The organism is Verruconatronum alginivorum (assembly GCF_056590205.1).
Map to the genome: position 1 here is coordinate 1,960,827 of NZ_JBWPVQ010000001.1, position 57,543 is coordinate 2,018,369.

A 57,543-nucleotide genomic window follows, 5' to 3' on the forward strand; every position below is an offset into this window, starting at 1 on the left:
AAATAGGAGCGCCTCGGCTCAAGGCGTAAGACAGTTCCTCAATGACGATAAAAGCCGCTCCTTCCCCGAGAATAAATCCATCTCGGTCTCGATTGAAAGGTCTCATTGCTTTAGCCGGATCCTGGGTTTCCCGACTCATCGATTTTGCCGCGCAGAATATACCCCAGTATCCGGGTATCATTGGAGCTTCGGTGGCTCCTGCTATCATTACATCCGTGTCGTCTTCCAGGATTGGCGTTAATGAGTATCCTATTGCATCCGTTCCAGAAGAACAGGCCGTGCATATGGTGGTCGCATGTCCTGAAACCCCCAGTGCCAACGCGATTTCGGAGCTGGCGCCTCCGGTATAGGCGTTGATCAAAGTAAAGGGACTAATGCTGCGGTATCCTTTTGTGTTATAAGCATCGTGACAAGCAAGAGAGCTGTTTAGACCCCCTATGGAGGTCCCTTCGACTACTCCGATGCGATCGGGGTCGAGCTTTGAGAGATCGATGCCGGAATCCCATACCGCCAACTGTGCTGCGGCCACGGCGTACAAATAGGAGAGGTCCAATCGCTTCGCCGTCTTCGGATCCATGTAGTTTTCTGGTCGGAAGTCTCGGACGAAGCAACCGACCTTGGTCGGCAGTTTGCTTGCGTCGAATCGGTCCACAAACGTAGCCGCGCTTTTCGGCGCGCACAAGCTCTCCCAGAAGGTGACCTTGTCAAAACCGTTCGGGGCGATGATTCCGACCCCGGTGATTACGGCGCGCCGTCGATAATCGGCCATGGAGCTAGAGTAGTTTGGGGAACAACGAACCTGTGCGGCTCATGTAATCCCGGTAAGGAGCGCCGAATTTTTGAATCAGTTCCTGTTCCTCAATTCGTATTCTGTAAATAATGGCCGGAAGAACCGTTATTAGGATGAGTAGGGCTGATCCTATCGCCTGCAGGATCAGGACGGCTCCCACAACTTCCAGGATCGCGGCTGTGTAAACCGGGTGGCGGATTCGTTTGAAGGGGCCGGAAGTAATCAGTTCGTGTTGTTCGCGGATTTCCACATGGACGCTCCAAAAGGTTCCCAAGGTTCGGATCGCCCAGCGACGAAAGGCCATTGCCCCAAGGAAAGTGGCCGTACCGATCACGGTCAGCAAGTATGACGGCGATCGATCCAACATGACGTATTCGATGACCGCACTGAAGGTGACGACCGTTCCTGCGAGGAAAAGGAAAGTGAATGACAATCGCTCCTTGATTGAGCCCTTGGTTGTCTGGCGTTTGAGAAGGAACTCAAATATCCGCGATAAGTAGAGAGCGAGAGCTATGTAGACAGGGAGATATTGCATTTTGGTGTGTTGATAGATTCGAAAATCAGAACCGGAAGGCGATGGTGGCGGAGATGCCGTGGACGTGGGAATCGTAGTCGCCGTCGGCGGTTTGGGGAGAGCCGAGGGGAGGTTCGCTGCCGCGGATTTCGCGGGTCGGCGAATAGCCGAATTGATAGGCGATGTCCCAGTCGAGCGTCCGGTAGCTCCGGCCCAAGCCGAGGCTGAAGATATGGCGATCGGCATCCGGAACCGACGGGCTGAAATGTTGCGAGGGAACCGAGTTTTCGCTGAACATGTAGCCGCCGCTCAGCCGGTAGTTGTTCCGCAGGTAACGGGTGGCTCCGAATTTGTAAATCAAGCTAGATTTCCACTCGAACGGCATGTCGGTTTGGGTGCCGTCCGCGGTCACAATGGTGACTTTGTCCAGAACATCCCAATTCGTCCAATCGAGGTTGAATTCGAAATTCCACTGCCGGTTCGGCCGGAAGGCGTAGCCGACGACCACGATTTCCGGGAACGGAAACTCTGCTTCAGCGGGAATACGGGTGCCGCCGATCGTCATGTCGCCGCTCAAATCGAAGGTGGTTCGACTACGGTAAACGGCGCCAAACGTATGACGCGGCGAAGGTCGCCAATGGAGGGCGAGGACGTAACCCAAGGTGTCGTCGCTCCCTTCCAGTCGGATTTCCCCGACGCCGGGTTGTGGATGAAGTCTTCGGAGGTCGGCCTCGCCCCGGTCGAAATGCAGTCCGCCGGCGACCGACCATGTCGGGGAGATCTCCCACGCGACGACCGGGCTCAGGCGGTAATACCGGAAGCTGGATCGGGTCGCGATGGTGTCGAAGGTGGTCCCTTCCGGCCAGTTGTTTTCGAGTCCGAAGGGGGCGTGGGCGCTGAATCCCAAGGTCCACGCTTTGTTTCGGAATGGCACGACGGCATGGAGGAACGGCGCCAGCTGGAAAGATGAATCGTTGGAAAAGGTGTCGCCCTGGAGGTTTTCGTAATCGACATCGAAGATCAGTCCGTAAGAACCGGCCATGATCGTCGGGGATTGGATTTGGGTGATTCCGGCGGGGTTGTAGTAGACCGCTGAAGCGTTGTCGGCCGTGGCCACGAACGCATTTCCCCTGGCGGTGGCGAGGGCGTCTTTATCGTCCACCCGAATTCCGTAGGAAAAGGCGAAGTGGGTGCAAAACAGAAGGGAGACTCCCGTTATCAGCAGTTGCTTATGTTGCATAGTTGATCAGTTTCTCGACAATTGGAAGCGGGGGCCGTTCCCGTCAAACACCGTTTGGCGATTTTGGCCCGTTGAAATGGTCGGTAGGGTTTTCCCCTAAGCGACGTTGTTTTGCAATCGCCTTTTCAGGGCAGGGACGGTAATTTCTCCGGCTTTTAGGCGTTAGCAGGCCCGGTTAACGAATCCGGTAGAATTCGCCTGTGCCGCCTTACGAGATTCAATGACTGATAAACCGCGTATCGCATTTGCGGCTCTGACTTCGTTTTACGACGGGGTGGTGGAGCTGACCCGGGATTGGCATGAGGGAAGTGTGCCATCGCTGGAGTTGGTTCCGCGCAATGAAATCGTTTCTTTCAGTAAACTGGCGCCCCATTTGTTCGGCCTGGAGAGCGGCTACTTTTTCGCCAACGGGAAAATCACCTTCGTCCTCGATCCGGGGCATTATCCGTGGCTCGACGATCATGGGCATGACGTGTTTCTCGCGGGGGAGTTCAACGATTGGCAACCGGAGGCCGATCCGGAGCGGTGGCGGCTCGGGCGGGCGGTGATCGACGGCCGGGAGGTGCGGGCGGTCTCGTTCCGGGAGGATGCGGTTTTCTCCGGGAGTCGGAGTCAGTTCAAGTTCAAGGCCGGGCGCAGCCGGTGGCTCTCCCCTCCCGACCACGCCCCGAATCGGGTCGGTAACGAGCTGTGGAACACCAATTTGGAGCTGGATCCGGCGAGGACCGGGCATCACCGGTTCGCCTTCACCACGTTGAAACCGATCGATCTGGCGGTTGAAACCTTTATCACCTGGGGGGCTGGGGCGCGGGAACGGCATTTGGTGGTCCCGGGCGATTTCGTCTTCCGGATCAAGTCCGACCGGCCGCTCGGGGCGATCGTCGAGGGGGAGCGGACGACGTTCCGGTTGTTCGCTCCGCGGGCCCGGCAGGTGGAGGTCCGCTTTTCGCGGAAGCCGGGGGTGGGACGGATGGAGCGGCGGTTGAAGCTGACCCGCGGTCCCGACGGAGTTTGGGAGGGGCGCATCGAGCAGAATCTGCACCGTTGGTATTACTGGTATTTTCTCGATGGGGCGTGCAACCAGTCGCTCCAGTTCCATCCGGAGTTTCCGGTGGTCGACCCGTACGCTCTCGCCCTGGTGGCGAGGGAAGGGCCCGGGATCATTCTTGACCGAGCCCGTTTGCCCCGGCGGCCGGTCTCGCGTTTCCAGACCCCTCAATGGCAGGATCTGGTGATCGCCGAGGTCCATGTGCGGGACGCCGTGGCTCGGGCGCCGATCCCGCTCGACGACGAGGAACGGCGGGGATTCACCGGGCTGAGGAAGTGGGTTCGTCACAGAGCCTCTTATTTGCGGAAACTCGGGGTCAACGCGGTCGAGTTGCAACCGGTCCAGGAGTTCGACAACGAGACGCGGGAGGAATACCATTGGGGGTATATGCCGGTGAATTATTTCGCCCCGGAGAGCAGTTATGCGCTGCAACCGGAGAAGGCTTCCCAAGTTAAGGAGTTTCAAGATTTGGTCCATGCGTTCCATCAGGAAGGGATGGCGGTGATCCTCGACGTGGTCTACAATCACGTCGGCATCCCGAACCACTTGTTGTTGATTGACAAGGAGTATTACTTCGAGATCGACACCGAGGGACGGCTGTTGAATTGGAGCGGATGCGGCAACGACCTGCGTCCGACGGCGGCGATGGCCCTGCGGTTGATCGTCGATAGTTTGGTCCATTTGGTTGAGTTTTACGGGGTCGACGGATTCCGGTTCGATTTGGCGGAGTTGCTCGGAGTGGAGGCGCTCCGCGAGATCGAGCGGCGGCTGAAGGAGGTAAAGCCGGACGTTGTTTTGATCGCGGAACCGTGGAGTTTCCGGGGGCACATCGGGCACCAGATGCGGGAGACCGGGTTCACTTCGTGGAACGACGCCTACCGGGATTTCATGCGGAAATTCGTCCGCGGCCACGGGAATCAGGAGGCGATTCGCTTTTTCCTGTCCGGATCGCCCGATTCTCTCGCCACCTGGCCGGCCCAGACGGTCAACTACGTCGAATCGCACGATGACCGGAGTTGGATCGACAACATCACGGAAAACGAGAATCACAACGGCTTTTTCCCGACATCGAACGACTGCCGCCGGACCCAACTGATGATCGCTTTTCTGATGAGTTCGATCGGGATCCCGATGATCTCCGCCGGGCAGGATTTTCTGCGGTCGAAACATGGGGTGAACAACACCTACCAGCGGGGCGATTTGAACGCGCTCGACTACGAGCGGATGGAGCATTTCGCGGGTACCCACGCCTATTTCGCGGCTTGGATCCGGTTCCGGCTGTCGGAGAAAGGGCGGTTGTTGCGCCTTTGGAAGCGGCCTCCGGAAACGTATATGGAGTTCTCCTTCGCGGAAGGGACGAACGCCTTCGCGGCGGTCTTCAACGCCGACGGCACCCACGGCCGCCGACGGTTGATGCTGGCGATCAATCCGCACGATCATGCGGTGCAAATCCCCTTGGAATACGAGACGCGCCATCCGTGGCGGTGTTTGGCCGACGCGGAGCGATTCCTGCCCGCGAAGCAGGTCGCGGCCAGCCGGAGGCGATTCGCCGGGGCGGTGGAGTTGGGGCCCCTCGATTGCCGCCTCTGGGAGACCGAGGTGGATTCCTGATCCAGAGGGTGGAAAAAAGGAGAACGGGCATTCCTGCCCGTTTGCGGACAGACAGGAATGTCTGTGCCACGAAGGGAGAACGGGCTTTCCTGCCCGTTTGCGAACAGACAGGAATGTCTGTGTCACGTGGGGGCTTTGTCATTTTCACCGTTCCGGTGGGAATTTTCCCTCTTGCGTATTTCCCTCCGGTTCATTGGTCTTTTCGTTTCCCGGGTTGTCGATCGGCCTTCTTCGCTTAGGTTGACGATGATGTAGGGAGTGCCCTTCGGAGGGAAGGGGGGAGTGCCATGCCGGCGTTCCGCTCGGACTTTCGGGGAAGTGTAAATAAAGCAAGAAGGAACAACCATGGCTGTTAAAGTTGGTATTAATGGATTCGGTCGCATCGGCCGCTTAATTTTCCGCTCGATCGTCGAGCAGGGCCTGCTGGGCAAAGACGTGGAGGTGGTCGCGATCAACGACCTCGTCGGCGCCGACAACCTGGCGTACCTGGTGCGCTACGATTCGACCCAAGGGCGTTTCAACGGCACCGCGACCAGCGAAAAGTCGTCGTCTTCCGTTGCCGAGGACGATGTCCTGGTGGTCAACGGACACAAGATCCGTTGCCTTTCCGTGAAGGAAGGCCCGAAGGCTCTTCCCTGGAAGGAATACGGGGTCGACATCGTGTTCGAGTGCACCGGCCTCTTCACCGATTCCGAGAAGGCCAAGGGCCACCTCGAAGCCGGGGCGAAAAAGGTGATCATCTCCGCGCCCGCCAAGGGTGACGTGAAGACCGTCGTGGTCGGGGTCAACAACGACTCCCTCACCAAGGACGACAACATCATCTCGAACGCTTCCTGCACCACCAACTGTCTGGCTCCGGTCACCAAGGTGTTGCTCGAAAACTTCGGCATTGAGGAAGGTCTCATGACCACCGTCCACGCCTACACCGCGACCCAGAAGACGGTCGACGGTCCTTCCAAGAAGGACTGGAAGGGTGGCCGGGCGGCAGCCGTCAACATCATCCCTTCCTCCACCGGCGCCGCCAAGGCGGTCGGATTGGTTCTGCCGGAGGTCAAGGGGAAGCTGACGGGGATGTCTTTCCGCATCCCGACCGCCACCGTGTCGGTGGTCGACCTCACTGTGCGTCTCTCCAAGGAGACCAGCTACGAGGAGATCTGCCAGAAGATGAAGGAAGCGGCCGAAGGCCCGTTGAAGGGGATTCTCGAATACACCGACGACGAAGTCGTATCGGGGGATTTCGTCCACAGCCCGGCTTCCTCGATCTTTGATGCCGGCGCCGGCATCGGTCTGAACAGCCGTTTCTTCAAGATCGTCTCCTGGTATGACAACGAGTGGGGCTACAGCAATCGCTGCGTCGACCTGCTCCGTCAGGTGATCAAACTGTTGTAATTACGACTTGCGGCGCTTCGGGTTCCGGCCGGTCTTCGCGCCGGAACCCGAAGACGCCTTTTCTTTTCCGCTTGCCCCGTCAGTCCAACCCCGCCCGACACCCGGTATTTTTTGCGAACACCGAACCTGAGACCTATTATGGGAAGAATCAAAACGATCAAGGACATCGACGTATCCGAAAAACGGATTTTGATGCGCGTGGATTTCAACGTTCCGCTCGACGCGGCCGGCAATGTTTCCGACGACAGCCGGATCAAAGGCGCCCTGCCGACCATCCAGTATCTCCTCGAGCGCAACGCCCGGGTGGTGTTGATGAGCCACCTCGGCCGGCCGAAGGGGGAGCCCAACCCGAAATATTCGCTCCGTCCGGTCGGCAAAGCCTTGGCCGACCTGCTCGGCAAACCGGTTCTCTTTCTGGAGCAGACGTTCGGGAAGGATGTCGAAGAGGCGGTTTCGCAAATGCCCCCCGGCAGCGTGACCCTGTTGGAAAACGTCCGTTTCCACGCCGGCGAGGAGAAGAACGACTCCGAGCTGTCGAAGGCCCTCGCTCCTCTCGGCGAGATTTACGTCAACGACGCCTTCGGCACCGCCCACCGCGCCCACGCCTCCACCGCCGGGGTCGCCTCCCATTTCAAGACCCGCGTCGCCGGTTTCCTGATGGAAAAGGAATTGAAGTTCCTCGGCGAACAAACCGCCGATCCGGCCCGTCCCTTCGTGGTGATCCTCGGCGGGGCCAAGGTCAGCGACAAAATCAACGTCATCAACGAGCTCCTCGAAAAAGCCGACGCCATCCTCATTGGCGGGGCGATGGCTTACACCTTCCAGTTGGCTCAGGGCCGCAAGGTCGGCAAGAGCCTTTCGGAGCCCGACAAGATCGACATCGCCAACGCCGCGCTGAAAAAGGCCGAGGCCCGCGGAGTGAAGTTCCTGTTGCCGGCCGATAATCTGATCGTCGATTCGCTCGATTTCGCCAACGGCAAAGTCGGCAACACCGATGTCACCCAGGAAGGCCAGGACATCCCCGACGATTGGGAAGGGGTCGACATCGGCCCATCGACCACCGAACGATTCCGCAAGGAAATCGCCGGAGCCAAGACGGTGTTGTGGAACGGACCGATGGGGATCTTCGAGATCGAAGCCTGCAGCAAAGGCACCTTCGCGATCGCCGAAGCGGTGGCCTCCAACAAGGATTGCGTCTCGATCATCGGAGGCGGCGATTCGGTGAAGGCCCTGATCAAGAGCGGTCACTCCGACAAGGTCAGCTTCATCAGCACCGGCGGCGGCGCCAGCCTGGAGTTCCTGGAAGGGAAGAAGCTCCCCGGCGTCGAAGTGCTTGACCGCGTCGAGGGTTGAAGCGTGACACCGGCATTCCTGCCGGTTGGACAGACAGGAATATCTGTTTCACGGTGACAGCGGCATTCCTGCCGGTGGTTGGGACAGACAAAAATGTCTGTTTCACGACCTCCTTTTTAAAAACTTTGTAAGAACCGGCTTTGCAAAGCCGGCTCGAATCTTTATTCGTTGGAAATCATGCGAAAGATTTTGATCGCGGGAAATTGGAAGATGAACAAGAACTCGGCCGAGGCGAAAGACCTGGCGGCCGAGATCGCCGGCACTTTGGGACGGCAGCACGAAGTCGATGTCGTGATTTGCCCTCCGTTCACGGCGTTGGAAAGCACCGCGCGGGCGATCGAGAGTTCCGGCGTCCGTCTGGGGGCTCAAAACATGCACCATGAACGGTCGGGCGCCTACACCGGCGAGGTTTCGGCGGAAATGCTGCGGCATTTGTTCGCCACCTACGTCATTCTCGGACACAGCGAGCGTCGCGCCCTCTTCGGAGAGACCGACGAGTTCATCAACCAAAAGGTGCTCGCCGCCCTCAACAGTCGCTTGAAGCCGATCCTTTGCGTCGGCGAGACCCTCGAGGAACGCGAAGCCGGCAAGGCGTTCGAAGTGGTCGAAAAGCAGATCAAGGAAGGCTTGGCCAACATCCCGTCGGAATTGGCGGAATTGGTCGTCATCGCCTACGAACCGGTCTGGGCGATCGGCACCGGCAAGACCGCCACTCCGGAACAGGCCCAGGAAGTCCATGCGTTCATCCGGAAGCAACTCGAGCCGATCTTCGGCGCGGCCCAAGCGGCTCGCACCCGAATCCTCTACGGCGGTTCGATGAAACCGGCCAACGCCGACGAACTCCTCCGTCAGGAAGACATCGACGGCGGTTTGATCGGCGGCGCCGCCCTCGAAGCCCGTTCCTTCCTCCAGATGGTCGAGACCGCGGCCAAGCTGAAGAAATAACGGCGAAAGTCGCCGGGTCTTCGCCTTGGGCTTTAAACGTAGGTTTCAGCCGCAAAAAGGCACAAAAGTCGCAAAAAGGAGAACGTAGGCGGGACCGCCGGGGCAGCCGATGAGCTGAAAGTTGCTTAGCGGGCACGAATTTTCCGTTTTGCGCATCTTGTGCTTTTTCGCGGCTAATCGGAATGCGGAATCCGGGGTCGTCCGACCTTCGGCAATCCCGACATTGCGCCCGGCGGACTCCCGGTGCATCTTATGGGCATGACCGCAGGCGCGCAATTTCCCGAAGAGCAGTCGGAGTCCGGCGAATTCACCCGACAAGAGGATGCTTTCCGTTCGTGGGTCACCCCGGACGGTTCCTCGGAGTTTCCCGCCGAATCCGGACGCTACCATCTTTACGTTTCCTTGGCGTGTCCGTGGGCGTGCCGTGCTTTGATCGTCCGCAATCTCAAAGGGTTGGGAGATGCGATCGGAGTATCGGTGGTCGATCCGGTCCGCGATGAACGGGGATGGGCCTTTCCGGCGAAGGAAGGTCCGGGCTCTGATCCGGTGAACGGATTCGAATTCCTGCGCGAAGCCTATCTCGCGACCGACCCCGATTTCAAAGGACGGGTCACCGTTCCGGTCTTGTGGGACAAGAAGACCAAGAAGATCATCAACAATTCCGAGGATGACATCTGTCGGATGTTCAACGATGCCTTTGCTGAATTCGGTGACCGTTCGGTCGATTTGTTTCCGGAAGAAAAGGCGGAGGATCAGTCGGAGTTGAGCGAATTCATCTACGAAAACATCAACAACGGCGTCTATATGGCCGGATTCGCGACCAAGCAGCGGGCCTACGAAAAGGCGGTGAAGAAACTTTTCGCCGCCCTCGACGAAATGGAGGATCGTCTGTCGACCCGGCGTTATCTTTTCGGGGATCGGCCGGTGGAAACCGATTGGCGGTTATTTTGCACGTTGGTTCGTTTTGATCCGGTTTACCACGGTCATTTTAAATGCAACATCCGCCGGATCAGCGACTATCCAAATCTTCAAGGATACCTGCAGGACTTGTATCAAATTCCCGGCATCGCCGAGACGGTCGATTTTGATCACATTAAGCGGCATTATTACATCACCCACGACGAGATCAATCCGACCCGGATTGTCCCGGTCGGCCCCGACATCGATCTGAGTAAACCTCACGGCCGCGAACGGATGCGGGCGGCGTGAGGCTACCGCGGGCTCAGCGACCGCGCCGCTTGGCCCGGGCGAACCGGCTGCTCCGATGGTCGGCGGGTGGCGAGTCGGCGGGAGGAAATTCCATGGTGGACGGCGCCGGTTGCGAAGCTGGCGGGTTCCCAATGGCTCGCGAGGAAATGGTTGAGCGGGACGGAAACGCGGATTGGAGTTGATTTCCGCCGACCAATCGAGGGAGGCGGCCTCCGAGTCGGGTTGCGGCGGCTTCGGCCAGGACCACCAGGAGGAGGAGGATCAGGAGTAAGAGCCGGAGGTCGCGGAAGGCGGGTTGGGGCGGGCTTTGCCAGGCGCGGGAGAGTTCGAGGCGTTCTTCGCCTCCGCTGAGGCGGGCGAGATGGCGCAATTCTTCCAGGCGGGCGGGATCGAAATCCCATTCGGGATTGCGGCCGAGGACCACGGGACCGAAGGGGAGAGCGGCTTGATTGCCGACTTGGGCGGCGCCATGGAGGGGGGCTCCGGGGGCCAAGGGAATGCGGGTGCGGTAACGGCCGGGTTCGATCCGCTCCCACGTGGCCGTTTCGACTGTCTGTCCGGCCCCGCGCCAGAGAAACAGGCGGGGGGAGTGGCGGGCGATGGTTGGTTCCCATTCGTCGTCGTAAAGCAACTCGACCGAGACCGTGTCGCCTTCGAGTCGGGTGCGCAAGCCGAGTCCGGGGGGAACGTCTTCTCCCGCGAGCCAACGGCCGAGCGTTTGGACGAAGTCGGCGTAGCCGCTCCACGCGCGGATCTGCCCGGAGAAATCTCCTCCCAAAGGAAAAGCGACGGCGGCGGAGCGTCCGATCCCGCGATGCCAGAAGGCGACTAGGGGAGCCTGGTGTTCGTCGGCGGTGAAGGCGCCACCGGTGGCTTCGGGGCGGAGGTAGTTCAGGTTGTAGCCGTCGATGGCGGGTGGCCACGACTGTTGGGAGGCGGCGATTTCGAGCCATCCGGCCGCGCCGGCGACCGGGGCCGGTTCGTCGACGAAGGTGGAGCGGGCGACCGCCACGGTTTCCTGGGCGAAGATCGACGGGAGTTCGCCCGGGTCGCGGCTGAAGAAGATCCGTCCGTTGCCCCGCGCGGCGACGTCTTTGAGGAATTCGGCGTCGGAATCGGTGTCGGATCCGAGGCCGATGACGCTGATCGTCACCCCTTCGTCGACCATTTCGGCGATCAGCCTCTGGTAGTCTCCCGGTTCTTCGGCGTCCATGGCGTCGGCGAACAGGATGATGTGGCGTTGGCCTTGGGAGGCGAGTTGCAGTTGTTCCCAGGCGGCGACGAGACCGGTGTAAACGAAGATGCCACCGCCGGCGCTGGTGATGCGGCGGACCGCGCGGGTGAGGGGGAGGCGGTCGGTGCCGAGGACGGTGAGCGGAAGGATGGTGTGGGGACGGGTGTCGACGGCGAAGACGGTGACGGCGTCGCCGACGCCGAGCAAATCAATGGTTTGGGCGGCCCCTTCGTTGGCGAGATCCATCTTGGTGCGGCCGCCTCCCACGACGGCGTTCATGCTGCCGGAGCGGTCGAGGACGATCGCCATGGCGGCGGCGAGACGACGGTGTTCCTGTCGCAATTCCGTGGATACAGGGAGGAGTTCGTCGATGGCGGATCCGTGGTAACCGCCGGCGCCGAAGCTTTGCCTGCCGCCCGCCATGAGAAGCCCCCCGCCCTGGACCCGGACGAAGAAGTCGACGGCGGAAAGAAACTCCGTGGATAATGAAGAAGCGGATACGTTGTTGAGTATGACCGCCCGGGCGCCGGTCAGCCGTCCGGGGGAAAGACTCGAGCGGGGGAGTTCGACATCGACCTCGAAACCCTGGGCGCGGAGGATCGGCGCCAAGGGGTCGTTGGAGTAGCCGGTGACCAAAAGGAGCCGGGGCCCGCCGACCAGTTCGATCCAGTTTTCGGCGGTGTTGTTCCCGGAGTGGGCGTCGGCCTCGGGATGAATGCGGACGTGGTAGCGGTGGGCGCCGCCCCGGTGGAGTCGTTCCGCCATGCGGGTTTGGCCGCGGCCGCGCCGGACCGTGATTTCGCCCCCGGCGACGCGGTCATCGTTGCGGTAAAGAGTGAACGGGACGGTGCCGTCCGGTTGTCCCGCGACGGCGATTTCGATCAGGAACGGTTCGCCGGCCTGGGCGCGGGACGGAAGGGTGATGTTTTCGACGCGGTAATCGGCGCCGCCGCCGTCGCCGACCAAACGGAAGTCGAGGGCGACCCCTTGGTCGAGCAGGCGGGATTGGACCTCGCCGAGCGGTTCCGTGCTGTAGCCGTCGGTGAGGACCAGAATGCGGTTGGCGCGCTCGGAGTTCATGCGGGCCAAGGTGAAATGCAAGGCGTTGGCGAGCCGGGTGGCATCCCGGTTTCCGGTGAAGGTGAGGTTTTCGTCGTCTCCCCGCATGATCGCTTCGTCGGCGAAGTCGACGTAGAAGATCCGGTCGTCGGCAGTGATGCCCCGTTCGATGAGGGCCTCCCATTCCGGGAGGCGGGGGAGGAGCCGTTCGGCGGCGGAGGCGGATTGATCGATGAGGACCCAGAGGTCGAGGCCGGGTTGGAGTCGCCGCCATTCCGGTTGGGCGAGAAGGAGAACGACAAGGAGGAGGGCGGTCAGGCGCAGGGGGGTGCGGAGGCCGGCGGCTTTCCACCAAAAGGCGAGGCCGAGGAAGATCGGCAGGAGGAGAAACCATTCTGGAGAGAGGAAGCGCACGGAAGAGAATTATGAATTAGGAATTAGGAAGTGTGGGGGGAGGTGAGGCGCCAGGAAACGAGGAGGGTGGTGGCGAGGAGGAGGAGCCAGAGGGGGGTGAGGAAGTCGGCGGTGGTGTTTCGCTGGAGGCGGGCGGCGGTGGAGGCGGCGATGTTGTCCTCGGTGGCGGCGGCGCGGAAATCGGCTTCCCGGGTGTCGGCGAAGTGGACTGCGGCGCGAAGGAGGGGGCGGTTGTTCTGGTGGATTTCAAGGAAGCCGGGATCTCCGGGAGCGGTTAGCAGCGGAGCCCGGTGGGCGGGGATCGTTTGCTCGGTGAGGTTGTTGGAGCGGTCGCGGAAACGGAAGGTGAGATCGCCGCCGAGGGGATCCGCCGCAAGGGCGAAGGTTTGGTTAGTTTCGAGCATGCGTTGTTCGAAGTCGATCTTGGTTTCGCGGATCTGATCGGTGAACCGATGGAGGAGAACGACGAACGCGGGCAAGCGGGCGGCATTCGAATAACGGAGATCGAAGTTGCAGAAAAGGGAGCGGGAGGAGCCGGATTGGCGGAGGAGAATCAGGGGGCGGTCTCCTTGCCAGAGGAGAACCCGGTCGTCGGGGCCGACGGAAACATCCGAACCGGTTTGGACGAGGAGGCCGTCCCAGTTGAGGTCGCGCGTCAACGGGTGGTTTTCGGCGAGAATGGGACCGGAGAGGAGGCGTTCGGGCGGCGTCGTTTCGGTGAGGAAATAGACGGCCGGGTGGGGGAGATCGTTTTGGCCGGGAAGGCGGGTGGCGAGACGGAGGTCGGGACGACCGGAGGCGACCGGTCTCCAATGCGGCAGGCTGCGCAGAAACGGTCCGGTGAAACCGTCGAGAGCCGGATGTTCTTCCACCGAAATGGAAATCTCTTTGGGACGCGGCCGGAGCAACGGCAGCCAATCGTCGAGGGAAAAGCGGTCGGGGGTCATCGTCAGGAAACCTTCGTCGGCGTCCGGGGGGAATTCTCCGCTGAGTGCGACGGTTTGCCCCGGGTCGAGCCGGATGGTCTGGGGGGAGGTGGCGTGTTCGCCGAACACGGCGCGCCATTCCCGGGTTTGGGGATGGTTGCCGTAGTTGCGGACCAACGCCCGCCAAGTGGTTCGGTCGCCCTCGTCCTCGATGCTGAGACCGGCGAAACCGCAATTCTCGATCGGGGAACCGGCCGCGAGCAGGTGGACGCCGGAAGGGAGGTCCGGGAGGGGACGGTCGGAAGCGAAGATGACGTCGCCGTCCCGGCGGAGGAGGGAGCGGGCGCGGTTGATGGCGGGGATCGGGTCGTGGGAGCCGGACCGGGGTATCCAATTTTCCATGGCGGCTCGCATCGCGTCGAGGTCGTCGCCCGAGTAAAGAGTTCCCCGGCGGGGATCGGTTTCGAGGAGAATCCAGTCGGTGCGGGCGCTGGTGCGGGCGGTCCGGCTGAGACGCCGGTCGAGCGTGCCGATGACGTCGTCGCGAAACGGGGTCATCGAGGCGGAGGAGTCGAGCACGACGACGATCCGTTGGAAGGAGTCGGGCCGTATCCAGCGCGGTTCGCTGAGCAACCAGGCGAGGAGGAGCACGGCGAGGATCTGGAGCCAGAGCGGGAGGGAGTTGCGCAGACGGTCGAAACGGATCCCGTGTTTGCTTTCGCGTTGCAGGTTTTCGAGGAGGAACAAGGTGCTGGTGACCACCTCGCGACGTTCCTTTTGCAGAAAGTGGATCAGCAGGATGACCGGAATGCCGAGCAGCGCCCAAAGGCCGGCGGCCAAGTTGACGAAAGTCAGGCCCATGACTCCACGGCTCCGCGTTGGATCGGTTCTCCTTGAAAAGCCTCGATCAAAGTCCCCTCCGCCGGGACCCGGGCGAAGAGGATTCCGTGACGACGGGCCTCGTCATCCCATTGGCCGAAGTGGCGGGCGTAGTTCCGCCGGTAGCGCGCCATCAAGTCGGCGTCGACGAACCGCCGTTGGCGCGTTCCTCCTTCGCAATCGAGGAAACTCAAGTGTCCCTCCCAGTCGGGATCGGACTCGGACCGGCTGTGAACCGCGAACGCGATTCCGCGTCCGTGGCCGCGGGTCAGGTGCGACAAAGCGACGGAGTTTCCCGGCGGAAACAACCAGTCGCTGATCACGATTCGCAGTGAGTTCGGTCGCCATGGGACCAAGGCCAACGACGGAGTTCCGGCGACCGGAGGGCGGGGAGGCGAGGCGGTGCCGGCGGTCAATTCCTCGTGGCCGAGCTCGCGAATTTTGTCGCCATGGAATGAATACGTTCGGACGGAAGCACCGGCTTGGAGGCAACTCTCGCGGCAGAAATAGAGAAGTTCCCAGGAACGGTCGTGTTTGGCCGGTTCGAAAAACATCGAGGCGGAGGCGTCGAGGGCGAGATCGATTTGGGGACTCACCTCCTCGCGATAGAGTTTCATCGAATAGGCTCCGCTCCGAGCGAAGGCGGGCCAGTTGATGTGGCGCGGATCGTCGCCCGGGAGGTAGGGGCGATGATCGTGGAAATCGATGGAGCTGCCGGTCTCGGCGCCAGCCCAATTGCCGCTTTGCCCTCGCCAGATCCGTCCCCCGAGCGGGAGGCGGAGACGTTTGGCGACGGGGAGCGTCCGTTGCCGGATTTCGAGCAAGGTGGACGGTGGGCGTTCCATCGATCAGGTTTCGGTCGTCGGCTCCGGAAGGATGGGAGCGACCGGTTGTTCCATGGTGTGGAGAATCGGACGCAGGGGGAACCAGCGGAAGGCGAGAATGGCGAGGCTGAATAAAATCATCACCGACGTGGCGACGATATAGAGCGTGAAATCGTAAAACGGGAGGGCATCCCACACCAAAAGAAGCCCGAGGCAGGTTGGCAGAAAGACGATCAATGAGGCGACCGCCGATACGTTCGCCTGGTGCAGGATCAGCGCCATGATGGCCAGGAAGAACATGGAGGTATGGGTGGCGATGAACCAAGAAAAGCCGTGGGCCGTGGTCGGTCGGATGAGTCGGGTGAGGGCCACCGGAAAGATCAAAGCGGAAAACAAGATGAGGAGGGTCAAGATCCACTCGTCGTGGGAGGACGTCAGGCCGGAGGTGAAAAAGGCGAACGCCAGGGCGACGAGGGTGGTGTATGCGACGGCGCTCGGCCAGCCGGGATAGAATAAAAAGCGTCCCGCCAGACGGCCGACCGGTCCCCGGCTGGAATAGGGGAGGAAGATGCTCCGGATCCAGCGGGGCGTTTCGCAGAGCCCTTGGATACAAATGAAGGCGACCAGCGGCGCCGCAAGGAACAGCGGGATTCCGCTGCCATTCCCCGCTTCGTTCAATATTCCGGCTCCGACGAGGGCGACCAGTCCGATCACCCGGATGAAGAAGGAGCGGGTTTCCGCCGCCGGACCGATTTTGGCCGACCCGATTTCGAACATCAGAAGGATGACCAACGGGACGAAGAAGGCGGCGAGGATGTAAGGGTTTTGGTCGATCCCGCCCGCGCCGGCTGCTCGGAGTGGACTGAAGCCGAACAGCAAAGGCACGACGCCGCTGAAGCCCCAGAATACGGTGAAAAACATTGCCCCTCGAACGATCAAGGGGTTGTGGGCGGAAGACCCGACGGTGGCGGCGGTCAATCCGGCGGAGGCGACGAGCAGCCAGGCGAGCACGGTCAACTCGGTCAGCAGGTCGATTCCTCCGAGGAAATAGCGCAGCATCAAGTAAGGCAGGATGGCGAAGACGAACAGCAGTCCCTGGGCCATCAAGGCGGCCCATTTGCCGGTGACGATTTTCCATGGAGTCAGCCGGGTCAGGTAAACCAGTTCGAGACTGTTCGCCTTGATTTCGTTGCGCAGAGTTCCGTGTCCGGCCCATGGCAAAACGAGGAGGAGGGGAACTCCGATGATGAACCAGAAGAGACCGCTGAAGAAGCTCAAGGCTTCCCGGGAGGCTCCGGCGGCGGTGACCAGCGCCCCCGATGCGCAGAAAATCATCGCGAGCTGGACGAGGAGAAACGACCAGAGGAAAAGTTTGCCGCGCATGCCCTGGCGCAGTTCTTTGACGAGAATCGGGCTCAGCCAATCGCTGGGGTCGGATTTGTCAGTTTTCATGGTTAATCGGTTGTCGGACATGGGGGGTCGAAGGCGTTTTGTGACCGTTGTCGGCCTCGAGTTTCTGGAGAAGAGAGACGAAGGCGTCCTCGAGTTTCCGTTCCTCCCGGTGGAAGGAAGTGACCGGCAGGCCGTCGTCGAGCATTCGTTTTAAGGTGGCGGTGAGGAAGGCCGGATCTTCGTTGTCGAGTTGGAGTAAGCACCCGTTTTTGCGGATTTCGAGGACCGACAGGGAAGGTTGGAGAAGAGCCCATTGCTCGAGGGTCACCGGATCTCCCGCCAGTTCGACGGCGAGGGCGACGCCGGATTCGCCGTGGCGAAGGAGGCTGTCGGCGGAACCCTCGTGGACTACGCGTCCTTCGTCGATGAATACGAGAAAGTCGCACATCTCGCCGAGTTCGGAAAGGATGTGGGAACTGATGAAAATCGTCTTTCCCTCTTCGGCCAACAAACGTATCAAATGTTTGAATTCGATCCGGGCTTTGGGGTCGAGGCCGGCGGCGGGTTCGTCGAGGATCAGGACGGAAGGGTCGTGGATCAAGGTGCGTCCGAGGCAGAGCCGCTGTCCCATCCCTTTGGACAGGCCTTGCATCGGGCGGTCGGCCAGCGATTCGAGCTCGGTGAATTTCATTACCTCGCCGATGCGGCGGCGGCGTTCGGCGCCGCGATAACCGAAGGCGCGGGCGAAGAAATCGAGATAATCGCCGACGGTGACGTTTGGATACGCCTCGTAGGCGTCGGGCATCCAGCCGACCTGTCGGCGGACCTCGAACGGGTAATTGACCACGTCGATACCGCCGATGGAAATCGCTCCGGCGTCGGGGAGATCGAGGGTGGTCATCATCCGCATCGTGGTGGTCTTGCCGGCGCCGTTGGCTCCGATGAAGCCGACGACCTGTCCGGACGCGATCGAGAAGGAAACTCCCTGCACGGCGCGGACCGTCCCGAAGGAACGGTGGACGTGGGAGAGGGAAATGGCGGGCGGGGTTTTCATGGATTAGCGCGGGCGAGGGGCCCGGTGTGAACGACGGTTTGGGATTTCCAGCGAATGGAATCGAGAGTGGCGACGGTGTTGTCGGCGTGGCCGGCGGTGAAGGCGAAGAAGTAGCCCCGTTTCCCCCGGAGGGGATCGATCCGCCGATCGGCGATGGGGCCGACGGAGTCGTTGATCCTCGCCCAGGCTTCGTCGAGGGCCTTTGTGTCCGAAGGAATGAGACGCACCGGAGTTCCGGTCGGTAGGTCGGCGGTCTGCCAGATCCTTCCCCCGGGATCGCGGTAGAAGAGGGAGTCGATCGGGAACGGGAAGGTGGAAAGGATTTCCGGCGGCGCGTCTGGGGTCGAAGGTTGGACGGATTCGATTCGCCAGCGGGTGGCGGAGACCCCGGTGACCAAATGGGCTTGGATCGAGCGGTTGCGGAACCAGTCGCCCCGGTAGGAGTTTCGGGCGGCGCGGAGGCCGAGCCCTTGGTTGGGTTGATTGGTCAAGCTGAGAATCGAAAGCTCCACCGGGGTGTCGATGGCAAATTCGCGATTGGTCAACAAGGCGGTGCGGATGGCCTGTTCCTGGAGAAAGACGGCTTTGTGCTCGTCGGGGAAGTGATGCCAGACGGCGAAGCGATGTCCCTCGCCTCCGACGCCGTCCTGGCCGAGGATGAGGAGGAACATGGCGAGGCTGGTGCCGAAGGCGATGGCGGGCGTTGTCCAAAACAACCGGTAGCGACGGTGGCCCCGGGCGAAAAGAAAGAGGTTGACCGGCCCGACCACCACGGCGAACAACACCAGGAAGGCGATGAACGGAAGTTGGCGGACGCGGATTTCGGGAAGTTGCGCGAGCAATCCCCAAGCGGAGCGGCGGTAGGCCTCGGCCATTTGGTTGTGGCTGGAGAGGTTGCGGGAGAAGATCTCGACGCGCGTTTCCTCGATCGCGACGTCGTCGCCGGTCCGGGGCCACGTATGGAAGGAGCCGAAACCGTGGACGGACGATCTTTCGGCGAGATTCGGGAGCCCGGGTAGCGGGGAGGTTTCGCCGTGTTCGCGGCAAATGTAGAGGCGGCCTCCGGTGGCGACCCAATCGGTGACAGCGAGACGTTCGGCGGCGCCGGTGGAAAGCCAATCGGTGTCGCTGATCCAAAGGGCGTCGAGTCCGGCGTAGCCCCGCCAGTCGGGGGTCATCAAGGCGGGATCGAATGCGGAGCCGTTGATCCGGCCGACGCCATGGCTTCCGCCGGAGTCGTCCAATCGTCCGGAGTTGGCGTTCCAGAGGCCGGGGCTCATGGCGATGGCCGGGGAGCTTCGGCCGAGGCCGAAATGGAGGGGCCGTTGTTGGAAATAAAGGCGGCGTTCGGCTGGGACGATGCCATGGCCATGGACGGTGGCGGTCAGTTGGCCGTAGCCGTTGATCCGGGCCACGGGGACCATGACGTCGAAGCGGCGGGCTTCGCCATGGGGGACGGTGAGACTGGTCTCGTAGTGCAGGGAATTTCCGGAGTCGAAATCTTGTCCGGACCGGAAGTTGAAGCCCCAGGAGCGTTCACGGCCGGAATGGTTGCTGATGGTGACCCGGACCGGGGCGTATCCGCGGAGGGGGGTGGATTCGTAAAACGAATGGACCTCGATCTGGACTCGGCTGTCGAGCGTCGTCCCCGGACCATGGACCCGGAACCGGGCGGCGTCGCACGGTAGGGCCGAGGCTAAGATCAGGCAAAGGGCGAGGAATAAAAGGAAGGGGGTGGTCGACCGGATTTTCATGATTAAGGGCAGAACGTTAATACATTGGATGTGGGAAAAAAGTGGCGGAGGCGTCCTGCCTCCGCCACTTTTGGGTGATTCATGCGAGGGTTTTGGGGAGGTCGCGATTGTGGGGGGCGATTTCCTGGAGGAGTTGGTCGACCACGGCGGAGCCGGTCAAGCCGTCGAGGCGGGCATGGTAGTCGAGGATGATCCGGTGGCGCAGGACCGGGGCGGCAATCGATTGGACGTCTTCGAAACTGGCGTTGGGGCGGCCGTGGAGGAAGGCCCGGGCGCGGGCGGCGGCGGCGAGACCGAGGGCGGCGCGGGGACTGGCGCCGAATTTGAGGTGGGCGGCGGTCTTGGATTGGCCGGGGTGGGTGGCGTCGACCAAGCGGGCGATGTAGTTGGCGACCACGTCGGGGAGAAAGATTTGGCGGGCGGCCTGACAGGAGCGGTCGAGTTCCTCCCGGTTGAGGACCGGTTCGACCGGGATTTCCGCTCCCATTTCCCGTTGGGTGACGATCCGTTCGAGGACGTCGACCGGGTTGCGGTGGATTTCGAGTTTGAAGAGGAACCGGTCGAGTTGGGCTTCGGGGAGCGGGTAGGTGCCCTCGAGTTCGATCGGGTTTTGGGTGGCGAGGACGAAGAAGGGCTTGGGGAGGGGATGGGTTTCGCCCATGACGGTGACGCGACCCTCCTGCATCGCTTCGAGGAGGGCCGATTGGGTTTTGGGGGAGGCGCGGTTGATTTCGTCGGCGAGGAGGATGTTGGCGAAGACGGGTCCGGGCTGGAAGACGAAGCGGCGGCCCTCGGGTCCCTCTTCGAGCATCGGGTTGCCGGTGATGTCGCCGGGGAGGAGGTCGGGGGTGAATTGGATCCGTTTGGCTTCGACTTGCAGCGCCTTGGCGAGCGCCTTGACCAATTCCGTTTTGCCGAGGCCGGGGAGACCCTCGAGGAGGATGTGTCCCCGGGCCAGCACGCCGATCAGAACGTTTTCGACGAGTTGTTCCTGGCCGAAGAGGACATTGTTCAAGGTTTCTTGGAGGCGTTGGAGCATGGGAAGAAAAGGATGAATTATGAGTTATGATTAGGAAGGATAAGGGAGAGGGGGCTATTCGAAGTAGTGTTGGAGGCGTCGGCGTTCGGCGGGGGTGAGGTGGGAACGGAAGACGGCGTCGCCGCCGGAGCCGGGGAGGGCGATTTCGCCGCCGGGGGTGATTTGGTTTTGGTGTTCGGAATCGACTTCCGGTTCGGATTGGGTGGTGCCGATCTGTTGGCCGAGGGCGGCGCGGGAGAGGTCGGGATTGGAAACCGCTTCGCGGCGGTCGGAATCGATCAAGGTGGGGAACTCGGAGAACGTCAGGTCGGCCGCGCCGGGGCCTTTGCCGATGCCTCCGGAACCGGCGCAGGCGGTGCTGCCGCAGGAAGGGCAATCACCCTCCGCTTCTCCGGGACCGCCGGGGCATTGGCCTTGGGTCATGGCGCATGCTTCGCGACCCTGCCGGACCATTTCGGCGAGGCGGTCGATTTGCTCCTGGGTCAGGCCCTCGATTTGGGTGAAATCGATTTCGCCCAGTTGGGCGAGGGCTTCGGGGCTCAGTTTCAAGGTGCCGTCGTTTAGTTGAGAAAGGGTCTCGAGCCAATGTTCCTGGAGGAGAGGGCGGAGCCCGGAAGGAATGTCGTCGAGGGATTCGCGGGCGAGGGTCAGCGGGTATTCGGCGCGCTCCAAGGCGGCTTGGAGGTGGCGGATCGATTCGAGGGCGGAGTCGCGCAGGTGGTCGCCAGCTTCCAGACTCCCGTGGGCGTACCATTCTTCGGGCGGTTGATCGCGGAGTTGACGGACCTGTTCGCGCCAATGGACGAGGGTTTCCTCGTCGAGGAGGTCCGGTTCTTCGAGGAGGTCAGCCCAGGCTTCGATCTCGCGCCAGGCAAGCGGTTCTTCGGGGGGATGGACCGGTCCTGGGGCACTTGATTGTCCGACCGGAATCCAGGCTGCGAGCAGGAGAAAGGAGGCCGCGCCGATTGCGGGAAGGGCGAGACGGGGACGGGACCAACGGAGGGATTGGGGAGGAGGGATGGGGTCGGGCCAGTTCGCGTGGCCGAGGCGGGCGGCGGTGAGTCGGTTGTGGAGATGGAGCCGGGACTCGAGATGAACGAGGCCGTCGGCCAGGGAAAAGCGTTGGTTTCGGCTGCGCCTGAGCGCGAAGACGGCGGCGGCCAAGAGAGCGATGACGAAGCCGAGCCAGAAAGAGAGGGCGGGGGCGTGACCGGTCTTTCGGAGTAGGATAAGGAGGAAGCCCTGGAGAATGGCGAGACCGAGCAGGAGGGGCGTGAACTGATGCAACCAAAACCCCAGGTTGATGCGACGACAAATCCGGCGGGCGGTGTTTTCCCAGAATTCTTGAGTGGAAGATTGGGGCATGGGGGAAGGAGCGAAGCGGAAGGAGTTGAAGGAGGCAGGGGTGAGGAGAAGGAGACGAGGAGGCGGTTTGTGTGCCTCCTTTCTCCTCACCCCTTCGCCTACCTCCTCTTCGTTTTACAAGCCTTGTTCGCGGAGGAAGGCGTAGCTGGACTTAAGGCAGTCGAATGGATCGCGGTAGCAGCGGTCTTGTTCGACGGCGTACCAGTCGACTCCGGCGGCTTCGCAGGCGGCGATGATCGCGGGCCAATCCATGTTGCCTTCGCCGATCGGAGCCATCCGGGTTTCGTTCTTACCTTCGATCACTTCCTTGTCCTTCAAGTGGATGACCGGGACGCGCCCGTGGCATCGTTCGAGAATCCGGACGCAATTGAGGCCGGCGTGCTCGATCCAATAAAGGTCGAGTTCGAGCATGAGATCCTCGCCCCCTTCATCGATCAGAATGTCTTCGAGGGTCTTGCCGTGGCGTTCCGGGCGGAAGAATTCGTGGCTGTGGTTGTGGTGGCCGAACCGGATCCCTTCCTTTTTGAAGCGGTCGATGATCGGGCGGGCTTCCCGGATGAATTTCCGATAACCGTCATAGGTGTGCTCGGGATTCACGACGCCACCGATGGCGACGTAGTCGCAGCCAAGGGTTTGGTGGAATTCGACTTCCGCCTCCAGATTGTTGACCAACCGGTCCCAGGGGCGGTGGGTGGCGATGCACTTGAGGCCGTTGTCATCCAGCATGGAGCGGGCGAGTTTGGCGTCGACTTCCGGGGTCTCGCCATTCATGGCGCCGACGGCCGACATTTGGACCGCGGGATACCCGATTTCCCCGATTTTCCGGAGGGTTTCGGCCAGATCCTTGGCGGTGGTGGTGTGCTCGCGCACGGTGAACATTTGGACTGCTGTCTTGTTTGGCATGGATGCTCTCTCGAGTGAGTTGTCAACGTGCTGCGGGAATGGACTCCCGCAGATAACCTTCGATTGAGCAGGTTAGGGAAGCGGAGAAGGTGAATCAAGATTTCAATCGTTGAGAAGGGGCTAAAAGGCGCCGCGAACCCCTTCCGTCGCCGGTATGGTTTCGGCCTTCAGGGTTGGGGCCTTCGTTCCCGGTCGCGATTCTGGCGTTCCGGCCGTTCCGGGCGATTTGCTCGTTCCGGCCGATCCGCCGCGTCGTTTCGGCGTTCGACCCAAGCGCCGCGCTCCGATGGATTGGATGGATCCGGGCGGTCGTTCCGGTCCAATCGGTCCGAGGGAGTCAAGACCGTGGGGTTTCGCGGAGGGTGGTTAGCCGGGCGCTCGGTCCGGTCACGTCCCTCCGGTCGTTCGAAACGACGGGTTTCCGGCGGGCGTTGGGTGGCGCTTCGTTCCCGTTCCCGGACCCATGGGTGGGTGCTTGCGCGGTCCCGGGGCGGTTGTTGCGGGTGGGGTGTTATCGGGCGATGGACGCGTTCCCGGGGAGATTCATGGCGCTCGACCGTCGTTCGCTGGTTCCACATTTCCGATTCCCGGAACCGGGTGGGAGGCGTGACCCCGGAGGCGGTTGAGCGGCCGTAGCGGGCCGAGACGTCGTCGCGCGAATAAGCTACTCCCCGCCGATGCACCGGCTCGTGCCGCCATCGTTGTTCGGAAACCACGGTTCGGGTTTGGACATGGCCTCCGGAATCCCGCACTCTCACCGGCGGGTTCGGATAACGGTTCACCACCACGATATGGCGGCGGTGCCAATCCGGCCGACTGTAATAAAAGAAGGTGGAAACGCGGGTTCCCGACGACCAGTAAATGACCGTTTGCGAGTAGCTCGGCCCCGCATACCAATACACCGGCGGGTAGGCCGGCCACCACCAGCCGCCGTACACGATGGTTGGTTGATAATACGGCAGATAAATTACCCGGGGATTCGCGGGTTCGATCACGATCACCTCCCGCTCCCGCACCACCCGGACGTGTTCCAATCGGTCGAGATTTCCGGCCGCATGCGCGCGGCGTCGCAGTCCCTGGACCGTTTCCATCACCTGTTCCTCCTGCAATAAGAACGCATCCCCCAACCGTCGGGTCCAAGTCAAATCCGCGTCCATTCGTCGCAAAACATCCGGAAAGGCGGTCAGCGCCTGGACGCTCGGATCCCAGCCGCGGGCGGCGGCCGCCTCGACCGCTTCCGTTCCGTCCAATTGCGGGTTGGCCCGGGACCATCGCGCCGCTTCGACTACCTCCAGAGGATAGGTCGATGCCATAAGGATCTGCGCCAGAAGCGCGTCGGGATACAGGGCGATCGGGGCCAGCATCGAGTCGAGTTCCGCTTGGGTAAAGGCGTCGGGTTCCGTTGCCTGCAGAGGAGACAAAATCAGGAACCAACCGAGAACAAGGCGAAGGGTGGATTTCATGACCGAAAAGATCCTCATGTTGAAATTAGACAAGCAACTGGCGGAAAAGCTCCCATTCATCCCAACCTACGGTTGCCATCCCGTGGCGAAGTCCTAACCTGAAGCGCGAACCGATACCGAATACCGATCCGTCATGCGCTCATCGATCACTTTTGTAAAACCCCTCTTCTTCCTCCTAAGTTTCACTTCCGCCTTGCTGTTTGCGGCCTCCACAACAGCGAGCGGCCAGGTTCTCCATCCGTCCGATCCCGAGGATCGGCGCGAAGTACGAGGGCGGTTCGGTCCCGGCCCCGAGACTTCGTTTATTGCCCGCAACGGCATGGTCAGCACCGCCTCCCATCACGCGACTTTGGCCGGACTCGAAATCCTTCGCGGCGGTGGAAACGCCTTCGATGCAGCGGCCGCTGTCCAATTCGTCCTCAATGTCACCGAACCTTACGCCAGCGGAATCGGCGGGGGATTGTTCGTCGTCGCTTATGTCGCGCAATCCGGGGAGGTGATCACCCTCGACGGGCGGGAGGAGGCACCCCGGGCTTATCATCCCAACGTGTTCCGCGACGAATCCGGCGAACTGATCCCTTACTCCGATCGGGTCACCGGCGGAAACGCGGTCGGCGTCCCCGGGACTTTGGCCGCCATATCGTATTTGGTTGATCAATACGGAACGCTCTCCCTCGCGGAAACCCTTCATCCGGCCATTCGCTTGGCCCGCGACGGATTCGTCGTCACCGAACCGTTCGCCCGCGGCATCCGCACGCATCTGCATCGGTTACGGCTTTACCCGGAGTCGTTGCGGCTTTTCTCCCGGCCCGATGGCACGCCGCTGCGGGCGGGCGATCATTTCCGGCTCCCGGATTTGGCCCGCACCCTGGCGCAAATCGCCGAGCAGGGACCGATTGTTTTTTATGAAGGGGAGATTGCCGAGGAGATCGTGCGAGCGGTGCAAAACGACCCCCTGCGACCCGGTCTTCTGGCCCGGGAAGACATGGCCAATTATCGGGCGGTCGAGCGTCCGCCGGTGTCGATCGATTACCGCGGGTATGACGTGTACGGCATGGGGATGCCTTCCAGCGGAGGAGTGACGCTTGGACTGATGCTGAACTTGCTCGAAGCCGCCGGGTTTCATAATTTGGAGCCGGGTAGTCCGGAAGCGATCCACCTATTGGCCGACGTCCAGAATCTCGCCTTCGCCGATCGCAACCGTTTCATGGGGGACGCTGATTTCGTCGATGTTCCGGTCGAAGGTCTGCTCGACAAAGCGTATGCCGCGTCCCGTTTGGAGCTCCTTCATCCGGACCGCGCGCTGGCCGCACCGGCTCCCTCGGGCAACCCCGCTGGGTCCTCGGGGCGGACCACTCCGCGGGCGACCGCGCCGGAAGGCCCCTCGACTACGCATTTTTCCATCGTCGACCGGCATCTCAATGTGGTGTCGGTCACCTCCACCATCGAACAGCATTTTGGTTCGGCGATCACGGTGCCCGGCCGTGGATTTTTGCTCAACAATGAGTTGAGCGATTTTGAGGGGGAGGCATGGGACGACGGGGAAAACCTGGTGCCGAATGCGCCCGAAGGAGGGTGGCGTCCCCGGCGGACCGCTCTCGGCGAGGATGCGGAGAGCCTCGGAGGAAAACGTCCCCGCTCCAGCATGACCCCGACGTTGGTTCTGCGGGAGGGCAAGCCGGTGCTCGCCCTTGGTTCTCCGGGAGGGAGCCGGATCATCGGCATCACCTTGAATCCGTTGTTGCAGGTGATCGACTACGGGCTCGATTTGCAGGCCGCCGTCAACGCTCCCCGAGTGATCGCCCGGGGCGGACCGCTTGAACTGGAAGCTCCGCTTTACCGCAACCGACCATTGCTCGATGCCTTGCGGGCGCGCGGGTTCGAACCGGTCAACATCGAAGCCGTCGGTTCGGTCCAGGCGATTTTCATCGCCCCCGACGGTTCCCTCCATGGTGCCGCCGATCCGCGCCGCGAAGGCTTGGCGGTCGGCTATTGACGGGCGACCTATCGTCAGCTCCTCATGCGGTCCGGCGGCGGTCTTCGTGCACGCCCTCGGCGAACTCTTCCAGCATTTTTCGGTTGAACGCTGGAATGTCGTCGGGGTTGCGGCTCGTGACGATCCCTTGGTCGACGACCACCTCCTTGTCGACCCACTTTGCGCCGGCGTTGCGCAGATCGATCTCGATTGAATCGTAGGAGGTCACGGTGAGACCGCTGACCACTCCGGCGTTGATCAGGATCCATGGACCGTGGCAGATTGCCGCGATTGGTTTCGCTGATTCGAAAAACGCCCGGACGAATTTCACGGCGTTCGGATCCTTTCGAAGCGTATCCGGATTCTTGACACCGCCCGGAAGAAGCAAGGCGTCGAAATCCTCCGGGTCGGCTTCCTCCAACTGGAGATCGACCGGGAATTCGTCGCCCCAGTCGGTGCCGTTCCATCCTTTCACTTTATCCGAATTTGGCGAAACGATCTGGACCTCCGCTCCAGCCTCCACCAGCGCCGAACGCGGTTCGGTCATTTCCACTTGTTCAAACTGGTCCGCGACGAGGATCGCCACTTTTCTTCCCTGCAAATCGTGTTTCATGCTACTTCTCTCTCCGTTTCTTTCGGGGGGTTATCGCGTGCTGGAACTGAGGGCGTCGATGTTCACCGCGCTCATCGCGAGGTCGGTCAGCGTCTTTTCCGCTTCGATCTCTTCGTCCATCGAACGTTGGAAACTCATGCCTTCCTCCTCCTTTCCCAGCAGGACGGCAAACGTGCGTAACGCCGCGTTGCGAGCCATCGAGTCGTGGAGAATCCGTTGGAACAGGATCACCAAACCGGCGTCGATTACGTCCGGATCACTGGCCCGTTCGAGACAGAGGTGCCCCTCTTCGATCAACCCTTTCATTCCAGGGGAATCGCTCCCTTGTTGGACGATCGGATCGTCGGGTAAAATCTGTTCGATCCGTCCGATCCGCTCCCGGGTGTGGGGAATCATGTCGCGAATCCAGTCGCGCAGTTGCGCGTGGGTCGACACCCCGACCAGCTTGGGGAGAAACTCCAGCAACTGCTCCTCGCCTTGGCGCAAGGCTGCCATTTGATCGAGATACAATTTTTCCAACGTATCGATTTTCATGATGCTTTTCTTCCTTTTTTGGGTTGTTCGGTTTTCTCGATCGCCCGGGTGGTTTCTTCGTCGGTTTCGATCTCCTCAACCTCTTCCTCTTCCTGCGCGTAATGACCTTCCAGCATGTGTTCGTGGTCGGCCTCATGGATTCCTTGCTCGACCAGTTCCCGTTGAACCTCTTCTTCGTCCTCCGGCTCGAAATTCGGCACCTGCCTGCCGGACCCCGCTATGGTGTCGCTCGGATCGAGGGAATCATGGTTGTAATCGAGTTCCTCGCTTCCGTTTTCGATGCCCCGCATTCGAAGGAGTTCGCGCCTGGCCTGCAACCGATCTTCTTTGGTTGGCCGTGATCGTCCGTCGATCACGGCGATCTCCTTGGCCCGTTCCTCGATCATTGGTCCCGTCACGGTCCCCAGCCCATTGCCGTGGCTGAAAATCCTTCCTTCCACTTCCCGTCGTTTTTCCTTCATCTGAGTCTGGTTTCCTTCCTTCTGTTACGCGTTGAAATCCCTTGGTGTCGGCAGGCTCGACGCCTTGCCGAGAATCTTGCCTAAACTATAAGCGAGTTTCACCGCCCGCCAAAAGGAAGCCGCCTTTTCGGGGTTTCCAGTAAAAGGAAGGGTCAGCGGGGGCGGCGGTCGCCGATACGGGTGATGGCGAAGGTGGCCGCGAAACCGATGAGGATCAGGGCGGCGGCGCCGCCAACCTGCCCGGGGGTGGGGCGGAAATATTGGAACGGGAAATCCTTCGGTTCGACGATCCGTCCCGTTTGTTCGTAAAGGATCACGCCGTTCAACTCGATGAGGGTTTGTCCCTTGAGGAGCGTTCCGGGTTCCGGTTCGGTCGGACGCTGGAAGGGCCACAAGCCGACCACCGCCCCGAGGAGGAGGCCGAGCAGGACGCCGAGGGTTTGCCGGGGGAAGCGGTTCAGCAGCCATTTGACGAGGTTGCTGACCCCGGCGATGCCGAAGACCACGCCAAGGCCGACCGGGAGGGCAATTTGGAAAACCGGTGGGAGCAGCAGATCGAAATCGAGGGCGCGCAGGCCGGTGAAGATTTGTCCGACGCCGTCGAGGATCGGAACGTAAACCCCGAGCACCAGAAGCAGATAACCGCCGCTGACTCCCGGCAACACCATCGCGCTGGCGGCGGCGACTCCCGCGAGGAGCATGACGGCGAATCCATCCTGATCGCCGCCGGTCCCGGCCCCCCGGATCTGCAAAAGGGCGACCGTCACCATCATCATAAGACCGACGACGGCTCCAAAGGCGAACGCGCGGCCTTTGTGGTCGGCCATCCGCCAGATCAGCGGGACTCCTCCGAGGGTCAGGCCGATGAACAGGCTATACATCAGCCACGTGTGCTGGAGGACCAATTGACTGAGGAGTTGGGCGAGGGGACCGATTACCAAGGCCGCGGCGAAGGCGATGACGCCGATGAGGAGGAGGGAACGGCGGTTGAAACGGAGCCGGGAAACGTCGGCGACGGCTTGGACGAAGGCGGGGAACACGCCGGTGGCCAGGAGCATCGTGCCTCCGCTGATGCCGGGGACGAGGTTGGCCATCCCCATCAACGCCCCGCCGAGGCCGGCTCGGGTCAACAGGGACGGCAGGGGGAGGGGGGCGGCGGGAGAAGTCGGGGAGTCATCCTGCGGGGAATGGGAGTTCATTGGGAGGCGGAGTGGCGCCAATCGACCATTTCGAGCTGGAGGAATTGCCGCCCGTTGAAAAAATTCCAGTAGACCCGGACGACGACGTCGATCGGCCGTCCGGCAGGGGGCAGGCGATCGGCCATTTTCCAGGCGACCCCGAAGACCCGTTTGCCTTGGCCGTTGACGATCTTGAAGCGGAAATGGCGGTCGAGGAAAACCTCGGGAGGATGCCGGAGGACGACGTTTCGGACGGCGAAAAGCGGTTCGCGGTTTCCTTGGCCGAACGGATGGAGGAGGTCGAGCTCCTGGAGCAGGTCTTCGTTGACTTCGTCGAGATCGAGCCAGCGCGCGACGTTGATTTCCGGCTCGATCCGTTTTCCTTTGCAGGCCTCGCAGACCAGTTCGTCGAACCGGCGTTGGAAAGCGGCGACGTTTTCCTTGCGCAGGGAAACGCCGACGGCGAGCGGATGGCCGCCCCAACTCTCAAGCAGGTCGTCGCAATGTTGGAGGATGGCGACCAGGCTGACCCCCTCGATGCTGCGGCCGGAGCCCTTGGCGAGGTCGCCTTCGGAACCGAGGATGATGGCGGGGCGATGGAATTTCCGGCTGATCCGGGAGGCGACGATCCCGACCACGCCGGCGTGCCAGTTCTCGTCGTAAAGAATGATTCCGGTGGCGTCGCAGAGAAGCTCTTCCTTCTGTTTTTCCGCGTCGATCGTGATCTGGCGCTCGATCTCCTGGCGCTCGCGGTTGAATTCGTCGAGGAGCTTGGCGCTCTCCAGGCAGAACTTCCGGTCATTGCTAAGTAGCATTTGGACCGGCAAAGTGGCGTCGGCCAGGCGTCCGCTGGCGTTGATGCGGGGACCGATTCGGAAGGAGATGTCCATGGGGCGGACCGTTTCCCCGGGTTTGAGGCCGGAAATTTTCAAGAGGGCGGCGACGCCGTCGCGTTGGCGGTTTTGGATGACTTTGAGACCGAATTTGCAGAGGATCCGGTTTTCGTCGACCAACGGAACGAGGTCGGCGATGGTCCCCATCGCGACCAGGTCGAGGTAATCCTTCAGGATGATTTCGGAAGCGGCGAGATGGTCTTCCTCGCGGAGAGCCTTGAGGAGACCGTGGGCCAACTTGAATACCAGGCCGACGGTGCAAAGGTGGGTCCAAGGCTGGTCCGGTTCGTCAAGAACGTGGGGGTTGATGAGGAGACAATCGGCGGGAAGGCTCTCCTTGGAGCGGTGGTGGTCGACGATGATGACGTCGATCCCCTTTTCGCGGAGATAGGCGACCTCTTCGACGGAGTTGGTGCCGCAGTCGACGGCGATGAACAAGTCGATCTCGTGTTCTTCGAGGACCCGGTCGATGGCGGTCCGGCTGAGGCCGTAACCCTCTTCGAGACGGCGGGGAACCATGAAGTGGGGGGAGAGGCCGAGCCGTTGGAGGATGCTGGTGAGGAGGACGGTGCTGGTGACGCCGTCGACATCGTAGTCGCCGAGGACGGCGATTCGTTCGTCGGACCGGAGGGCTTGGCGGAGACGGTCGACGGCGGGCCGGAGGTTGGTGAGGGTGAACGGGTCGTCGAGCTGGTTGAGACGGGGGCGGAGAAAGCGCTGGGCCTTATCCGGATCGGTGATGCCGATCCGGATAAGAAGTTCCGCCAGTATCCGGGAAGATCGGATACTGGTGCTGAGAGCTGTTATTTCCTCATCGGGAACAAGGTTGTATTTCCAGCGCATCCGCTCGCTGCTTACTTCGTGGCCTTGCTGGAGGCCGACCACTCGTAGTTCGGCAGGACATCTTTCCGTTCCTCGACGTGCCGGCGGTCGCCTTTGTGCCACCAGAAGAAGATCGGGCTGGCGATGAAGATGGACGAGAAGGTTCCGGTGATGATGCCGATGATGAAGATGAAGGCGAAATCGTTGACGACCCCGCCGCCGAAGACGTAGAGAGCCCCGGTGGCGAGCAAGGTGGTGAAGCTGGTCAGGATCGAGCGTTGAAGCACCCGGTTGATCGAACTGTTGATGATGTCCCTCAGTTTCGAATTCGGATCGAGCGAGAGTTGCTCCCGGATCCGGTCGAAGACGACGATGGTGTCGTTGATCGAGTAACCGACCACCATCAGGATACCCGCCACCATCGGAGCGGTGAACTGCCTCCCGCTCAGCACGAAGATGCCAATGGTCATCAAAAGGTCATGGATGATGGCGATGACGGCGCCGATCCCGTAACCCATTTCGAAGCGGAGCGCGACGTAGAGGAGGACGACGATCAACGCGGCCCCGATGGCCAGGACGGCGTTGCGGCGGATCTCGGCGCCGACGGTCGGTCCGATCCGGTTTTCCCCTTCGAGGCGGAGTCCGGCGTCGGGGAATTCGTCGACCAAGGCGCGGAAAACGGTGTCGCCCATGTCGAAGCGGGTTTGAATCCGGAGTTCTTCCGTAGTTCCCCCGATCGGACTGCGATAGACCGGAATGACCTCGCCGAGCTCGCGTTCGGCGGCGACCCGTTCGATGTCGAGGGTGGAAAGTCGCTCTTGGAAACTCAAGGTGATCTCGTCGCCCCCGACGAAGTCGATCCCGTAGATGCGGTCCCCTTTCATGGCGATGGCGACCAGGCCGACGGCGACGATCGCCCAGGAGGCGATGAAGGCCGGTTTGCGCCATTGGAGGAAGTCGATTTGGGAATCCTTGAGGATCGAGAACATCGGCAACTTCTTAATGAAGCCCGGGTTGATCAGAAATTCGAGCATCAGGCGGCTGATGATCAACGCGCCGAACATTGAGGTGAAGATACCGATGGCGAGGGTGATCCCGAAGCCCTTGACCGGGCCGGTGCCGAAGTAGATCAGGATGCTGGCGGTGAGGAGGGTGGTGACGTTGGCGTCGACGATGGTCGAAAGCGCTTTTTCGTAGCCTCCTCTGAGGGAGGTTTTCAACGTCTTGCCAAGGCGCAATTCCTCCCGGATCCGCTCGAAAATGAGAATGTTGGCGTCGACCGCCATACCGATGGTGAGGATGATCCCGGCGATGCCCGGCAAGGTGAGGGTCGCACCGATGGAGGCGAGAACGCCGAGGATGATCACGACGTTCACCATCAGGGTGACGCAGGCGACGGCCCCGGCGAACATGTAATAAACCAACATGAACAGCAGGACGAGCGCGCCGCCGATCATCATGGCCCGTTGGGCGGATTGGATCGAGTCCTCCGCGAGCGATGGGCCGACCTCGTACATTTCGACGATTTCGAGCGGAACGTCGAGGGGGTTGTTGAGGACGTTGGCCAGTTCAAACGCTTCGCGCTGGGAGAATTGTCCGGTGATCTCGGCGGAGCCGCCGGTGATGGCGCGGCGGACGGTCGGGGCGGAGTAAAGTTCGCCGTCGAGGACGATCGCCAGTTGGCCGATGTCGTGCGGCGGGCGGTTTTCCTGTTCGATCCGGCGGGTGATGTCGGCGAAGCGGCGGCCTCCTTCGGTGGTGAAATCCATCACCACCCGGTAGGCGCCGAATTCGTCGGTGACGACCCGGGCGCGGGTGATCGCTTCTCCGGTCAACTCCGGAATCCGGGTGACGACGTGGGGGATCCGGTCGATGTCGCCGGTCCGCGGGTTTTCCCGTTCCATATAAAGAAGGGCGTAGCCTGGCGGGACGTCGTCTTCGGAAATGGTGTAGGGGTTGATCTCGCGGTGGACGAGGCGGAATTCGAGGAGGGCGGGGCGCTGGAGTTCTGCGGTGATGTCGGGGTTGTCACGGGTGGTGACCCCGGGAAGTTGGACTTCGATCCGGTTCTCGCCGACCGGACGGATGATCGGTTCGGCGACGCCGAGGCCGTCGGCGCGGGTCCGGATGATTTCGATCGCTTTCTCGAGCATCAGCTCGCGTTCGTGGCCGGTGACGCGGGCTTCCTCTTGTTCGGCGAAAGCGAGGGTGAACGAAACGCCGCCGCGGAGGTCGAGACCGAGTTGGAGGCTTGCTTGGGATTGCTGGAGAATCTCGTTGAGGATGAGATTGTTGCGACGCTGGATGTTCCGCAAAGTCTCTTCGAGGCGCAGGTGGGGGAAAAAGCGATGGAGGTCGATTTCCTCCTGGTTGGCGATCTCGCGGAGCGCCATGAACTCGGTGACGTTGGCGTCTTCCGCGGCGCGAGCGGCGGCGCGGTCCATCAGTTCATTGAACTCCGCCTGGTGGGCGGTGGCCGCTTCCCGGATGTATTCGGGAAAGGGTGTTTCCTGAAGCGGGATGAGATTTGCGATGGCCCAGGCGACGATGGCGCCGGTGAGCACGAGTTTCCAGATGATACTGCCGTACATTTGTGGTGGCGGGGGGGAGGGAAAATCAGGCCTTCTTTTGAAGGCTGTGGACGAAGCTTTTGTTGAGTTCGACTTTGGTGTTGTCGGCGACTTTTAAAACGAACCGGTCTTCCTTGACGTTGGTGATCACTCCGTAAACCCCGCCGGCGGTCATAATTTCATCGCCAGTTTGAAGTTCGGTGATCATTTTTTGGAGCTCTTTTTGCTTTTTGCGCTGCGGCGCGATGAGGAGGAACCACATCGCGGCGAACATCAAGCCCATGATCATAAGGAAGCCGAGGGGGTTCCCGGGCTCCTGGGCCTGGGCGAAAATCGGGTGAAAAAGGGTGTCTATGCTAATTTTCTGCATTGCGTTTGATGAATGTGCTAAAAGAGATACAAAAAGTCGAAAGAAATGAGACTGCCTCCAAAACGCAAGCTCATTAAAGGAAATCTCCCAGGCAACCAAGTATGGCGAAACAGAATAAGAAATGGTCGATCAAGCAAGCCGTGGATTACTACGGCTTCAAGCGTTGGGGCGGAAAGCACTTTTCCGTGGACAAAACCGGCGTGGTTCATGTGCATCCCCAGGGGGACTCGGCCAGCATCAGCATCCACGATGTCGTCCTGGAAGCGGTCAGCAAAGGCTTGAAGCCTCCGCTGGTGATCCGGTTCCAGGATCTGTTGCGCCATCGGGTGATGGAAATCAACCAGGCTTTCGCCAAGGCGATCAAGGAGGAGGCCTACGACGGCGTTTACCGCGGGGTTTTCCCGATCAAGGTGAATCAGTTGCGCGAAGTGGTGGAGGAGATCCTGGACGCCGGGCAGCCTTATGATTACGGGATCGAGGCCGGGAGCAAATCGGAGTTGCTGATCGCGCTGGCTTTGCACGAGAACAAAAAGAGTCTCCTGGTCTGCAACGGCTACAAGGATGAGGAATACATCCGGCTGGCCCTGTTGGGGAGGAAAGTCGGGAAAAAGGTGATCATTGTGGTCGAGCAGGTTTCGGAGATCGAGCCGATCATCAACATCTCCCGGGAGTTGAACGTCGAGCCGATCATCGGGATCCGGGCCAAACTCCTCACTCGCGGCGAAGGCAAATGGGCTTCGTCGACCGGCGAACATTCGAAGTTCGGGTTGACCACCCATCAGATTTTGAACGCTTGCCGCGACCTCAAGGAGGCCGGTTTGACCCAGTCACTGCAGCTCCTCCACTTCCACGTCGGGTCCCAGGTGCCGAATATTTTGACCATCAAAAACGCGGTGGTCGAGGCGGCTCGTTTTTATTGCGAATTGGTGAAACTGGGATTCCCGATGGGTTACCTCGACGTCGGCGGGGGGCTTGGTATCGACTATGACGGGAGCCGCAGCAATTACGAGAGCTCGGTCAACTACACCCTGGAGCAATATGCCCGCGACATCGTTTTCAACATCCGGGAGATTTGCAAAAGTCGCGAAGTGGCGGTGCCCGATATCGTGTCGGAGAGCGGCCGGGCGGTGGTCGCCCCTCATTCCCTGCTGGTGGTGGAGGTGTTCGACCGGATTTCGAAGTCTGACGGAATTTTCAAGCCGGATCCGAAGAAGAAAAAGCACCCGATCATCGTCGGATTGGAGGAAGTGTTGGCGAATCCGGGGCATTATAGCCGGCTGGAACGGTTTCACGACGCGCTGCAGAAAAAGGACGAAGCGTTTTCCCTCTTCAACCATGGATATCTCGACATGGAGGATCGGGCGGCCGCGGAAAGCCTGTTTTGGCAGATTTGCCGGAAAATCGACAACGAGGACACCGGCGGCTATGTCCCGGAGGAACTTTATGAGTTGAAGAACCTGTTGGTCGACCAATACGTCTGCAACTTTTCGGTTTTCCAGTCGCTGCTCGACCACTGGGCGTTCAACCAGCTCTTCCCGATCGCGCCGTTGCACCGGTTGCGGGAGCGGCCGAGCGTGAATGCGGTCTTGGTCGACATCACCTGCGACAGCGACGGCAAGATTTCCCGTTTCATCGACCTGGAGGATGTGAAGGACTACATCGCGCTTCATCCTTTGAACGGCGACCCGTATTACATTGGCGTTTTTCTAACTGGCGCCTACCAGGACATCATGGGGGATCTCCACAACCTCTTCGGCCGGGTCAACGAAGCCCATGTTTTTCTGGAAGAGGACGAGGAAGATGGATTTTACATCGAGGAGACGATCAGCGGCAGCAAGGTGAGCGAGATCATCGAGTTCATCCAATACAAGGAAAGCGATATGCTTCGGGCGATGAAGAAGCAGATCGACCGGGCGACGAAGAACGATCTGGTCAAGCCGCGCGAAGGAACCCGGCTCCTCGACTTCTACCAAGGTTTATTGAGCAATAAGACCTATTTGAATATCGAGCCCGACAGCAAAAGCATGCGCCAGTTTCGTCCCGCCCCCCGGAAACGAGCGGCGAAGAAGAAGCCGGCGGGCGGTTGAAAAACGGCAAGCCTCCCCCCGGCCTCCGTACGCGGCCGAGGCCTCGGCCGGCGAAGTCCCCCAGGCTTTTTGGAGAGCTGCCCAAATGTTTCTCCGGACATTCCCTGACCCGATCGCGTCAGGGAATGTCCGGAGGATTGCGGTGCGGCGGGGTGACTTTCCCGCGTTTTTGCGGGAGGTGTCCGAAGGGGAAAGGCCGGGGACAGCGGTGGATTTGCCGCCGAATATGAAGAGTTGGCCGGGCGTCTTCCGGACATCCGGTGACGCGATCGGTTCAGGGAATGTCCGGATTGCGGTGCTGCAGGATGGTTTTTCCGCGTTCTTACAGGACTGATGTCCGGGGGTAAGACGGTGAATGGGGGATTTGCCGCCGAACATGAAGAGTTGGCCGGGAGTCTCTCCGGGACATCTGGTGACGCGATCGGGTCAGGGAATGTCCGGAGGATTGCGGTGCTGCAGGATGGTTTTTCCGCGTTTCTTACGGGACTGATGTCCGGGGTAAGACGGTGAACGGGTGGATTTGCCGCCGAACATGAAGAGTTGACCGGGAGTCTTTCCGGACAACCGGTGACGCGATCGGGTCAGGGAATGTCCGGAGGATTGCGGTGCTGCAGGATGGTTTTTCCGCGTTCTTACGGGACTGATGTTCGAGGGAAAGACGGTGAATGGTGGATTTGCCGCCGAACATGAAGAGTTGGCCGAGCGTCTTTCCGGACAACCGGTGACGCGATCGGGTCAGGGAATGTCCGGAGGATTGCGGTGCTGCAGGATGGTTTTTCCGCGTTCTTACGGGACTGATGTCCGGGGGTAAGACGGTGAACGGGTGGATTTGCCGCCGAACATGAAGAGTTGACCGGGAGTCTTTCCGGACAACCGGTGACGCGGTCGGGTCAGGGGATGTTCTGAGGATTGCCGGTGCTGCAGGGTGACTCTTCCTGCGTTTTTGCGGGAATGTTCGGGGGGGAAGGCCGGGGACAGCGGTGGCTTAGTTGCTGAATCTGAGGGAATTACCGGGCGTCTTTCCGGACATCCGGTGACGCGATCGGGTCGGGGAATGTCCGGAGGTTTGGGTGGGATGTTGGGAGAGGGCAGGTGAGATGGGCGACTATTCTCAACTGATGTCGGTTCGGAACGGAGCCACGAAGGACGCGAACGGAGCCACGAAGGACGCCGACCACGCAAGGCGAGATATCAGCGATGAGAGGTCAATGGGATAACCGGGGTCGAGCCGCCTCGGTTGCTCCAAATGATGTTTTTGCGTTTTGCTTCGCGCGCTTCGTTCGCTCGGGCTCAGCAGAAATTCTGCGACAATCTTAGAATGATTCCGCCGACCTTGGACGGGTGATTCCGGTCGGAAATCTCAGATTGACGCGTCGTAATCGTCGGCGGAGAGGAGGGTGTCGAGTTCGGAAGGATCGGAAAGTTTGAGTTTGATCAGCCAGCCTTCTCCGAAGGCGGATTGGTTGACCTTTTCGGGACTGGAATCGAGTTCTTCGTTGACCGCGATCACTTCTCCGCCGACCGGGGCGTAGAGGTCGGAGGCGGCTTTGACCGATTCGACGACGCCGAATGAGTCGCCTTTTTGGAAGGTGTCCCCGACCGTGGGCAGTTCCACGAAGGTGATGTCGCCCAAGCTATTCTGGGCGTAGTCGGAAATGCCGATCGTGGCGGTGGAATCGTCTTCCATCCGGATCCATTCGTGGGACTTGGCGTATTTCAGATCTTTCGGTGTGCTCATAGTTGGAAAATAACGGTGTTAGTCGCGGCGGTAAAACGGAGGTGTGACAAGTTCCAATGCCTGGCTCTTGCCGCGGATGTCGACGGAGAGGGGGAGGTCGAGGGCGGCGGAATCGATCAAGGCGGAGCCGATGGCTTCGTTGAGCATGGGGGAAAGGGTGCCGGAGAGGACGATTCCGGCCGGGTGGCCGTCGGCGAGGAGGGCGGTTTCGGCGCGGACGATCCGGCGGTTGCCGGTCTTGAAGTAGACGACCTGTTGGTCCATTCCGTGGTCCTTTTGTTTTTGGAGCGCGGCACGGCCGATGAAATCGGGTTTCTTCCATTTTACCGTCCAGCCGAGTCCGGCTTGGAGGGGAGAAATGGTGTCACTCAGTTCGTGGCCGTAGAGCGGGAAGCCGGCTTCCAGCCGGAGGCTGTCGCGGGCGCCGAGTCCGGCCGGGAGAAGGCCGTGCGGCGAACCGTTTTCCAAAAGGGTTTCGGCCACTGTTTCGGCGGCGGCGGCGGGCAGGAAAAGTTCGAAACCGTCTTCGCCGGTGTAGCCGGTGCGGCTGATGATGGTCGGGGTGCCGGCCAATTCGCCTTCGGCGAAGGTGTAATTACGGAGCGAGTCGAGAGGGAATGCGGTCAGGGGTTGAAGGATCGCAGCGGCCCGCGGGCCTTGCAGGGCCAGGAGGGCGTATTCGGGGGAGCGATCTTCGATGGTGCAGGAAAAGGGGGTCGCTTGTCCTTGGATCCACTGCAGATCCTTTTCAATGTTGGCAGCGTTGACGCAAAGGAGAAATCGGTCGGCAGAACGTTTGTAGACCAAGAGGTCATCGACGACCCCTCCGTCGGGCCGGCACATCGGGGAATAAACCGCTTTTCCGGCGGGGTGTCCGGCTATGCGGTTTGTCAGGAGGTGGTCGAGGAACGCTTCCGCCTGGTCGCCTTCGACGGTGAATTCCCCCATGTGGCTGACGTCGAATAGTCCGGCGGCGGTCCGGACGGCCCGGTGTTCTTCGAGGATGCCGGAATATTGAACCGGCATTTCCCAGCCGCCGAAGTCGACGAACCGGGCGCCGTGTCGTTGATGGAAGGCGTAAAGTGGAGTCTTTTTCACGGAAAGGTGGTCGCAGGTGTCGGTGCTGATCGCCCGGATCGCTGGAGGGCGGAAAAACAAAGCCGCGCACCCGGGGACCGGGAACGCGGCGAAAGTGAACCGTCGTTTGGTCCGGCGGCGTCGGTTAGTCCCGGTAAACCTCGAGGAGGCGGGAGAGGATGTAACGGTGTTCGGCGGCGTTGATTTCCCCTCGTTCCAATTGCTGGTCGATTTGGAGGACGCGGTCCGCGAGGTCATCGATCGGGTCTTCCGCGCGTTCCGCCGGGAGAATGGTCGGATCGAGTCTCACCGAAACCTCGGCGGGTTCGAGGGCCATGTGGGCGCCTACCCGTTCGTCGATGCCGAAGCGGATATAGCGCTCGGCCACATCGCCGCGGACGGTCCGGAGGACCACGGTCTCCGGCGCGAAACCTTCCCGCTGCACGGTGATCTCATGGGAGCGGCTGCGGGAGAGATTGGCTCGCAACGGGGTCACGCCGATTTCTTCGCCGTTCGCCACGACGGTGGCTCCCGCGGGCTGGGAGGTGATTTCGACCCGTTGGTTTGGACCGTGGGTGACGGTGGCGCAACCGGAGACGAAAAGAGCGGCGAGGACGGCTAGAGAGGAGAGCCGGTTTATTTTTTTCATACGACGATAGTTAGGTTCAAAATATAATGCGCGAGATGAAGGTTTTGGCCTTCGCGACACGATAACTCGATGATTAATGGGGCGGGCGGCGAAACCGTCAAGGTTAGAAATAAAAAGTGGCGTATTGGCGGATTGGGTCGTGGACCGCGGTGGGAATTCACTGGAAACGGTCGGGGGTGCGGAGGGGGTAAACGGCGCTTGTTTTTTGGGCGAGGCTTTCGTAGGGTGGCGGTTTCTGTTATCTTGTCATTTGCGGCCATGGCTTGAGGGCGGGCTTCCGGGATCGGTTTTCCGGCGGCTCGGCGGATGTCGGGGTCGCCATTCATGAACGAATATCTTCCTTTAATCCTGGCCATTTTGTTTACGCTCGGAGTTTCCGGCATCTGCTCCGTGATGGAGGCGGCGATTTTGAGCACGACCACCGCCGAGGTTGAGGGGCTGAAAAAGGCCTCGCCGAGGAAGGGGCTCATGTTGGAGCGCTTCAAGTTGAGGATCGAGGAAACGATTTCCACCATCCTCACTCTCAACACCATCGCCAACACGGTAGGGGCGACCTTGGTGGGCGGATTGGCCATGCAATTGTTCGGCAGCCATTGGTTGGCGGTGATTTCCGGAGCCCTGAGTCTGGCGATCCTGATATTTTCGGAGATCATCCCGAAGAACGCCGGGGTGCTTTACCGGGTCCAGATCCATCCGTTCATGGTGTTTCCCCTGCAGGCGATGGTTTCGGTGCTTCGTCCGCTCACCGCGGTTTCCAACCTCCTGGTCTGGAGTCTCCTGGGACGGAAACCGGTCGAGGGGGATTCCGATCAGGAAATCCTGTTGTTGGCGGAAAAAGGAGCGAAGGACGGACGTTTGTCCCAGAATGAAATGGACATGATCTCCAATGCCCTGAGTTTGGATGACATCCGGGTGAGCGAGATCATGACGCCCCGGACGGTGGTCACGGCGTTGGACGAGAAGCTGACGGTCGGGGAGGTTTTCCGCAAATATCCGAATATTCCGTTCGGGCGGATGCCGGTTTACTCGGAGAGCATCGACGAGATCGTCGGGTTGGTCCGCCGCCGGGACCTGTTGCAAACGATGGCCCATGGTCATGAGAACCGCTTGGTGCGCGATCTCCGGCAGGAGGTTCATTTTATCCCGGAAACGGTCACGGCGGCCGCGGCGTTGCAGATTTTCCTGAAAACCCATCAACAGTTGGCCGTGGTGGTGGACGAGTTCGGCTCGGTCGCGGGAGTGTTGACGATGGAAGACATCATGGAGCACATCATCGGGCGGGAGATCTTCGAGAAGGACGATTTGGCGATCGACATGCGGGAGTTGGCCCGGGCGCGCCATCTGATGGCGAAGAAGCGGCAGCAGGTCAAACAAAACGAACCGTCGATTTCCTCTTCCTGAGATGGCTTTCTCCGTCCTAGCCCATTGGGTCCATGATCTGGACCCGTTCCTGATTCGTTTCGGCGAAACCTTCGGAATCCGTTACTACGGATTGGCCTACGTGCTTGGATTCGTGGTCGCTTACCTGCTGCTTTCGTTGTATCATAAGAAAGACCGTTCGCCGCTGAATCCTGACCAGCTTGGCAACGCCTTTTTCGCGGTCATTATCGGGGTGATGGCCGGCGGGCGGATCGGGTATTTTCTGTTTTATGATTTCGGAGCGTTGCGGGCGAATCCGTTGAATCTGGTGCGGGTCTGGGAAGGGGGGATGGCGAGCCATGGGGCCTTTATCGGGGTCGCCCTGGCGATCCTGTGGGTGGCGCGGAGGGAGCAGATCGCGGTTTTCCGGTTCTCGGACCTTCTGGTGACGGTGGCGCCTGCCGGCATATTTTTCGGGCGGGTGGCGAATTTCATCAACGGTGAGCTTTACGGGCGGATTGCGACGGTTCCTTGGGCGGTCCGTTTTCCGCAGAGCGTCCCGCCGGGGACCCCGGTTGAGAACATCCCGGCGAGACATCCCTCGCAACTTTATGAGGCGGCGCTCGAAGGTTTGGTGTTGTTCGTTTATCTCCAGCTCCGTTTTTGGAAAAGCCGGGCGCCGTTGCGGCGGGGGCAGTTGACCGGGGAGTTTTTGTTGGGTTATGCGGTGGCCCGAATTCTATGCGAGATGTATCGGCAACCGGATGCCGCCCTGATCCTCGGCATGAGCCGGGGGACTTTCTTTTCGATCTTTCTTGGGGTGGCCGGAGTCGGGTTCTTGATTTACGCCCGGAGGCAACCTCCGGCGGAGTCCCGCCGTTAGCGCGCTCTTCTCTCAAGCTTCCTGTTCAAGCGGGTTGGGTGGCGATCCGATTTTCGCGCGAAGCGCTTTGGAGTGCTGGTGCGTCCTCGCACCGCTTTCGAACGGCCAACGATGGCCGCGCGCTCGACAGCCTTACGAGGGGCCGGAGCTCTTCCTTACGCTCGAAAGCTCCGCGGGGACGCGGAGCACTCCAAAGAGGCTCCGCCTCGGAACCAAGTTTCGCATTTCTGAAGCTTCCTGTTCAAGCGGGTTGGGTGGCGATCCGGTTTTCGCGCGAAGCGCTTTGGAGTGCTGGTGCGTCCTCGCACCGCTTTCGAACGGCCCACGATGGCCGCGCGCTCGACAGCCTTACGAGGGGCCGGAGCTCTTCCGTACGCTCGAAAGCTCCGCGGGGACGCGGAGCACTCCAAAGAGGCTTCGCCTCGGAAACCAAGTTTCGCTTTTCTGAGCTTTCTGTTCAAGCGGGTTGGGTGGCGATCCGGTTTTCGCGCGAAGCGCTTTGGAGTGCTGGCGTCCTCGCACCGCTTTCGGAATGGTCGGCGACAGTCGCACGCCCGGCAGCCATTCGACGGCCGGAGGTCGTCCGCATGCTCGCATGAATGTCTGACAGTGCGAAGCTCGCCTGCGAAAGGGGGACGAATTTTAGCTGGCGATTCGACACATTTGAAGATACGGTTGGTCAACCTCAAACCAACTTTGATTTATGGAACCAATAAACAACACACAAGCAATCGCCGCCCCCCTTTACGCCGCCAAAGGATGGATGAAATTTCTCGGCGTCCTGAGTATAATCTGGGGCGTCATCACCGCTCTCTCCATTATCGGTCTGCTGATCGCCTGGCTGCCGATCTGGATCGGCGTGCTTCTCTTTCAGTCGGCCTCGGCCGTGGAGCGGGCCTACAACACTTCCGACGAGGAGAGTTTGATCACTTCGCTCGGCAAGCTTCGGACCTATTTCACCATCGCCGGTGTGCTGGCGTTGCTCAGTTTGGCGTTCGCCGTCTTCGGGATGTTCATGGGGGGACTGGCCGGGTTCGCCGGTTTCAACATGGAAGGAATGTAAGCAGCATCCCCTCATTCGTTTTTTCTCTCCATCTCTCAAACCGTAACCTTCGTTCTCTCGTTCCTTCATGAAACAAATATTCAATCGACTCCTCTCCACGGGCAATGCCCTCGCTTATCTCCCGATCCGTTTGGTGGCCGGTCTGACGCTGGCGGCGCACGGCGCGCAAAAGTTGTTCGGATGGTTCGGCGGGCATGGATTGAGTGGGACCGCGGGCTTCTTCCAAGAGCATCTCAACCTCAGCCCGGGAATGTTCTGGGCGCTCTGCGCGGGCGGCGCCGAATTCTTCGGGGGCCTGATGTTGGCGGTTGGATTCCTCACCCGGCTCGGCGCCCTCTTGACCGGGATCACGATGGCGGTGGCGATTATGCTGGTGCATCCGCACGCTTTCTTCGCCAGCGACAATGGGATGGAGTTTCCGCTGGTGTTGTTGGCGGTATCGGTGACCCTGTTGATTTCGGGCGGGGGCGGGGCTTCGGTCGATCGTTTGATGGTCTTGAAACAACGAGCGGACTCCCACCGCGGCTGAGTTTGACGGAGGGATAACCGCTCGGGAACCCGGGCTGTTTTTGGTCCCCCGCCTTTGAAACCGACCCGAGGATGGGATACGGTGTGGCATGGCGCGGGATTTTTTCCTTCTAATGGCGGGTCTGGTGTTCGCCCTCGTCTCGATTCGGGTGAACCGGTTCGACCTGTTGCCGGATATTATCGGATTTGGATTGATCGCCTACAGTAGCCATGGGTTGAGCCAGTATGCCCAACGCTTTGGGCTGGTGCGGAATCTGGCCGTGTTCGCCGGCCTCTTCGCAGCGGTGACGTGGGTGATTCCCGCGGCGGCGGCGCCGGGATTGTTTTTGTTCGGACTGATCCTGACGATTGTCGTCGTCTGGTTTCTTTTGGGGGCGGTGGTGAGATACGTCGAAGAGCGCGACCGTCCCGATCTTGCCGGGCATGCGGTGTTGTATCGACGGATTTACGTCGGGATCGCGAGCGCCGCATTTCTCATTCATTGGGCGGCGGTTTTTCGCCCTGAAGCGGCGGCCGATTTCGTGGTTTTGATGGCGATCGCGACCTTGGTCATCCTCGGATTTATCCTGCGGTTGTTTTACGTCGTGGCGCAGGACGTTGCGGTCGACGCCGGGACGGTGCTGTGACGCGGGGAGGGATTGGAAATGGCGGCTAAGGCAACCAATCCGGCCGAATACCACGATGGAACGTCGTCGGGCCGGGGGACGGCGTTTGTCATCAACGCCCAGAGCGGACCCGGTGGAGAGACCGGAGATGTAGCCTCGGTGGAAAACGGATGGCGGACCCGGTTGGAGCAGGCTGGATTCGACGGACCGGTCAAACTCGTTTCCGGGAAAGACGTTGCTGGGGAGGTCGAGCGGTTCGCCGACGCCGGTTTTAGATGCGTTGTGGTCGGCGGCGGAGATGGGACGGTCGGCACGGCGGCGGAGATCGTCTCCCGTCGCGGCTTGGTGCTCGGGGTTTTGCCGCTCGGCACCCGCAACCACTTCGCCCGGGATCTTGCAATGCCCCTGGATTTGCCGGCCGCGTTGGAGTGGCTCTCCCGGGCTGTGGTCGAGCGGGTCGACCTGGGGGAGGTGAACGGTCGTCTGTTCATTAACAACGCCTCGCTCGGACTCTACGCCCGGATGGTGCGGGAGCGGAAACGGGGTAGGGCCCGGTCTCGCCTGCTTCGCAACCTGGCGTCGGTGGTCGCGGTTTTCCGGACGCTGGTCCACTTTCGTCTGCTGCGGTTGAAGATCGTGGTCCGAGGGATGACTCTCTGGCGACTGACCCCGTTTCTCTTCGTCGGGAACAACGCTTATTCGGGCGAACTCGGGCTTGATCCGACGCGCCCCTCGTTGAGCGAGGGAAAACTCTGGGTCTGCGCGGCCTCCGCGGGGGGAGTTGGGGACTTGATTAAAATCGCGTGGCGGGCCTGGCGAAATCATTTGGACCGCATCGAACATCTGAATACGGAAACCATGGAGGAGTTAATGGTGGGGATCGGGCAGGAACAGTTGTGGGTTGCGGTCGATGGCGAACTCCGCCGGTTCGAGGCTCCCCTCCGTTTTAGAAGTCGGCCGTTGGCGTTGAAGGTTCTTGTTGGCAGGGGCGTGGAGGGTTAATATCGAGTGCGATGACGGTCGGCAACAAAAGAAAGGTCGGGTGAAAACCATCGCTCATATTTCGGATATCCATTTCGGGCGGGAGGATCCGGTCGTAGCCGAGGCGCTGGTGAGCGAGCTTCGGGGAATTGCGCCGGACCTGGTCATCAACTCCGGCGATTTCACCCAGCGGGCTCGGCGGAGGCAATTCCGGCGGGCCGCCGCTTACATGGAACGTTTGCCTCTTCCCCAAATCTGCGTTCCCGGAAACCACGACATTCCGCTTTACGATGTCTTCCGGCGATTCGTCCGGCCGCTCCACCGTTATCGGGAGCACATCGCCGCCGATTTGTTTCCCCGCTACGTCGACCGGGAAATCGCGGTGGCGGGCTTGAACACGGCCCGGTCGTTGACCTGGAAGAACGGTCGGATCTCCCTGGGGCAGATCGACCGATTGCGCGAGTTTCTCGCCGATGTTCCCCGACATGTATTCAAAATCGTGATCACCCATCACCCGTTCATTCCGCCGCCGGGGGTGAGTGAGGGCTCCGTGGCGCTGGTCGGCCGGGCTGCCCGTGCTCTGGAGGTCCTGGAGCAAGGGGAAGTGGATCTGTTGCTGGCGGGCCATTTGCATCATGGATACACCGGGGATGTGCGCACCGTGCATCCGGGAACCCGCCGATCGATTGTAGTGGCGCAGGCCGGGACGGCGATCTCTCACCGGGTCCGCAACGAGCCCAATGCCTACAACCACATCACGGTGGACAGGGACCAAATGATCGTCCGGGTGCGGGTATGGATGGAGGGCGGATTCCGTGATCGGTCCCGGATCCGTTATCGCCGCGGGACGAGCGGATGGCAGCCTCAAGAGGAGGAGGCCGCATGAACGTTCAACCGGCGGAAGTCTCCGGAGTCTTGAATGAAATGCCCGCTTTGCTGTGGGTGACGGGAGCGGACGGGGCGTGCCAATTTGTGAACCGTCGCTGGACCGAATTCACCGGACAGGATTTGGCTGAGGCTTTGGGCGGGAAATGGCTGGACTCCGTGCATGAGGAGGATCGGGGATTGTTCTCGGGGATTCTTCACCCGACGGGGCAACCATGCGATCCATTTGTATTCGAATGCCGGATGCGGAAGGCGGATGGTGGGTTCTTTCGCGTTCGTCATTCGGTGGCGCCGCGGTTGGATTCGGACGGGAAATGCGCCGGTTTTGTCGGCGTCGTCACCGGGCGGTTGGATCCGCCGGCGCCGGAAGCTCTCACCGCGGTTTCGGAGGAGCGCTACCGGGGACTTTTGCAGTCGATCGACGAAGGGTTTTGCGTGATCCAACTGATCTTCGATCCAGCCGACCGGCCGATCGATTACCGCTGGTTGGAGACAAACTCGAGTTTCGAGCAACAGACCGGGCTGGGCCAAGTCGTCGGGAAGCGGGTGCGGGAAGTGGTCCCCAACCTCGACGAAAGTTGGTTCCAAATCTACGGCAAGGTCGCTCTGACCGGGGAATCGATCCGATTCGAAAATCATGCTTCGGCGCTGAACCGGTGGTTCAATGTATTTGCCTTTCGCGTCGGTGCGGTGGAGGACCGGCAGGTGGCGCTCCTGTTCGACGATATCACCGAACGGAAGATCCGGGAGAAAAACGCGGTGTTCTTTGCGGAGATCGGAGAGATTTTCGCGCGGGTTTCCGGATACGACGAAATCATGGCGATGGTCGGGGAGAAATTATGCCAGCATCTCGACTCCACCAGCGCCGCTTTCGGGGAAATCGACGAAACCGGGAATTACGGAACCGTCTTCCATGAACGGCGGGTGGAAGGAATCCCTTCGCTTTCCGGCGTTCATTATTTGCCCGACTTCATGAGCGAGGAGTTTCTCCGGGATCTTCGTGCCGGTAAGACGATCGCCGTTTCCGACGTGGCGACCGATCCGCGGACGGCGGCGCTCAGCGAAGCGTATCGGCAATTCCGGGTGTTCGCTCAGATTCAAGCTCCGCACGTCAGCGATGGCCGATGGAAATTCATGTTGGGGGTCTATTGCGACCATCCCCGGGAATGGCATCCGAGTGAAGTCGATCTGGCGCGGGAATTGTCGGCCCGGGTTTGGCTGCGGTTGGAGCGGGCTCGGGTAGAGGAGGAGTTGAGGGAGAGTGAGCGCCAGGCGCGGGCCTTTTTCGAAGGGTCCGGGGTCGGGGCGGCCCAGGTCGCTCCGGACAAGAGGTTCATGCGGGTCAATGACCGGTTTTGCGAGATCACCGGTTTTTCCCGCAAGGAATTGGTCACCATGACCCCGTTCGATCTTGATCATCCCGAGGAGCGGGCGGCCGACGCCGTTCGTATTCAAAAAATGGTGTCGGATCCCGATTTTATTTACGACGTGGAAAAACGCTACGTTCGCAAGGATGGGAGGATCATTTGGGTGCATGTCAATTCCCGGACAATTCGAGGGGCCGACGGGGAGATCTTATATGCGGCGTCTGTCATCTACGACGTCACCGCTCGTAAGACCGCCGAATCCGCTTTGCGGGAGAGTGAAAACAATTTGCGGGAACTGAGTCGGTCGTTGGAGCAGCGGGTGGCGGATCGGACGGTCGAGTTGGAAGACCTGGCCACTCGCCTGCGCCGGATGGCGGTCGCTCTCGCCACCGCTGAACAACGGGAACGAAAGCGGCTCGCGGCCTTGCTGCACGACGATTTGCAGCAATTGCTGGTGGCGGCGACCATGCATTTGAACAAGACGACCCGGCGCATGCAGAACCCGTTCGAGCGGCAGGCGGTGGAGCAGGCCGCACGGTGGATCGCCGAAGCGACCACGGCGGCGCGGACCTTGACCCACCAGTTGCGGCCTCCCGCATTGTATGAGGGAGGATTGGTCGACGCCCTGGTCGGAGTGGCTCAGGAAATGGAGAAGCGTCATGGCATTTCCGTGAACATCGAAACGACCGATCTGGTGGTGAAGGCGAGCGACGACATCAACGCCATTCTGTTCGAGGCGGTCCGGGAGCTTCTATTTAACGCCGCCAAACACTCTCAGGCCAAGCGGGCCGCGGTCCGACTTCGCGAGGAGGGAGGGTGGCTTCATGTGTTGGTCGAGGATCGGGGGAAAGGATTCGATCCCGCGCAGACGGTTTCCAACCGGACCGAGGGTGGGTTTGGTCTGTTCAGCATCCGGGAGCGACTGGTGGCATTGGGGGGGCAGTTCAGCGTGGTCTCTTCGCCGGGCGATGGCACGCGGATTGAGCTGCGCATTCCGTTGGGTGTTGTGGCGGGTCAGGAAGGGGGATTGGCCGACGGCGAGAGCCATGAAGAGGAGTCGCTGGCGTCGCCGGCGCAGACGGCGGACGGGGCCGGACGTATCCGGATTCTGGTGGTGGACGACCATGCGATGGTCCGACAGGGGTTGGCGACATTGGTTTCCGAGGACGACCGGTTGGCGGTGGTGGGAGAAGCGGCGGACGGATTGGGAGCGATTGAAGCGGCGGAGCGTTTCCGGCCCGATGCGATGTTGATCGACGTCAACATGCCCCGGATGAACGGCATTGAAGCGACCCGGGAGATCCACCGCCGTTGGCCGATGATCCGGATCATCGGATTGTCGGTCCAGGACGACGAAACGACCGCCGCTGCGATGCGGAATGCGGGTGCCTCCGCTTTTCTTTCCAAAGGAGGCGATTCCTGCCGCCTGATCCAAACGATTGTCGACTTGGCGGGTGGCGATTGAAATTCTCCGGGATGCGGGTCGGAGAGTGAGCCGGTCTTTGCGCGGAGCGCTTTAAGGCGGCTCCGCCTCGACAGCCAGGTTTCAGAACCGTCGCCGCAGCCCCAAACCGATAAAATTGGTAGCCCGGGCGTCGCCGATCGTCCCATAGCCATCCGAGCGATGATGGATTCGGCCGAACAAACTCCAATCGGGGTGGCGCGGATGCGTGACCTCCAAATCGATTAGCAGATAGACGAGGAAACGGTCCGGCGGCCGTCCCTCCCTGAATTCGAGCGGCGGACGTTCGAAAGCATAAGAGAATCCGAATCCGAATCCGATCGAAGTCGGGAGGAATTCGTTCCAGGGGAACCGAAGCCAGCGGGTGGTCAGGAGGGCGTTGATTTCCTGATGGCTTTGTTGCCCCCAATGTTGGCCGAACTGTGCTTCGCCGTCCATCCGGATCGAGGGCGTCAACATTCGCAATTCCCGGGTGACGCCGACGACCCCGACCCAGGATGAACGCAAGTCGGTGTCGAAGCGGGCGACGTTCAGGAAGGCCGTGTCGGTGTATTGCCCGACATAGGCGAAAACGCTGACCCGGTTCGGGAAGAGATTCGAACGGACTTCCGTTTCGGAGAGTTCGTCCGGGTCGCAGAAGCCGACTCCGGCGGCCGCCATCAGCCAAAAAACGGCAACTTCCTGCTGCCACCATCGATGGAGTTTCATAGAGGAAATCTAATCCGGAACGCGGGTTTTCGCCTCTCCATTTGGCGCTGGCTTCCGCAGTAGCGAAAAACCGGGCGATTTTACGCCATTGGGAGGGATGGCATCCTGCCGTCTGCCGTCGACGCCGGTTCAGAAAAAGGCCAGCTGGGAGACACCCCCCGGTTTGCCCCTGCAACCCGCATGAGCAGTGAAGTTTCATCAGGGCCAGGAGGTTTTAAGATTTCTCTGGCCAAATTCCTGGAATTTGCCAACTCTTTCCGTGGCCGTGTTTCCGGACACGGCTGTGTTTTTTTCCTGAACCGTTATGAAAAGTCTCGATCAAAAACTGGCCGACATTCATGCCGATCCGAGCGGCTCGAAGGCATTTATCATCGCCGACGCGAAAGATGCCGACATGGCGTTCGGAGTCGCCGCCCCCGGGCCCCATCGCGGAGCCTGCCAACATGGGTTCAACGAGTCGGAAGGCTGTTGGAAAACGCTGGAAGATTATCGCCAGCAGATCCGCGAGGTGATCCGGCAAGGTTTGGTCGACATCGTGTTGATGTCGGCCTCGAACGTCGAGCAGCTGGCGATCCGCGAGCAATTGTTTGCCGGGTCGAAAATCACCCCGGCGGCGCGCGCCAACGACACCACCGACGTCTGGGCGGTCCGCGGCGGGCGTTACCCGACCAAGTTTCCTTCCCGGGCTTTCCGCACCGCGACGCTCGACCACATCAAATACGGGGTCTTGGAGGAGGATCATAGCAAGCCGTTCACGGGCGCCGACCTCGGGCTTTATTCGATCACGTTTACCAACGACATCGATTGGGATTACCGGGCGCTCGAAGCGTTCCACGCCTTCCGGATCGAGGCGGAGAAAAAGCGTTTCCGTTACTTCCTGGAGGTTTTCAATCCCAACGTCGATCCGGGCATCCCGGACAAGAAGGTCGGCGCGTTTCTCAACGACCATATCGTCCGCTGTCTCGCCGGGGTCACCCAAGCCGGACGCCCGGTGTTTTTGAAAATTCCCTACAACGGCCCGGGGCCGCTGGAGGAGCTTGTTTCCTACGATCCGCACCTGGTGGTCGGTATTCTCGGCGGCAGCGCCGGGACCACAATGGACGCCTTCCAGCTGATTGCCGACGCCCAGAAATACGGGGCGCGGGTGGCGTTGTTCGGACGGAAAATCAACCTGTCGGAGCACCCGCTCGCCTTCATCGAATTCCTGAAGCGGATCGTCGACGGCGAGGTCAACCCCGCCGAAGCGGTGAAGGCCTACCACGGCGTCCTGCAACAGCTCGGCATCAAACCCGCCCGTCCGCTCAACCAGGACCTGCAAACCTCAATGACCCGTAAGAGCTACGGCGGTTGATTCCGGGGAAAGAATTAAACCGCAGATGGGCGCGGATAGGCGCAGATGAAAGAGTAGCTCACGCTTCCAGCGTGAAGGGACGGGGAAGTTTGGGGGGAAGGCAGCGGGATGTTTCCCGCTGCCTTTTCGCGTTTTGGTTTACACCATTTCCGCTTCAGGTTCGGGGGCTGCCCGGTTGGCGGCGGCTTTTTTCGGGCCCTGGCGTTGGGCGGCGGTTTTGCCGCTGCATTAGGGCACGGTTCACAGCCGTGCCCCGCCTTTTTTCCAGCGGGCGTATTCTTTATGAAGCTGGAGGTTGAAAAAGCTGGTGGCTGCGTCGCGGAGCGACTGGTTTGAGAAAGTCGCGAGCGCGGAACGGGTTTGGTGGCGGAGGTCGGTGACGGTCGGCATGAGGCTAAGAAAGGACCATCAAGCTCTTAGGGAAATTCATAAAGGTGGCCGTGGCAGGGGCGGCTGGCAGCAGCTCGCCCCTGGATTTTCGCGATAGACGGAGGTCATGCAATTAGATTGACTGGTTTGAGGCCAAACAACGGCGCGGCGGCGAGGAAATGGCGGTCGTTCGAAAAAACTTCGGTGTGGCCGTATTCCGAGGCGCATGCGAGGTGGAGGGCGTCGGCACCCCGGAGGAAGGCTGTCGCGGGAGCCTGGTGAAAGACGCTTTCCAGACGGCGCTGGATGGGTTCGGCCAGAGGGAGCCATTCGAAAAGGCCTTGTTCTCTGTCGCTGATAAACTGCTCCATCGCGGCATGAAATTCCGACCGTTTGAATCGCTTCTCCCGGAAGGCCCGGTGGAGCGCGGCCGCGACTTCGGCTTGGGCATGCCAGGCGGAGACAAGGACCGAGGCGGCCCCGGCCCGCTCGCGCACCGCCTCGAATCCTTTGTCCTCCAGGTACAGGCGCACCAGGTAGCTGGTGTCGAAGAATGGCCGGTCAGCGGGCATCGCGATCCTCGGAGATCAGGGCGGTGATGTCGCGCGCGCCCGGCGGCGGGCGAAACGCCCCGGCCTTCGCGGCTTTCCGGAATGAGGGCAGCAGCTTGCGCCGCTCGCCGAAGGATTTCGGCTCGGCCCCGCCCGCGCTGGATGGTTCGAGCTCTCGCTGCAGGGCATGAATGACGATGTCCTTCAGGGATTTCTTCTGTTCGACGGCCCGGATCTTCGCCTTCCGGTAAAGGGGCTCGGGAATTTCGATCGTGGTCTTCATGAGGCAATCTTTCATCAATACGGATTTCCGTCAATCCGTCTTTCCGTCTGCGTGCGGAGGCAGGGGCTTCGTGGACCATTGCCCGGGCAGACCGGTTTTTGCTGGAGCTTGTTGGCCGTCATCGGTCAGGCGGAAAGGTTTTTTGTCGGTCCTGGCTGGATCGAGGGCATTAATGAAACGTGGCGCGCCGAAGAGGAAGCGGAGCTGCCCGATCTCGTCGAGTTCCGCCTTGAGTTCCTTGTAGGCGTAGATCGTGAAATAAGCGGAAACGATCGAGAGGTCGCAGCCGGAGCAGATCCTGGGGCGCAGGAAGTCGGCTACTTTCCCGCGGGGGTGGTTGTCTTTGAGGGCGGAACTGATGGCGGCGGTGGTCAACGGGTTGTAGAGTGAGTAAAACGGTGGAAAGTCCAGCGGCCCACGCGGGCTACTACGATGCCGGAAACCAACCGTGTCGAGAGCCTATTCGCGAGGTGAATTCTTGCTCGCGTGTGACGGATCGCGATTTAAGGGGGAGGGAATGTCAGGGGGAAGGCTCGGTGCTTCCGGGGGCTTTGTCCCGGGTCCGGTCGAGGACCGCGTCCATTAGGACGGGATTGAGCTCCATTTCTTTCTTGGCATTCTGCAGCAACTTCTCGTCGTGGTCTGTTCTGGGACCGTCCGAGGCTTGGAGGCGGGCGATGTAGGGTGCCACCTGCGATGCCAGGATAGAGTTGGCATGATCGATTCTGCCCTCCCGGATGTGGTGCAGGCAGGCCAGGGATACGGTGGCTAACAGGGTGTTCTCCCTCTGCATGTTGGCCACAAACAGGGCGGTCGCTTCGCGGGAACCCATTCCTGTTTGTTTCCGAAGGGCTTCCTCAAACGTATCTTCGCTCGCAACGCTATGAAGCAGCCAGCCGAGGGAGAATCCGATGAGAGCCCCGATGATTAGAGTGTGAACGGGTTTCATTACGCATTTCTACCACCGGGAACTTCGTCGTCGACTCCAAAGGGTGAGGGCGGGGAAGTGCGGCGAAGAATTGAACCGCAGATAGGCGCGGATAGGCGCGGATGAAAGAGTAGCTCACGCTTCCAGCGTGGAGGGACGGGGAAGTTTTGGGGGGAAGGCAGCGGGATGTTTCCCGCTGCCTTCTCGCGTTTTGGTTTACACCAGTTCCGCTTCGGGTTCGGGGGTGGTCCGGTTGGCGGCCCGGGTGGCGGCGGCTTTTTTCGGGCCCTGGCGTTGGGCGGTGGTTTTGCCGCTGCGGACCAGGACGCCGAGTTTTTCGAGCAGCTGGGGCCGGTCGCGCAAGGCGACCCGGGCGATCCGGAGATATTGGGCGGTCCAATCGGTCATGGCGGCGAGGGCGGCTTTCTGGTGTTGGGTGGCATCCTTCGCCGCCCCCCGGGCCCGTTCGAATTCATGGTAGGCCTGTTCGAAGGTGACGATTTTGGCCCGTTCGGCGGTGAGGCGCTCCTCCAAATACCCGAAGTCGGCCAGTTCCGCTTTCAACGGAGCGTTGTCGAACAGTTTGAACGCCTCCACCAGGAACGGGGAAATTTGCCGGGGCATCGGGCGGTTCAGTCCGATCGTCGCGAGCCGGGCCGGTGTTTTCCGGTAGATCGCCTTGGCGACTTCGGAAAGCCCCTGGTAGGCTTTGAACGCCTCCTTTTGGGCGTTGGCCAAGTGGGCCTTGGCCAGTTTCTGGGCTCCGTCGGCGACAGTGCGCGCATGGACGGCGGCTACCGCCGACTCATGGAGCGCCTTGGCGGCGGCCAGGTGTTCCGCGCCGTATCCAAACGGGCTGACAGCCGCCAGAATGGCGGGAACCTGGAGGGTATTGTCGATCGCCTTGGCTGCCCATGCAGCCGCGAACTGAAAAAAGCGGCTGGCAGCCGCTTCCACGTTCCGACTGGGCTGCCTGTTGACTCAAGCGTCGCTGTTCCTGGACTTGGCGTCCTGATTCGACGTCTGCTTCTGCGGCTTTTTTTCAAAGAAGGAAATTGTGGGGAGCATGATTCCGTCCCAAGGGCCGCGGGCGGTGTTGGCGCGGATGATTTCGCGGGCGATGCCGTAAAGGATAGAGGCTCCGTGCACGCGAACCGTTCTTTCCTCGTCTTCCGGCGAAACCTCCTTGCCTTTGTATTCAATAAGCCCCACCAGATGGATGCGAAACTCATAAGGAAAGTTTCGCCCGGGGCCGGCCTGCTGCTTGATGCTGAGGTCGATTTGCCAGACCGGATGGTCACCATTTTCTGACCGCTTGATTTGGGGTTCAACAGAGAACTCCTCAATCCTTGCTTCGACCTCCTTTTCCACGTCAAACGACAGGTTGGCTTTAACGGCCAAATCTGTCGCGAAATAGTGCAGGAGATTGATCGGCGCGGGCTTCATGACAAGAGGCGGTTCTCGGCTTCATCTTCGCTCTCCTCGCGCCGAAGGTCACAGGCGAAAAGGTGATCCATCGAGATCGGCTTTCTCGAAGACCGCTTACCGAAATCGACAGCGATTACTTTGCGACAATCCATTGTTTGTCGTCCGGCGGAGCGCAAATAGTCAACGGTGACCTCGCCATCGTAGAGAGCCCGCAACAGGAGGTTCTGGCTGCGGCTCGGGCGCTGTTTGCCAGTCTCCCACCGGGTCCAGGTCTTAGCGCCAATCTGGAGCAGTCGGCCAATCTCGGCCTGGGGCAACCCGAGGCGCTCCCGAAGCTCCTTCATCTCGTGGGGGAGCAGAAGCCCCATGTAGCGGGCGCGCGTATTGTCGATCGCCTCCTGTGCCTCCGGTGTCAGGAGCCATTCCTCCAAGTCTTCGTCCCATTCCATCGGAACGGAGATCCGGACAGTTTCCGCGATTCCTTCCCCGTTGGCCGCCGGGATGGCGACCTCGAACGGGCGTTCTTCAATTCGTGTTTCCTTCATATTTAGCTTTCGCAGGAAAGTTTCTCTTTCAGGGGGAGATGGGCGGAGAAGAGGACGACAAACTTTCGGTCGGTCCGAAGCAAAATCTTTCCATAGGTTTTTCTGCCTTTAAACGTAGAAAAATTCCCACGTCTCACCCGCCGGACGTTCCATCTCGATCCCGCAGCCCACCAGACCGGCCTGAGCGAGATGAAGGCGCAATGCATCGTAGAGTTCGTAAGGCCATGCTTCGAGAAAATCAGCTTGAAAGCGCTTGGCAAAATCCTCGGTCGAGCGGATAAGACGGGTGTCTCCGGTTGTCAGGATGGCGCAGACGTCGTGTCGCCAGGATTCTGGAATCGGTGCTAACGCCATTCGTAGGGTTTGTTTTTAAGCACTTCACTTAACCATAATGGTATCAATTGATACCCCGATCAAGCGGGTTTTGTTTTTTCTCGATCCCCGGCCTTTCACCTTGGTCAGCGAGACACGGGCAACCTGCCTGTTTTCCTTCTCGCGTATCCATTCCGCGCACTCGCGGGCGACCCGCTTTTGCTGGAGCTTGTTGACCACGGTCAGGCCGTCATCGGTCAGGCGGAAAGCTTTTTTGTCGGTCCTGGCTGGATCGAGGGCAGTAATGAAACGTGGCTCGCCGAAGAGGAAGCGGAGCTGCCCGATCTCGTCGAGTTCCGCCTTGAGTTCCTTGTAGGCGTAGATCGTGAACGAGAGGTCTTGAGGCGGTGGATTTTAGAAAACGGGATGTCCGGCGGCTCCGGGGAAATAACTGACGCGACCGGGGTGTCGGGGGTGGGTGGGGGTAGGGTTGATACCTTGTTTTACGAATTTTTTCTTGTGGAGAGTGGGGCTCGTTTTCATGGTGCGGCGGATGGATGTTACCTGTCGGTGGTTTGTCAGCTTATGCTTGGAGAGGAATTTGCTGCATCCGGCCACGTTGCGGCTTTTGCAGACTTCGTCGGAGCCGGATGTCGGGGCGTATGGCGAGATGATGATCGAAATGGGGCTTTTGACCAAACCCGATTTGGCGGCGTTGGTGGCGGAGGCCCGGGAGAAAACGGAGGCGGGAGAGGAGCCTTCCTGGAGTCCGAATGGCGGCAAGCCCGCCGCAGCCGCAACTGCCGCAACTGCGGCTCCGCCGAAACCGGCGCCGGTGTCCGTTCCCGCCGCTTCGGTCGGGGGGGGGGGCGATGGTGAGATTCCCGATTTCGCTGGGCTTGCGGGGGCCGGACCGGAAGTTTTTCGGCGGGCGATGACGGGTTTGTTGAAATTCGCGATGGAGAGCGGGGCAAGTGATTTGCATCTCAGCGCCGGAGCCCGCCCGTTCGTGCGGCGGGACCGGGAGAATCAATATCTCGCCGAAGAACCGCTGAGCGCCGAGGTCTCGGCGGGATTGAACCGGGCTCTCCTTTCAGAGGCGCAATGGGCGGCTTTCCAGGAGCGGCAGGATTTTGATTTCGCGTTGCCCTTTCCGAGCGGCGAACGGTTTCGGGCGAATTTGATGATCCACAAGGAAGGTTGCGCCGGGACTTACCGGACGGTTTCGCCGAAGGTGCGTTCGTTGGAGGAGCTCGGGTTTCGCAACGCGAAGACAATCGACCGCCTGCTCTCGTATCACAATGGGTTGATCATGGTGGCGGGACCGGTCGGCTCCGGCAAGACCACCACTTTGGCCGCTTTGGTGCAACAGCTCAACCGGACCCGCGACGATCACTTGATTGCGGTCGAGGAACCGATCGAGTTCGTGCATCGGCCGGAGCGTTGTATCGTCACCCAGCGCGGGGTGACCGAGCATACCCGGACTTTTCACAGCGCGCTGAAAGGAGCGTTGCGCCAGGATCCGGACATCATCGTCATTGGCGAAATGCGGGACTTGGAAACGGTCGAGATGGCGATCAGTGCTTCGGAGACCGGCCACCTGGTCATCGGAACCATGCACACCAGTGACGCCGCGACGACGTTGAACCGGTTACTCGACGTTTTTCCGCCGGCCCAGCAATCGCAGATCCGGGCGATGGTGGCGGAGAGTTTGCGCGGGATCATTTGTCAGCGGCTGCTCCCGGCGAAGGGCGGCGGGGTGGTGTTGGCGAGCGAAATCCTGGTGCGGAACACCGCCGTCTCCTCCCTGATCCGGGAAGGGAAAACCCAAGGACTTGGCAACGTCATGGAGACGGGGCGTTCGGAAGGGATGGTGGCGATGGACCATTCGGTGTTGGAGCTCTGGCGGGAAGGGCGCCTCGCTGATGATGTCGCCCTGGCCAACATCCGGAATGAAGTGGTGCGGCGTCAGATCCGGCGGCCCGCCGGCGGTCTGGTCCATCCGAACGGAAACGGCGGAAGTCAAGGGGGCGTTCGGTCCGGCGGTGTCGCGACTTCGGCGATTCCGGCTCTGGCTCCGGCGATGGCGTCCGCTCCGGCCGCGGGTGAAGGCGGTTCGGCTCCGCAGGCGCCGAAGCGGCGCGGATTGTTTGGGTTTTCACGTTAAAGCTTAATACCGATGGCTCGAATCGATCATTTATTGCGTTCCATGCTGGAGTCGGACGGCTCCGATTTGCATCTCAGTGTCGGGGCGCCGCCCAAGATCCGGGCTTCCGGGACGATCACGCCGTTGGACGAGCCGGTGATCACCCCCGAAGCGATGGAGGGACTCCTGCGCGAAATTTGCGAGGAGGACCGGTGGAACCACTATCTGAAGGCCCAGGACCTCGACTTCGCCTACGAAATTCCCGGCCTGGCCCGTTTCCGCGGGAGTTACCTCTACAACCATTGGGGGCAGGCGGCGGTGTTCCGTCAGATCCCGGCGGAGATCCTTTCGTTCGAGAAGTTGAAACTTCCGGAGGTGCTGCGGGAGGTCTGCGCTTACAACGAAGGCTTGGTATTG

Annotated in this window: 51 protein-coding genes (2 of these 51 running past the window's edge); 18 read left to right on the plus strand and 33 right to left on the minus strand. The window is 60.8% G+C overall.

The window, feature by feature from the left end; translation table 11 throughout:
* From ACWUI2_RS06840 to ACWUI2_RS06850, 3 genes are all read right to left on the minus strand, one after another.
* Positions 1-769: the 5' portion of a beta-ketoacyl-[acyl-carrier-protein] synthase family protein gene (locus ACWUI2_RS06840; RefSeq protein WP_486982108.1), read on the minus strand. 479 nt of this gene lie to the left of the window's left edge; 769 of the gene's 1,248 nt are visible here — the first part of the coding sequence; it begins with the start codon at positions 767-769; its stop codon lies beyond the left edge, outside the window.
* A 4-nt stretch (positions 770-773) separates the two neighbouring features.
* On the minus strand, positions 774-1,223 hold the full coding sequence (locus tag ACWUI2_RS06845; RefSeq protein WP_486982109.1) for a methyltransferase family protein: 450 nt from the start codon (positions 1,221-1,223) through the stop codon (positions 774-776).
* A gap of 127 nt (positions 1,224-1,350) precedes the next feature.
* Positions 1,351-2,544 (minus strand): OmpP1/FadL family transporter, encoded by a 1,194-nt coding sequence (locus ACWUI2_RS06850; RefSeq protein WP_486982110.1) that lies wholly within the window; start codon positions 2,542-2,544, stop codon positions 1,351-1,353.
* Between the two features lie 220 nt (positions 2,545-2,764).
* Here ACWUI2_RS06850 and ACWUI2_RS06855 point away from each other — a divergent pair, with 220 nt between their 5' ends.
* From ACWUI2_RS06855 to ACWUI2_RS06875, 5 genes are all read left to right on the plus strand, one after another.
* Positions 2,765-5,203 (plus strand): alpha-amylase family glycosyl hydrolase, encoded by a 2,439-nt coding sequence (locus ACWUI2_RS06855; RefSeq protein ID WP_486982111.1) that lies wholly within the window; start codon positions 2,765-2,767, stop codon positions 5,201-5,203.
* A gap of 345 nt (positions 5,204-5,548) precedes the next feature.
* Positions 5,549-6,592 carry a type I glyceraldehyde-3-phosphate dehydrogenase gene (gene gap, locus ACWUI2_RS06860; RefSeq protein WP_486982112.1) on the plus strand — a complete coding sequence of 348 codons (1,044 nt, stop codon included), beginning with the start codon at positions 5,549-5,551 and terminating at the stop codon, positions 6,590-6,592.
* A 138-nt stretch (positions 6,593-6,730) separates the two neighbouring features.
* A complete protein-coding gene (locus ACWUI2_RS06865) occupies positions 6,731-7,945 on the plus strand; it encodes a phosphoglycerate kinase (RefSeq protein ID WP_486982113.1) in 1,215 nt (404 codons plus the stop codon).
* Between the two features lie 177 nt (positions 7,946-8,122).
* Positions 8,123-8,890, plus strand: coding sequence for a triose-phosphate isomerase (tpiA, locus tag ACWUI2_RS06870; protein WP_486982114.1), 768 nt, complete (start codon positions 8,123-8,125; stop codon positions 8,888-8,890).
* A 258-nt stretch (positions 8,891-9,148) separates the two neighbouring features.
* Entirely contained in the window at positions 9,149-10,099 is a 951-nt protein-coding gene (locus ACWUI2_RS06875) for a glutathione S-transferase family protein (protein WP_486982115.1), read from the plus strand.
* A gap of 13 nt (positions 10,100-10,112) precedes the next feature.
* On the opposite strand, the gene ACWUI2_RS06880 is transcribed toward ACWUI2_RS06875, so the two are convergent.
* From ACWUI2_RS06880 to ACWUI2_RS06925, 10 genes are all read right to left on the minus strand, one after another.
* Complete coding sequence (locus ACWUI2_RS06880; protein ID WP_486982116.1) at positions 10,113-12,806, minus strand: VWA domain-containing protein; 2,694 nt, start codon at positions 12,804-12,806, stop codon at positions 10,113-10,115.
* A 23-nt stretch (positions 12,807-12,829) separates the two neighbouring features.
* On the minus strand, positions 12,830-14,593 hold the full coding sequence (locus tag ACWUI2_RS06885; RefSeq protein ID WP_486982117.1) for a BatA domain-containing protein: 1,764 nt from the start codon (positions 14,591-14,593) through the stop codon (positions 12,830-12,832).
* On the minus strand, positions 14,584-15,456 hold the full coding sequence (locus ACWUI2_RS06890) for a DUF58 domain-containing protein (protein ID WP_486982118.1): 873 nt from the start codon (positions 15,454-15,456) through the stop codon (positions 14,584-14,586). Before ACWUI2_RS06890 ends, ACWUI2_RS06885 begins: the two co-directional genes overlap by 10 nt.
* Positions 15,457-15,459: 3 nt before the next feature.
* Positions 15,460-16,887 carry a hypothetical protein gene (locus tag ACWUI2_RS06895; protein WP_486982119.1) on the minus strand — a complete coding sequence of 476 codons (1,428 nt, stop codon included), beginning with the start codon at positions 16,885-16,887 and terminating at the stop codon, positions 15,460-15,462.
* Positions 16,877-17,881, minus strand: a complete 1,005-nt coding sequence (locus ACWUI2_RS06900) for an ABC transporter ATP-binding protein (RefSeq protein WP_486982120.1) — start codon at positions 17,879-17,881, stop codon at positions 16,877-16,879. Before ACWUI2_RS06900 ends, ACWUI2_RS06895 begins: the two co-directional genes overlap by 11 nt.
* On the minus strand, positions 17,878-19,635 hold the full coding sequence (locus tag ACWUI2_RS06905) for a hypothetical protein (RefSeq protein ID WP_486982121.1): 1,758 nt from the start codon (positions 19,633-19,635) through the stop codon (positions 17,878-17,880). The genes ACWUI2_RS06900 and ACWUI2_RS06905 overlap by 4 nt, the downstream gene beginning before the upstream one ends.
* A gap of 79 nt (positions 19,636-19,714) precedes the next feature.
* Positions 19,715-20,674, minus strand: a complete 960-nt coding sequence (locus ACWUI2_RS06910) for an AAA family ATPase (RefSeq protein WP_486982122.1) — start codon at positions 20,672-20,674, stop codon at positions 19,715-19,717.
* Positions 20,675-20,728: 54 nt separating this feature from the next.
* Positions 20,729-22,039 (minus strand): hypothetical protein, encoded by a 1,311-nt coding sequence (locus ACWUI2_RS06915; RefSeq protein ID WP_486982123.1) that lies wholly within the window; start codon positions 22,037-22,039, stop codon positions 20,729-20,731.
* Positions 22,040-22,153: 114 nt separating this feature from the next.
* Positions 22,154-22,942 (minus strand): sugar phosphate isomerase/epimerase family protein, encoded by a 789-nt coding sequence (locus ACWUI2_RS06920; RefSeq protein WP_486982124.1) that lies wholly within the window; start codon positions 22,940-22,942, stop codon positions 22,154-22,156.
* A 167-nt stretch (positions 22,943-23,109) separates the two neighbouring features.
* The gene (locus ACWUI2_RS06925; protein WP_486982125.1) at positions 23,110-24,405 is read right to left on the minus strand and encodes a DUF3300 domain-containing protein; all 1,296 of its coding nucleotides are present in this window, start codon (positions 24,403-24,405) and stop codon (positions 23,110-23,112) included.
* A gap of 133 nt (positions 24,406-24,538) precedes the next feature.
* Here ACWUI2_RS06925 and ggt point away from each other — a divergent pair, with 133 nt between their 5' ends.
* Positions 24,539-26,401, plus strand: a complete 1,863-nt coding sequence (gene ggt / locus ACWUI2_RS06930) for a gamma-glutamyltransferase (RefSeq protein WP_486982126.1) — start codon at positions 24,539-24,541, stop codon at positions 26,399-26,401.
* 22 nt (positions 26,402-26,423) lie between these two features.
* Here ggt and ACWUI2_RS06935 read toward each other — a convergent pair whose 3' ends face one another.
* From ACWUI2_RS06935 to yajC, 7 genes are all read right to left on the minus strand, one after another.
* On the minus strand, positions 26,424-26,993 hold the full coding sequence (locus tag ACWUI2_RS06935) for a type 1 glutamine amidotransferase domain-containing protein (RefSeq protein ID WP_486982127.1): 570 nt from the start codon (positions 26,991-26,993) through the stop codon (positions 26,424-26,426).
* Between the two features lie 30 nt (positions 26,994-27,023).
* The gene (locus ACWUI2_RS06940) at positions 27,024-27,527 is read right to left on the minus strand and encodes a YciE/YciF ferroxidase family protein (protein ID WP_486982128.1); all 504 of its coding nucleotides are present in this window, start codon (positions 27,525-27,527) and stop codon (positions 27,024-27,026) included.
* A complete protein-coding gene (locus ACWUI2_RS06945) occupies positions 27,524-27,988 on the minus strand; it encodes a hypothetical protein (RefSeq protein ID WP_486982129.1) in 465 nt (154 codons plus the stop codon). Before ACWUI2_RS06945 ends, ACWUI2_RS06940 begins: the two co-directional genes overlap by 4 nt.
* Before the next feature lie 152 nt (positions 27,989-28,140).
* Positions 28,141-29,187 (minus strand): DUF368 domain-containing protein, encoded by a 1,047-nt coding sequence (locus ACWUI2_RS06950; protein WP_486982130.1) that lies wholly within the window; start codon positions 29,185-29,187, stop codon positions 28,141-28,143.
* Positions 29,184-30,944, minus strand: coding sequence for a single-stranded-DNA-specific exonuclease RecJ (recJ, locus tag ACWUI2_RS06955; RefSeq protein WP_486982131.1), 1,761 nt, complete (start codon positions 30,942-30,944; stop codon positions 29,184-29,186). The genes ACWUI2_RS06950 and recJ overlap by 4 nt, the downstream gene beginning before the upstream one ends.
* A complete protein-coding gene (gene secD, locus ACWUI2_RS06960) occupies positions 30,914-33,472 on the minus strand; it encodes a protein translocase subunit SecD (protein WP_486982132.1) in 2,559 nt (852 codons plus the stop codon). The genes recJ and secD overlap by 31 nt, the downstream gene beginning before the upstream one ends.
* 25 nt (positions 33,473-33,497) lie before the next feature.
* On the minus strand, positions 33,498-33,821 hold the full coding sequence (gene yajC, locus ACWUI2_RS06965; RefSeq protein WP_486982133.1) for a preprotein translocase subunit YajC: 324 nt from the start codon (positions 33,819-33,821) through the stop codon (positions 33,498-33,500).
* A 101-nt stretch (positions 33,822-33,922) separates the two neighbouring features.
* Between yajC and speA the strand changes: the two genes are divergently transcribed.
* A complete protein-coding gene (gene speA / locus ACWUI2_RS06970; protein WP_486982134.1) occupies positions 33,923-35,908 on the plus strand; it encodes a biosynthetic arginine decarboxylase in 1,986 nt (661 codons plus the stop codon).
* Between the two features lie 1,360 nt (positions 35,909-37,268).
* Here the strand turns inward: speA and gcvH are convergent.
* From gcvH to ACWUI2_RS06985, 3 genes are all read right to left on the minus strand, one after another.
* Positions 37,269-37,646 carry a glycine cleavage system protein GcvH gene (gene gcvH / locus ACWUI2_RS06975; protein WP_486982135.1) on the minus strand — a complete coding sequence of 126 codons (378 nt, stop codon included), beginning with the start codon at positions 37,644-37,646 and terminating at the stop codon, positions 37,269-37,271.
* An 18-nt stretch (positions 37,647-37,664) separates the two neighbouring features.
* Positions 37,665-38,744, minus strand: a complete 1,080-nt coding sequence (gcvT, locus tag ACWUI2_RS06980) for a glycine cleavage system aminomethyltransferase GcvT (protein WP_486982136.1) — start codon at positions 38,742-38,744, stop codon at positions 37,665-37,667.
* A 124-nt stretch (positions 38,745-38,868) separates the two neighbouring features.
* Entirely contained in the window at positions 38,869-39,372 is a 504-nt protein-coding gene (locus tag ACWUI2_RS06985; RefSeq protein ID WP_486982137.1) for a PEGA domain-containing protein, read from the minus strand.
* A 324-nt stretch (positions 39,373-39,696) separates the two neighbouring features.
* On the opposite strand from ACWUI2_RS06985, the gene ACWUI2_RS06990 reads away from it, so the two are divergent.
* The 8 genes from ACWUI2_RS06990 (at position 39,697) to ACWUI2_RS07025 (ending at position 48,508) form a co-directional block, all read left to right on the plus strand.
* Positions 39,697-40,773, plus strand: a complete 1,077-nt coding sequence (locus ACWUI2_RS06990) for a hemolysin family protein (RefSeq protein ID WP_486982138.1) — start codon at positions 39,697-39,699, stop codon at positions 40,771-40,773.
* A gap of 1 nt (position 40,774) precedes the next feature.
* On the plus strand, positions 40,775-41,614 hold the full coding sequence (gene lgt / locus ACWUI2_RS06995; RefSeq protein ID WP_486982139.1) for a prolipoprotein diacylglyceryl transferase: 840 nt from the start codon (positions 40,775-40,777) through the stop codon (positions 41,612-41,614).
* Between the two features lie 703 nt (positions 41,615-42,317).
* Positions 42,318-42,677 (plus strand): DUF5362 domain-containing protein, encoded by a 360-nt coding sequence (locus tag ACWUI2_RS07000; protein WP_486982140.1) that lies wholly within the window; start codon positions 42,318-42,320, stop codon positions 42,675-42,677.
* A 67-nt stretch (positions 42,678-42,744) separates the two neighbouring features.
* Complete coding sequence (locus ACWUI2_RS07005; protein WP_486982141.1) at positions 42,745-43,206, plus strand: DoxX family protein; 462 nt, start codon at positions 42,745-42,747, stop codon at positions 43,204-43,206.
* Between the two features lie 88 nt (positions 43,207-43,294).
* On the plus strand, positions 43,295-43,831 hold the full coding sequence (locus ACWUI2_RS07010; RefSeq protein ID WP_486982142.1) for a hypothetical protein: 537 nt from the start codon (positions 43,295-43,297) through the stop codon (positions 43,829-43,831).
* An 18-nt stretch (positions 43,832-43,849) separates the two neighbouring features.
* Entirely contained in the window at positions 43,850-44,812 is a 963-nt protein-coding gene (locus ACWUI2_RS07015; protein WP_486982143.1) for a diacylglycerol/lipid kinase family protein, read from the plus strand.
* 40 nt (positions 44,813-44,852) lie between these two features.
* Positions 44,853-45,677, plus strand: a complete 825-nt coding sequence (locus tag ACWUI2_RS07020; protein WP_486982144.1) for a metallophosphoesterase family protein — start codon at positions 44,853-44,855, stop codon at positions 45,675-45,677.
* Complete coding sequence (locus ACWUI2_RS07025; RefSeq protein WP_486982145.1) at positions 45,674-48,508, plus strand: PAS domain S-box protein; 2,835 nt, start codon at positions 45,674-45,676, stop codon at positions 48,506-48,508. Before ACWUI2_RS07020 ends, ACWUI2_RS07025 begins: the two co-directional genes overlap by 4 nt.
* Positions 48,509-48,589: 81 nt before the next feature.
* Here ACWUI2_RS07025 and ACWUI2_RS07030 read toward each other — a convergent pair whose 3' ends face one another.
* A complete protein-coding gene (locus ACWUI2_RS07030; protein ID WP_486982146.1) occupies positions 48,590-49,213 on the minus strand; it encodes a hypothetical protein in 624 nt (207 codons plus the stop codon).
* A gap of 304 nt (positions 49,214-49,517) precedes the next feature.
* Between ACWUI2_RS07030 and ACWUI2_RS07035 the strand changes: the two genes are divergently transcribed.
* Complete coding sequence (locus tag ACWUI2_RS07035; RefSeq protein ID WP_486982147.1) at positions 49,518-50,564, plus strand: hypothetical protein; 1,047 nt, start codon at positions 49,518-49,520, stop codon at positions 50,562-50,564.
* 240 nt (positions 50,565-50,804) lie between these two features.
* On the opposite strand, the gene ACWUI2_RS07040 is transcribed toward ACWUI2_RS07035, so the two are convergent.
* The 9 genes from ACWUI2_RS07040 to ACWUI2_RS07080 form a co-directional block, all read right to left on the minus strand.
* Positions 50,805-50,954 carry a hypothetical protein gene (locus ACWUI2_RS07040; RefSeq protein WP_486982148.1) on the minus strand — a complete coding sequence of 50 codons (150 nt, stop codon included), beginning with the start codon at positions 50,952-50,954 and terminating at the stop codon, positions 50,805-50,807.
* Between the two features lie 104 nt (positions 50,955-51,058).
* Positions 51,059-51,505 (minus strand): type II toxin-antitoxin system VapC family toxin, encoded by a 447-nt coding sequence (locus ACWUI2_RS07045; RefSeq protein ID WP_486982149.1) that lies wholly within the window; start codon positions 51,503-51,505, stop codon positions 51,059-51,061.
* The gene (locus tag ACWUI2_RS07050) at positions 51,495-51,767 is read right to left on the minus strand and encodes a hypothetical protein (RefSeq protein ID WP_486982150.1); all 273 of its coding nucleotides are present in this window, start codon (positions 51,765-51,767) and stop codon (positions 51,495-51,497) included. Before ACWUI2_RS07050 ends, ACWUI2_RS07045 begins: the two co-directional genes overlap by 11 nt.
* A gap of 30 nt (positions 51,768-51,797) precedes the next feature.
* Positions 51,798-52,142 carry a hypothetical protein gene (locus tag ACWUI2_RS07055; RefSeq protein WP_486982151.1) on the minus strand — a complete coding sequence of 115 codons (345 nt, stop codon included), beginning with the start codon at positions 52,140-52,142 and terminating at the stop codon, positions 51,798-51,800.
* 145 nt (positions 52,143-52,287) lie between these two features.
* A complete protein-coding gene (locus ACWUI2_RS07060; RefSeq protein WP_486982152.1) occupies positions 52,288-52,716 on the minus strand; it encodes a hypothetical protein in 429 nt (142 codons plus the stop codon).
* A 195-nt stretch (positions 52,717-52,911) separates the two neighbouring features.
* Positions 52,912-53,652: a PQLLE family protein gene (locus ACWUI2_RS07065; RefSeq protein ID WP_486982153.1), complete on the minus strand. Its 741-nt coding sequence runs from the start codon at positions 53,650-53,652 to the stop codon at positions 52,912-52,914.
* A gap of 24 nt (positions 53,653-53,676) precedes the next feature.
* Positions 53,677-54,141 (minus strand): hypothetical protein, encoded by a 465-nt coding sequence (locus ACWUI2_RS07070; protein ID WP_486982154.1) that lies wholly within the window; start codon positions 54,139-54,141, stop codon positions 53,677-53,679.
* Positions 54,138-54,668 (minus strand): helix-turn-helix domain-containing protein, encoded by a 531-nt coding sequence (locus ACWUI2_RS07075; RefSeq protein WP_486982155.1) that lies wholly within the window; start codon positions 54,666-54,668, stop codon positions 54,138-54,140. The genes ACWUI2_RS07070 and ACWUI2_RS07075 overlap by 4 nt, the downstream gene beginning before the upstream one ends.
* A gap of 108 nt (positions 54,669-54,776) precedes the next feature.
* Positions 54,777-55,022 (minus strand): hypothetical protein, encoded by a 246-nt coding sequence (locus tag ACWUI2_RS07080; RefSeq protein ID WP_486982156.1) that lies wholly within the window; start codon positions 55,020-55,022, stop codon positions 54,777-54,779.
* Between the two features lie 559 nt (positions 55,023-55,581).
* On the opposite strand from ACWUI2_RS07080, the gene ACWUI2_RS07085 reads away from it, so the two are divergent.
* Together ACWUI2_RS07085 and ACWUI2_RS07090 are read left to right on the plus strand one after the other, a co-directional pair.
* Positions 55,582-57,147, plus strand: coding sequence for a type IV pilus twitching motility protein PilT (locus tag ACWUI2_RS07085; protein ID WP_486982157.1), 1,566 nt, complete (start codon positions 55,582-55,584; stop codon positions 57,145-57,147).
* A 12-nt stretch (positions 57,148-57,159) separates the two neighbouring features.
* Positions 57,160-57,543, plus strand: partial view of a type IV pilus twitching motility protein PilT gene (locus tag ACWUI2_RS07090; protein ID WP_486982158.1) — the 5' portion only. 672 nt of this gene lie beyond the right edge of the window; the window shows 384 of its 1,056 coding nt (coding positions 1-384); it begins with the start codon at positions 57,160-57,162; its stop codon lies off the right edge, out of view.

Bases quoted from the DNA above. Each gene is read 5' to 3' on its own strand.
- ACWUI2_RS06850 (WP_486982110.1), bottom strand. From the start codon at position 2,544: ATGCAACATAAGCAACTGCTGATAACGGGAGTCTCCCTTCTGTTTTGC.
- ACWUI2_RS06855 (WP_486982111.1), top strand. From the start codon at position 2,765: ATGACTGATAAACCGCGTATCGCATTTGCGGCTCTGACTTCGTTTTAC.
- gap (WP_486982112.1), top strand. From the start codon at position 5,549: ATGGCTGTTAAAGTTGGTATTAATGGATTCGGTCGCATCGGCCGCTTA.
- ACWUI2_RS06865 (WP_486982113.1), top strand. From the start codon at position 6,731: ATGGGAAGAATCAAAACGATCAAGGACATCGACGTATCCGAAAAACGG.
- tpiA (WP_486982114.1), top strand. From the start codon at position 8,123: ATGCGAAAGATTTTGATCGCGGGAAATTGGAAGATGAACAAGAACTCG.
- ACWUI2_RS06875 (WP_486982115.1), top strand. From the start codon at position 9,149: ATGACCGCAGGCGCGCAATTTCCCGAAGAGCAGTCGGAGTCCGGCGAA.
- ACWUI2_RS06885 (WP_486982117.1), bottom strand. From the start codon at position 14,593: ATGGGCCTGACTTTCGTCAACTTGGCCGCCGGCCTTTGGGCGCTGCTC.
- ACWUI2_RS06890 (WP_486982118.1), bottom strand. From the start codon at position 15,456: ATGGAACGCCCACCGTCCACCTTGCTCGAAATCCGGCAACGGACGCTC.
- ACWUI2_RS06895 (WP_486982119.1), bottom strand. From the start codon at position 16,887: ATGAAAACTGACAAATCCGACCCCAGCGATTGGCTGAGCCCGATTCTC.
- ACWUI2_RS06900 (WP_486982120.1), bottom strand. From the start codon at position 17,881: ATGAAAACCCCGCCCGCCATTTCCCTCTCCCACGTCCACCGTTCCTTC.
- ACWUI2_RS06905 (WP_486982121.1), bottom strand. From the start codon at position 19,635: ATGAAAATCCGGTCGACCACCCCCTTCCTTTTATTCCTCGCCCTTTGC.
- ACWUI2_RS06910 (WP_486982122.1), bottom strand. From the start codon at position 20,674: ATGCTCCAACGCCTCCAAGAAACCTTGAACAATGTCCTCTTCGGCCAG.
- ACWUI2_RS06915 (WP_486982123.1), bottom strand. From the start codon at position 22,039: ATGCCCCAATCTTCCACTCAAGAATTCTGGGAAAACACCGCCCGCCGG.
- ACWUI2_RS06920 (WP_486982124.1), bottom strand. From the start codon at position 22,942: ATGCCAAACAAGACAGCAGTCCAAATGTTCACCGTGCGCGAGCACACC.
- ACWUI2_RS06925 (WP_486982125.1), bottom strand. From the start codon at position 24,405: ATGAAATCCACCCTTCGCCTTGTTCTCGGTTGGTTCCTGATTTTGTCT.
- ggt (WP_486982126.1), top strand. From the start codon at position 24,539: ATGCGCTCATCGATCACTTTTGTAAAACCCCTCTTCTTCCTCCTAAGT.
- ACWUI2_RS06935 (WP_486982127.1), bottom strand. From the start codon at position 26,993: ATGAAACACGATTTGCAGGGAAGAAAAGTGGCGATCCTCGTCGCGGAC.
- ACWUI2_RS06940 (WP_486982128.1), bottom strand. From the start codon at position 27,527: ATGAAAATCGATACGTTGGAAAAATTGTATCTCGATCAAATGGCAGCC.
- ACWUI2_RS06945 (WP_486982129.1), bottom strand. From the start codon at position 27,988: ATGAAGGAAAAACGACGGGAAGTGGAAGGAAGGATTTTCAGCCACGGC.
- ACWUI2_RS06950 (WP_486982130.1), bottom strand. From the start codon at position 29,187: ATGAACTCCCATTCCCCGCAGGATGACTCCCCGACTTCTCCCGCCGCC.
- secD (WP_486982132.1), bottom strand. From the start codon at position 33,472: ATGTACGGCAGTATCATCTGGAAACTCGTGCTCACCGGCGCCATCGTC.
- yajC (WP_486982133.1), bottom strand. From the start codon at position 33,821: ATGCAGAAAATTAGCATAGACACCCTTTTTCACCCGATTTTCGCCCAG.
- speA (WP_486982134.1), top strand. From the start codon at position 33,923: ATGGCGAAACAGAATAAGAAATGGTCGATCAAGCAAGCCGTGGATTAC.
- gcvH (WP_486982135.1), bottom strand. From the start codon at position 37,646: ATGAGCACACCGAAAGATCTGAAATACGCCAAGTCCCACGAATGGATC.
- ACWUI2_RS06985 (WP_486982137.1), bottom strand. From the start codon at position 39,372: ATGAAAAAAATAAACCGGCTCTCCTCTCTAGCCGTCCTCGCCGCTCTT.
- ACWUI2_RS06990 (WP_486982138.1), top strand. From the start codon at position 39,697: ATGAACGAATATCTTCCTTTAATCCTGGCCATTTTGTTTACGCTCGGA.
- lgt (WP_486982139.1), top strand. From the start codon at position 40,775: ATGGCTTTCTCCGTCCTAGCCCATTGGGTCCATGATCTGGACCCGTTC.
- ACWUI2_RS07000 (WP_486982140.1), top strand. From the start codon at position 42,318: ATGGAACCAATAAACAACACACAAGCAATCGCCGCCCCCCTTTACGCC.
- ACWUI2_RS07005 (WP_486982141.1), top strand. From the start codon at position 42,745: ATGAAACAAATATTCAATCGACTCCTCTCCACGGGCAATGCCCTCGCT.
- ACWUI2_RS07010 (WP_486982142.1), top strand. From the start codon at position 43,295: ATGGCGCGGGATTTTTTCCTTCTAATGGCGGGTCTGGTGTTCGCCCTC.
- ACWUI2_RS07015 (WP_486982143.1), top strand. From the start codon at position 43,850: ATGGCGGCTAAGGCAACCAATCCGGCCGAATACCACGATGGAACGTCG.
- ACWUI2_RS07025 (WP_486982145.1), top strand. From the start codon at position 45,674: ATGAACGTTCAACCGGCGGAAGTCTCCGGAGTCTTGAATGAAATGCCC.
- ACWUI2_RS07030 (WP_486982146.1), bottom strand. From the start codon at position 49,213: ATGAAACTCCATCGATGGTGGCAGCAGGAAGTTGCCGTTTTTTGGCTG.
- ACWUI2_RS07035 (WP_486982147.1), top strand. From the start codon at position 49,518: ATGAAAAGTCTCGATCAAAAACTGGCCGACATTCATGCCGATCCGAGC.
- ACWUI2_RS07040 (WP_486982148.1), bottom strand. From the start codon at position 50,954: ATGCCGACCGTCACCGACCTCCGCCACCAAACCCGTTCCGCGCTCGCG.
- ACWUI2_RS07045 (WP_486982149.1), bottom strand. From the start codon at position 51,505: ATGCCCGCTGACCGGCCATTCTTCGACACCAGCTACCTGGTGCGCCTG.
- ACWUI2_RS07050 (WP_486982150.1), bottom strand. From the start codon at position 51,767: ATGAAGACCACGATCGAAATTCCCGAGCCCCTTTACCGGAAGGCGAAG.
- ACWUI2_RS07060 (WP_486982152.1), bottom strand. From the start codon at position 52,716: ATGAAACCCGTTCACACTCTAATCATCGGGGCTCTCATCGGATTCTCC.
- ACWUI2_RS07070 (WP_486982154.1), bottom strand. From the start codon at position 54,141: ATGAAGCCCGCGCCGATCAATCTCCTGCACTATTTCGCGACAGATTTG.
- ACWUI2_RS07075 (WP_486982155.1), bottom strand. From the start codon at position 54,668: ATGAAGGAAACACGAATTGAAGAACGCCCGTTCGAGGTCGCCATCCCG.
- ACWUI2_RS07080 (WP_486982156.1), bottom strand. From the start codon at position 55,022: ATGGCGTTAGCACCGATTCCAGAATCCTGGCGACACGACGTCTGCGCC.